The 57,671-nt window shown below is 65.4% G+C and carries 46 protein-coding genes and 1 pseudogene (1 of these 47 only partly in view); 28 read left to right on the top strand and 19 right to left on the bottom strand.

All coding sequences use genetic code 11. The features are described from left to right. The first annotated feature begins 74 nt into the window (after positions 1–74). Positions 75–1,604, top strand: coding sequence for an argininosuccinate lyase (locus tag K2O51_RS21630; protein ID WP_011297938.1), 1,530 nt, complete (start codon positions 75–77; stop codon positions 1,602–1,604). A 55-nt stretch (positions 1,605–1,659) separates the two neighbouring features. On the opposite strand, the gene K2O51_RS21635 is transcribed toward K2O51_RS21630, so the two are convergent. Beyond that, positions 1,660–2,547 (bottom strand): substrate-binding periplasmic protein, encoded by an 888-nt coding sequence (locus K2O51_RS21635; protein WP_140950474.1) that lies wholly within the window; start codon positions 2,545–2,547, stop codon positions 1,660–1,662. A gap of 68 nt (positions 2,548–2,615) precedes the next feature. Continuing rightward, positions 2,616–3,095 carry a cytochrome c-550 PedF gene (gene pedF / locus K2O51_RS21640; protein ID WP_011297940.1) on the bottom strand — a complete coding sequence of 160 codons (480 nt, stop codon included), beginning with the start codon at positions 3,093–3,095 and terminating at the stop codon, positions 2,616–2,618. A gap of 284 nt (positions 3,096–3,379) precedes the next feature. Between pedF and K2O51_RS21645 the strand changes: the two genes are divergently transcribed. The 6 genes from K2O51_RS21645 to pqqE all read left to right on the top strand — a co-directional run bounded on the left by K2O51_RS21645 (position 3,380) and on the right by pqqE (position 8,959). Further along, positions 3,380–5,401 (top strand): sigma-54-dependent Fis family transcriptional regulator, encoded by a 2,022-nt coding sequence (locus K2O51_RS21645; protein WP_220630702.1) that lies wholly within the window; start codon positions 3,380–3,382, stop codon positions 5,399–5,401. A gap of 367 nt (positions 5,402–5,768) precedes the next feature. Next, complete coding sequence (gene pqqA / locus K2O51_RS21650) at positions 5,769–5,843, top strand: pyrroloquinoline quinone precursor peptide PqqA (protein ID WP_009277446.1); 75 nt, start codon at positions 5,769–5,771, stop codon at positions 5,841–5,843. Positions 5,844–5,942: 99 nt separating this feature from the next. Further along, positions 5,943–6,860, top strand: coding sequence for a pyrroloquinoline quinone biosynthesis protein PqqB (gene pqqB / locus K2O51_RS21655; protein WP_011297942.1), 918 nt, complete (start codon positions 5,943–5,945; stop codon positions 6,858–6,860). Then, the gene (gene pqqC / locus K2O51_RS21660; protein WP_011297943.1) at positions 6,857–7,549 is read left to right on the top strand and encodes a pyrroloquinoline-quinone synthase PqqC; all 693 of its coding nucleotides are present in this window, start codon (positions 6,857–6,859) and stop codon (positions 7,547–7,549) included. Before pqqB ends, pqqC begins: the two co-directional genes overlap by 4 nt. After that, a complete protein-coding gene (pqqD, locus tag K2O51_RS21665; RefSeq protein WP_011297944.1) occupies positions 7,546–7,818 on the top strand; it encodes a pyrroloquinoline quinone biosynthesis peptide chaperone PqqD in 273 nt (90 codons plus the stop codon). The genes pqqC and pqqD overlap by 4 nt, the downstream gene beginning before the upstream one ends. Beyond that, positions 7,790–8,959: a pyrroloquinoline quinone biosynthesis protein PqqE gene (gene pqqE, locus K2O51_RS21670; protein ID WP_011297945.1), complete on the top strand. Its 1,170-nt coding sequence runs from the start codon at positions 7,790–7,792 to the stop codon at positions 8,957–8,959. Before pqqD ends, pqqE begins: the two co-directional genes overlap by 29 nt. Positions 8,960–9,032: 73 nt before the next feature. Here pqqE and K2O51_RS21675 read toward each other — a convergent pair whose 3' ends face one another. The 4 genes from K2O51_RS21675 to K2O51_RS21690 form a co-directional block, all read right to left on the bottom strand. Further along, a complete protein-coding gene (locus tag K2O51_RS21675; RefSeq protein WP_011297946.1) occupies positions 9,033–9,353 on the bottom strand; it encodes a c-type cytochrome in 321 nt (106 codons plus the stop codon). Positions 9,354–9,437: 84 nt separating this feature from the next. Beyond that, a complete protein-coding gene (locus K2O51_RS21680) occupies positions 9,438–11,180 on the bottom strand; it encodes a PQQ-dependent methanol/ethanol family dehydrogenase (protein WP_011297947.1) in 1,743 nt (580 codons plus the stop codon). A 198-nt stretch (positions 11,181–11,378) separates the two neighbouring features. Further along, positions 11,379–11,999, bottom strand: coding sequence for a response regulator transcription factor (locus K2O51_RS21685; protein WP_220630703.1), 621 nt, complete (start codon positions 11,997–11,999; stop codon positions 11,379–11,381). Continuing rightward, a complete protein-coding gene (locus K2O51_RS21690; RefSeq protein ID WP_220630704.1) occupies positions 11,996–13,408 on the bottom strand; it encodes a sensor histidine kinase in 1,413 nt (470 codons plus the stop codon). The genes K2O51_RS21685 and K2O51_RS21690 overlap by 4 nt, the downstream gene beginning before the upstream one ends. Positions 13,409–13,571: 163 nt before the next feature. Here K2O51_RS21690 and K2O51_RS21695 point away from each other — a divergent pair, with 163 nt between their 5' ends. Further along, entirely contained in the window at positions 13,572–16,013 is a 2,442-nt protein-coding gene (locus K2O51_RS21695) for a TonB-dependent receptor (protein ID WP_220630705.1), read from the top strand. Positions 16,014–16,140: 127 nt separating this feature from the next. Here K2O51_RS21695 and K2O51_RS21700 read toward each other — a convergent pair whose 3' ends face one another. The 5 genes from K2O51_RS21700 to K2O51_RS21720 form a co-directional block, all read right to left on the bottom strand. After that, positions 16,141–16,368, bottom strand: coding sequence for a hypothetical protein (locus K2O51_RS21700; RefSeq protein ID WP_041679612.1), 228 nt, complete (start codon positions 16,366–16,368; stop codon positions 16,141–16,143). Positions 16,369–16,521: 153 nt separating this feature from the next. Further along, positions 16,522–17,205, bottom strand: coding sequence for an anti-sigma factor family protein (locus K2O51_RS21705; protein ID WP_140949522.1), 684 nt, complete (start codon positions 17,203–17,205; stop codon positions 16,522–16,524). Further along, positions 17,198–17,815 (bottom strand): RNA polymerase sigma factor, encoded by a 618-nt coding sequence (locus tag K2O51_RS21710; protein WP_011297953.1) that lies wholly within the window; start codon positions 17,813–17,815, stop codon positions 17,198–17,200. Before K2O51_RS21710 ends, K2O51_RS21705 begins: the two co-directional genes overlap by 8 nt. Before the next feature lie 176 nt (positions 17,816–17,991). Then, positions 17,992–19,419 carry an aspartate ammonia-lyase gene (aspA, locus tag K2O51_RS21715; RefSeq protein ID WP_011297954.1) on the bottom strand — a complete coding sequence of 476 codons (1,428 nt, stop codon included), beginning with the start codon at positions 19,417–19,419 and terminating at the stop codon, positions 17,992–17,994. A gap of 300 nt (positions 19,420–19,719) precedes the next feature. Further along, on the bottom strand, positions 19,720–20,436 hold the full coding sequence (locus K2O51_RS21720) for a TetR/AcrR family transcriptional regulator (RefSeq protein ID WP_011297955.1): 717 nt from the start codon (positions 20,434–20,436) through the stop codon (positions 19,720–19,722). 188 nt (positions 20,437–20,624) lie between these two features. Here K2O51_RS21720 and K2O51_RS21725 point away from each other — a divergent pair, with 188 nt between their 5' ends. From K2O51_RS21725 to K2O51_RS21750, 6 genes are all read left to right on the top strand, one after another. Then, complete coding sequence (locus tag K2O51_RS21725; RefSeq protein ID WP_011297956.1) at positions 20,625–21,428, top strand: cyclase family protein; 804 nt, start codon at positions 20,625–20,627, stop codon at positions 21,426–21,428. A 7-nt stretch (positions 21,429–21,435) separates the two neighbouring features. Then, positions 21,436–22,746, top strand: coding sequence for a fumarylacetoacetase (gene fahA, locus K2O51_RS21730; protein ID WP_220630706.1), 1,311 nt, complete (start codon positions 21,436–21,438; stop codon positions 22,744–22,746). 34 nt (positions 22,747–22,780) lie between these two features. After that, a complete protein-coding gene (locus K2O51_RS21735; RefSeq protein ID WP_011297958.1) occupies positions 22,781–23,869 on the top strand; it encodes a porin in 1,089 nt (362 codons plus the stop codon). 45 nt (positions 23,870–23,914) lie between these two features. Then, on the top strand, positions 23,915–25,624 hold the full coding sequence (locus tag K2O51_RS21740; RefSeq protein ID WP_220630707.1) for a CocE/NonD family hydrolase: 1,710 nt from the start codon (positions 23,915–23,917) through the stop codon (positions 25,622–25,624). A gap of 319 nt (positions 25,625–25,943) precedes the next feature. Continuing rightward, on the top strand, positions 25,944–27,113 hold the full coding sequence (locus tag K2O51_RS21745; protein WP_011297960.1) for an MFS transporter: 1,170 nt from the start codon (positions 25,944–25,946) through the stop codon (positions 27,111–27,113). A 68-nt stretch (positions 27,114–27,181) separates the two neighbouring features. Next, positions 27,182–28,639, top strand: coding sequence for a PQQ-dependent sugar dehydrogenase (locus tag K2O51_RS21750; RefSeq protein WP_220630708.1), 1,458 nt, complete (start codon positions 27,182–27,184; stop codon positions 28,637–28,639). Between the two features lie 21 nt (positions 28,640–28,660). On the opposite strand, the gene K2O51_RS21755 is transcribed toward K2O51_RS21750, so the two are convergent. Next, the gene (locus K2O51_RS21755; protein ID WP_140949526.1) at positions 28,661–29,848 is read right to left on the bottom strand and encodes a BamA/TamA family outer membrane protein; all 1,188 of its coding nucleotides are present in this window, start codon (positions 29,846–29,848) and stop codon (positions 28,661–28,663) included. Positions 29,849–30,050: 202 nt separating this feature from the next. Between K2O51_RS21755 and purT the strand changes: the two genes are divergently transcribed. Then, entirely contained in the window at positions 30,051–31,256 is a 1,206-nt protein-coding gene (gene purT, locus K2O51_RS21760) for a formate-dependent phosphoribosylglycinamide formyltransferase (RefSeq protein WP_220630709.1), read from the top strand. A 15-nt stretch (positions 31,257–31,271) separates the two neighbouring features. Here purT and K2O51_RS21765 read toward each other — a convergent pair whose 3' ends face one another. After that, positions 31,272–32,585 carry a mechanosensitive ion channel family protein gene (locus tag K2O51_RS21765; RefSeq protein WP_011297964.1) on the bottom strand — a complete coding sequence of 438 codons (1,314 nt, stop codon included), beginning with the start codon at positions 32,583–32,585 and terminating at the stop codon, positions 31,272–31,274. An 89-nt stretch (positions 32,586–32,674) separates the two neighbouring features. Next, positions 32,675–33,916: a cyclic di-GMP phosphodiesterase gene (locus K2O51_RS21770; RefSeq protein ID WP_011297965.1), complete on the bottom strand. Its 1,242-nt coding sequence runs from the start codon at positions 33,914–33,916 to the stop codon at positions 32,675–32,677. Positions 33,917–34,137: 221 nt separating this feature from the next. Between K2O51_RS21770 and K2O51_RS21775 the strand changes: the two genes are divergently transcribed. The 4 genes and pseudogenes from K2O51_RS21775 to K2O51_RS21790 all read left to right on the top strand — a co-directional run bounded on the left by K2O51_RS21775 (position 34,138) and on the right by K2O51_RS21790 (position 37,630). Next, a complete protein-coding gene (locus K2O51_RS21775) occupies positions 34,138–34,431 on the top strand; it encodes a putative quinol monooxygenase (protein ID WP_011297966.1) in 294 nt (97 codons plus the stop codon). A gap of 101 nt (positions 34,432–34,532) precedes the next feature. Further along, positions 34,533–35,537, top strand: a complete 1,005-nt coding sequence (locus K2O51_RS21780) for a cysteine synthase A (protein WP_220630710.1) — start codon at positions 34,533–34,535, stop codon at positions 35,535–35,537. Positions 35,538–35,613: 76 nt separating this feature from the next. Next, a pseudogene (gene pdxR / locus K2O51_RS21785) lies at positions 35,614–37,036 on the top strand (MocR-like pyridoxine biosynthesis transcription factor PdxR). A 156-nt stretch (positions 37,037–37,192) separates the two neighbouring features. Further along, positions 37,193–37,630, top strand: a complete 438-nt coding sequence (locus tag K2O51_RS21790; protein ID WP_011297969.1) for a carboxymuconolactone decarboxylase family protein — start codon at positions 37,193–37,195, stop codon at positions 37,628–37,630. 9 nt (positions 37,631–37,639) lie between these two features. Here the strand turns inward: K2O51_RS21790 and prpR are convergent, their stop codons facing one another. Further along, entirely contained in the window at positions 37,640–39,631 is a 1,992-nt protein-coding gene (prpR, locus tag K2O51_RS21795; protein WP_011297970.1) for a propionate catabolism operon regulatory protein PrpR, read from the bottom strand. 254 nt (positions 39,632–39,885) lie between these two features. On the opposite strand from prpR, the gene prpB reads away from it, so the two are divergent. The 6 genes from prpB to K2O51_RS21825 all read left to right on the top strand — a co-directional run bounded on the left by prpB (position 39,886) and on the right by K2O51_RS21825 (position 47,861). Then, positions 39,886–40,794: a methylisocitrate lyase gene (prpB, locus tag K2O51_RS21800; protein WP_011297971.1), complete on the top strand. Its 909-nt coding sequence runs from the start codon at positions 39,886–39,888 to the stop codon at positions 40,792–40,794. A 41-nt stretch (positions 40,795–40,835) separates the two neighbouring features. Next, positions 40,836–41,990, top strand: coding sequence for a bifunctional 2-methylcitrate synthase/citrate synthase (prpC, locus tag K2O51_RS21805; protein WP_011297972.1), 1,155 nt, complete (start codon positions 40,836–40,838; stop codon positions 41,988–41,990). Between the two features lie 112 nt (positions 41,991–42,102). Next, positions 42,103–44,715 (top strand): Fe/S-dependent 2-methylisocitrate dehydratase AcnD, encoded by a 2,613-nt coding sequence (gene acnD, locus K2O51_RS21810; protein ID WP_011297973.1) that lies wholly within the window; start codon positions 42,103–42,105, stop codon positions 44,713–44,715. Between the two features lie 69 nt (positions 44,716–44,784). Next, positions 44,785–45,978: a 2-methylaconitate cis-trans isomerase PrpF gene (prpF, locus tag K2O51_RS21815; protein ID WP_011297974.1), complete on the top strand. Its 1,194-nt coding sequence runs from the start codon at positions 44,785–44,787 to the stop codon at positions 45,976–45,978. Positions 45,979–46,286: 308 nt separating this feature from the next. Continuing rightward, positions 46,287–47,411, top strand: coding sequence for an asparaginase (locus K2O51_RS21820; protein WP_011297975.1), 1,125 nt, complete (start codon positions 46,287–46,289; stop codon positions 47,409–47,411). 231 nt (positions 47,412–47,642) lie between these two features. Then, on the top strand, positions 47,643–47,861 hold the full coding sequence (locus K2O51_RS21825; RefSeq protein WP_011297976.1) for a hypothetical protein: 219 nt from the start codon (positions 47,643–47,645) through the stop codon (positions 47,859–47,861). Between the two features lie 11 nt (positions 47,862–47,872). Here K2O51_RS21825 and K2O51_RS21830 read toward each other — a convergent pair whose 3' ends face one another. Together K2O51_RS21830 and K2O51_RS21835 are read right to left on the bottom strand one after the other, a co-directional pair. After that, positions 47,873–49,276 carry a heavy metal sensor histidine kinase gene (locus K2O51_RS21830; RefSeq protein WP_140949529.1) on the bottom strand — a complete coding sequence of 468 codons (1,404 nt, stop codon included), beginning with the start codon at positions 49,274–49,276 and terminating at the stop codon, positions 47,873–47,875. Further along, complete coding sequence (locus K2O51_RS21835; RefSeq protein WP_011297978.1) at positions 49,273–49,947, bottom strand: heavy metal response regulator transcription factor; 675 nt, start codon at positions 49,945–49,947, stop codon at positions 49,273–49,275. The genes K2O51_RS21830 and K2O51_RS21835 overlap by 4 nt, the downstream gene beginning before the upstream one ends. 199 nt (positions 49,948–50,146) lie before the next feature. On the opposite strand from K2O51_RS21835, the gene K2O51_RS21840 reads away from it, so the two are divergent. Genes K2O51_RS21840 through K2O51_RS21850 form a run of 3 tightly spaced genes read left to right on the top strand, consistent with a single transcriptional unit; the run spans position 50,147 to position 56,109 of the window. Further along, positions 50,147–53,365 (top strand): efflux RND transporter permease subunit, encoded by a 3,219-nt coding sequence (locus K2O51_RS21840; protein ID WP_011297979.1) that lies wholly within the window; start codon positions 50,147–50,149, stop codon positions 53,363–53,365. Beyond that, complete coding sequence (locus K2O51_RS21845) at positions 53,362–54,579, top strand: efflux RND transporter periplasmic adaptor subunit (protein WP_220630711.1); 1,218 nt, start codon at positions 53,362–53,364, stop codon at positions 54,577–54,579. The genes K2O51_RS21840 and K2O51_RS21845 overlap by 4 nt, the downstream gene beginning before the upstream one ends. An 18-nt stretch (positions 54,580–54,597) precedes the next feature. After that, positions 54,598–56,109 (top strand): efflux transporter outer membrane subunit, encoded by a 1,512-nt coding sequence (locus tag K2O51_RS21850; RefSeq protein WP_220630712.1) that lies wholly within the window; start codon positions 54,598–54,600, stop codon positions 56,107–56,109. On the opposite strand, the gene K2O51_RS21855 is transcribed toward K2O51_RS21850, so the two are convergent. After that, complete coding sequence (locus K2O51_RS21855) at positions 56,039–56,602, bottom strand: lecithin retinol acyltransferase family protein (protein ID WP_140949532.1); 564 nt, start codon at positions 56,600–56,602, stop codon at positions 56,039–56,041. The genes K2O51_RS21850 and K2O51_RS21855 overlap by 71 nt on opposite strands. 187 nt (positions 56,603–56,789) lie before the next feature. Further along, a protein-coding gene (locus K2O51_RS21860) for a CaiB/BaiF CoA transferase family protein (RefSeq protein WP_220630713.1) crosses the window boundary here: on the bottom strand, positions 56,790–57,671 show its 3' portion. It continues 300 nt past the right edge of the window; only the last 882 of its 1,182 coding nucleotides appear in the window; the start codon falls outside the window, past its right edge; it ends in the stop codon at positions 56,790–56,792.

The following is a 57,671-nucleotide window of genomic DNA, read 5'->3' on the forward strand; positions in this document are numbered from 1 at the left end:
ACTGGACCGGTCGACGAACGCGCAATGATGCGCGAACATTGCCGACAATAAACGCCCCAGATACAGGAGATGCCATGCCCCTCACGCGGTGGAAGCGCAATACCTCGCGCATCCTCGGATCGTCAGCCCTCGTCCTGGTTGCCGCCTCGGCAGCACCCTTTCCCGCTTTCGCGGCGGATACCGTCCACCACGACGCCTTCTACTGGCTTGGCGAGATCAACAAGGCATCGGCCGTCATCAACACCGACGAAGGCCTGCTGGACAAGTCACTGGCACCGAAAGTTGCCGGGGGCATTGCCACCGTGCTCGCGAACGGCGACAAGCCCGGCGGCAAACGCCCGTCGACCGTCATTACGTTCGAGCCGCTGATGATCCAGGCCGCAGGCCAGGAAGTCACGCTGCTGCACGCCGGCCGCTCCAGCCAGGACATGCTGGCCACGGTCCGCGCGGCGATGCTGCGCGAGAAGGTCCTGGCACTGGCCGACCAGCTCAACAAGACCTCCGCCACGATCGTCGGACTGGCCAGGCAGCATGCCGGCACCGTCGTGCCCAACTACACCAACGGCGTAGCCGCGCAGCCGAACAGCTACGGGCATTACCTGCTCGGCATTACCGCCGGGCTCGACCGCGATGCCGAGCGGCTGCGCGAAGCCTATCGCCGCATCGACCGCTCGCCGATGGGCACGACTGTGCTCAATGGCACCGGCTGGCCGCTGAACCGTACGCGGATGGCGAGCTACCTTGGTTTCTCCGCGCTCGTCGACAACGCTTATGACGCGTCGCAGATCAGCGCCGTGGACCTGCCGGTCGAGGTGGCGTCGATCGTAACCAGCATCGGCCTGCACGCCGGCAGCTTCATCGAAGATGTGATGACGCAGTATGCCCAGCCGCGTCCGTGGATTCTCCTGCGCGAAGGCGGCGGCAATACCTATGTATCGAGCGCGATGCCGCAGAAGCAAAACCCCGGACTGCTGAATTCCACGCGGGAGCGCGCGTCGACCGCACTGACGCTGGCGATGGGGCCGGTGATGCGGGCCCACAACCTGCCGCCGGGCATGTCGGACGCCAAGGATGCCGTCGTCAACGGCGAGATGGTCGATAGCGCGATCCGCGTACTGCAGGGCTGGGACAAGATCATGCAAGCGCTCGTCATCGATCCGAAGCGGGCATTGGAGGAGCTGGACAGCGACTGGACTGCATCGCAGGAACTGGCCGATGAACTGATGCGCAAGTACAAGCTGCCGTTCCGCGTCGGCCATCATTTCGCGTCGGAGCTGGTCGAGTACGCGAAGGCGCATGACATCCGCCCTAGCGCATTTCCCTACGCCGAGGCGCGGCGCATCTATGCCGAATCGGTACGCAGCTACAGCAGCACCACGGATTTCCCGATGAGCGAGGCCGAATTCCGTGCGGCGCTGGATCCGGTGGCGATCGTCAACCACCGTGTCACGAGCGGCGGCCCTCAGCCCGCAGAGATGGCGCGCATGCTGAAAGAGGAGGACCAGAAAATCGCGCAACAGGAGGCCTGGATCAAGGCAACGCGCGGTTCTATCGATGCGTCATTGGCCAGGCTCGATCGGGACTTCAGCAAACTGTTGAAGTAAGGTGTGGCGGCCTCGGCAGTAAGGCCCTGGGCCGCCCTCTTCCCCGCTCATTTCCTTATGGCTCCTGCATCGTTACCCCATGGTTGGCAAAGATGCGGGCCAGTTCGCCCTTGCGCCGCACCGCGTCGAGCGCGTTTTCCAGCGATTCAGCCAAGGCCTTGTCCCCAGCCTTGATGGCCATGCCGATGGCCCATCCGCGCGGCGGCAACAGCGGTGAACTGATGTCCGCCGTGGCGAAGCGCGTGGCCGACTGACCCGCGGCTTTTAGCGCGCTCTCGTACTGCGCGCGGGTCACCACAACTGCAGCGATCTCACCAGAAAAAAGCGCGCGCAAGGCGTCCTCGCCTTCGGGGTAGATCTTCACCTTGTCGCGCAAGGCGCCGCCGGCGCCCGACAGCAAGGCGCTGGCGCCGCCCGAACCGGCGGCGGCACCGGTAGGCTGGCCGGCCAGGTCTTCGAGGCCACGAACGTCCGGCACGCGCTGGCGGTCGCGCACCAGCACGAAAGTCTCGCGGTAGTACGGCGCAAAGATCAGGGCCTGTTCGTTGGCGCGCATGAAGGTGCGGTCGACCGGCACGTGCAGCATTACGTCCGCCGGCCCGTAGCCGAGGTAATGGCCGCGCCATACCATCGACCGCAGATCGTCGGACATGTCGTCGTCGGCATCGAAGGGCAACAGCGACACCTGCAATCCCAATTCGCTGGCCAGGGCCTTGGCCAGCGCGACATCGATGCCGGTGTACTGGCTGCCTGCCACCGCCGAGAACGGCGGCAAGCCCTTGTAGACCGCTACCTTCAGCGTGCCGTTCTGGCGGATCCGGGCCAGGTCTGCCAGCGCCGGCCGGGTGCCGAGCAGCGCGCCTGCGGCCAGCAAGGCGCCGCACAGCCGGCGCCGGGCACTGCTGGCCGGCGAGGCAGCAGGCGGACAATGCATCGGGGACATGGAGTCTCTCCTGAACGCGGAATACAACAAGGGTGAGAGGAAGATCTGGCGTGCCGAACGGGACCGCTTCACTCGTGCCGCGATTCCAGATAGGTCTTGATGGCCCACACCGCTTCCTGGCTCAGCACGCCATCGAACGGCGGCATGTAGACACGGCCGTCGCGAGTGCGGCCCTTGCGCACGGTGGTGGTGAAGTACTGCGAGATCTCGGTCATGCAGGCCTGTTTCTTCTTGGCATCGGCGAGAGACACGCAATCGCCGTCGAGCTTGCGCAGGTCAGGCGCGATGCCGCCGGACACCGCTTCCAGGCCGTGGCAGCGCGCGCAGTTCTGGTTGTAGGCCGAGCTGCCGATACGCTGGGCTTCCTGCTGTTCGTTGCCGGCGCGATAGGGGTTGTCCGGGCGCCATTCGTCGCCGAGCTGCGGCAAGGATTTGGTGTCGACGGCTTGCGGCGTAACATCGCCATGGGCCCAGACTGTCCCGGCCGGGACAGCGCTCAGCATGGCGCAGAGCGAAAACAAGGCAAGCAGGCGGCGCTGCGTTCTCATGAGTGTCTCCTACAGTTGTGGATGGGATTTTTGTTTGCCATCATTTCCGCAAGAGACATACCAGCGGGCCGGAACGGGCACTGCACGGCGTTGCAGCAGGCTTTCCGGGGCTTCGCGGCGGCGTGTGCGGCGCACCATCGCCCCAGCGGTGTCCCGGAATGCCACACTCTGGCAAGCGTTTTGCTTCATGGCGCCACACTGTCGACGGCCTGCCCGGCGACGGCGATGAAGGCCGGCAGCGACCCGCGCAAAAGATCGCGGGCGAATTCATAGGAGACCCAGACATGACCATCCCAGCGGAGCCCACTCGCCCTGCCATCTCCGGCGAGACGGGCGACGGGGCTGTCCAACCCGAGCGCGCCGAACTGATCGCGCAGGCCCACCAGCGTTCCGCCTCCTATGGCCTGCGCCCGTACGAGTCGCCGGACTTCTGCCCGGTGCTCCAAAGCGAGCTGAAGACGCGCATCGAACGCAGCCAGTCGCTGTTCACCTACGCGCTGCCGGTAATGGAAACGCTCTACGACCAGATCGTGAACACGCAGAGCATGGTGATCCTGACCGACGCCGACGGCCTGATCCTGCACTCGCTGGGCGACGACGATTTCCTCGCGCGGGCCGACAAGGTGGCGTTGCGTGCCGGTGCCGACTGGTCGGAGGAAAGCCGCGGCACCAACGCCATTGGCACCGCGCTGGCCGAGAACCGCGCCACTCTGGTCCACGGCGCGGACCACTTCCTGGAGGCCAACCAGTTTCTGACCTGCTCGTGCATGACCATCCTTGACGCCTATGGCAAGACGGTCGGGGCGCTCGATGTGACGGGCGACCAGCGTGGCTTTCACAAGCACACCATGGCGCTGGTGCGGATGTCGGCACAGATGATCGAAAACCAGCTGTTCGGCAGCGCGTTCCGCGACATGGTCTGCATCCACTTTCATTCGCGCGCGGAGTTCCTGGGCACGCTCGTGGAAGGTATCGTCTCTTTCACGCCCGGCGGGCGTTTCCTGTCGTCGAACCGCAGCGGACATTTCCAGCTGGGCCTGACCAACAAGGCGCTGCAGGCGCATACCTTCTCTTCGCTGTTCGGGATGCCGTTGTCCCTGTTCTTCGATGCCGTGCGCGGCGCGCCGGCTGGTATCGTGCAGTTGCAACTGCCCAGCGGCGTCAAGGTCAGCGCGCGCATGGAATGGAAAGCCAGTCCCGCCTCGATGGCCGGCGCGGATGTGCCCGCGACCACGCCAGATGCCGTCGCGGCACCGCGGCGACTCTGCCCTGCCCCCGCCAAGCCCGAAGGGCTGGCTGACCTGGACACGGGCGACGCACAGGTCCGGACCGTGATCGGCAAGCTGCGCAAGGTCATCGGCAAGGACATCCCGGTGATGGTGCTGGGTGAAACCGGCACGGGCAAGGAACTCATGGCACGCGCCATCCATGCCGACAGCCCGCGCCACGCGGGCCCCTTCATTGCGGTGAACTGCGCGTCGATCCCGGAGAACCTGATCGAATCGGAGCTGTTCGGTTACGAGGAAGGCGCCTTCACCGGCGCACGCAAGAAAGGCGGCATCGGCAAGATGCTGCTGGCCAACGGCGGCACGCTGTTCCTGGACGAGATCGGCGACATGCCGCTGCATCTTCAGGGACGCTTGCTGCGCGCGTTGCAAGAACGCGCTGTCCAGCCGCTGGGCAGCAGCAAGGTGATCCAGGTGGATGTGCTGGTGGTGTGCGCCACCAACCGAAACTTGCGCGAGATGGTCGCCAGCGGCCAGTTCCGCGAAGACCTGTACTACCGCCTGAACGGACTTGTGGTGCGGCTGCCAGCCCTGCGCGAGCGCAGCGATCTCGACGTGGTAGCGGGCAAGCTGCTGCGCCAGGATCAGAGCCAGGGCCATGCCAGCGGCGAGCCACCTCGCATCAGCGATGCCGTGATGGAACTGTTCCGGCGATATCACTGGCCCGGCAATATGCGCCAGCTCGGCAACCTGCTGCGCACGGCGCGGCTGATGGCGGAAGGCGAAGCCGAGATCACGGAAGACCACCTGCCCGACGACTTCCTGGACGACTTGCGCGAACGCCAGCAGCAGGCAGCAACGACGGCGGCCCAGGCGGCGCCGGTATCCGCGGTTTTGCCCGTCGGGCAGGGGGCCGCACAGCCCACGCGGCTCGCCGAGGTCGAAGCGCTTGCCATCGTCGCCGCGGTGAATGCGCACCACGGCAATATCTCGGCGGCGGCCAAGGCGCTGGGGATATCGCGCAACACGGTCTATCGAAAGATGGAAGAGGCGCGCGCGCTGTCGCAACCCCCAGGCTGATCCCGAACGGCACGAAACAGCAGTGTCCCATTTCTGAACAGGTGTCTCACGCTGAAGCAGTCGTGACACAGCAAGCACGCAACTGCGTGCGTGCGGTAAACGCTTACCGTATGGCCTGATGCGTCGCAGCATGTGTTGGCCGCCGCCGCGCGACTGAAAGGCATTGGCCACGTCGCCATCCCTCGCCAGCCATCTCTCCCCCCAGTCCGGCAGCGCACGCATGCCTCCGCGCTTCCCGCAGTCACAGTTCACCGCAGATGGAAGTTGGAAATGCGTCTGGGCATGGATGTTGCCTTTTGGGTAACGCGGCAGCCCCGCTGTCGCGCCAAGACGATATTCACCAACGATGCCAACCAAGGAGAGAGACATGAACTGGACCACGCCTGCCTATACCGAGCTGCGGCTGGGCTTCGAAATCACGATGTACATCGCCAACCGCTGAAGCCTGCTGCACGCGGCGGCGTGCCGGCGTGCGGTTCCGGCATGCCGGAACCGCACGCCCGCCCCGCGCCTGGATGACCCACTTCGACTCGCTCGCGCCATGACAACTATCCGCGTACTCGGATCGGCCGCCGGCGGCGGCTTTCCGCAGTGGAACTGCAACTGCCACAACTGCGATGGCGTGCGCCGCGGCACCGTACACGCCACGCCGCGCACGCAATCATCGATTGCGCTGTCCGGCGACGGACCGGATTCGATACTCGTCAACGCGTCTCCCGACATCCTGCAGCAACTGCGCCAGACGCCCGCGCTGCAGCCGGCCCGCTCGCCACGCGATACGGCAATCGCCGCGGTGCTGTTGATGGATGCGCAGATTGACCACGTCACCGGCCTGCTGATGCTGCGCGAGCATCGCCAGGCCTTGCCGCTGTTTGCCACGGCCGCAGTGCTCGACGACCTGAGCAACGCGTTTCCGCTCACCCGCTTGCTGTCGCACTACTGCGGCTTGCAGACGCATACCTTGCCCTGCGACGGCACGCCGTTCTCCGTGCCGCCGCTGGACGGCGTCATGCTCACCGCGGTGCCATTGCAAAGCAAGGCGCCGCCCTATTCGCCGGGGCGCCACGCGCCGCGCCTCGGCGACAACATCGGCCTGCGCATCGAAGACCGCCACAGCGGGCGCCGCGCCTTCTATGCGCCAGGCCTGGGCAGCGTCGACGACCATGTCTTCGCAGAACTGCGCAGCGCCGACGTCGTGCTGGTCGACGGCACGTTCTGGCGCGAGGACGAGATGCGGTCGCTCGGCTTCTCCACGAAGGCTGCTGCCGATATGGGCCATCTCCCGCTGTCTGGCCCGGGTGGCATGATCGAAATCCTCGACCGGCTGTCCGCGAGCCGCAAGATCCTTATCCACATCAACAATACCAATCCCGTGCTGGTGGAAGACTCGCCGGAGCACGCGGTGCTGGCGCGGCACGGCATCGAGCTGGCATACGACGGCATGGAGATCACGCTATGACATATTCCACCGCATCGGGTCCCGCGGAGTTCGAAGCGCGGCTGCGCGCCAAAGAAACCGGCTACCACATTCATCACCCGTTCAACCAGCGCATGGCGGCCGGATTGTGTTCGCCGGGACAGATCCGCGCCTGGGTCGCCAACCGCTTCTACTACCAGGCCAATATCCCGCTGAAGGACGCCGCCATCCTTGCCAACTGCCCCGAGCGCGACACGCGCCGCGAGTGGGTGGTACGCATCCTGGACCACGACGGGACTGACACCCAGCCCGGTGGCATTGAAGCCTGGCTGCGGCTGGGCCAAGCCATAGGGCTCGAGCGCGCGGCATTGCTTGACCATCGGCACGTGCTCCCAGGGGTGCGCTTTGCCGTCGACGCCTATGTCAACTTTGCGCGGCGAGCGCCGTGGCAGGAAGCCGTGTGCTCCTCGCTCACCGAGATGTTTGCCCCGGAGATCCACAAGGAGCGGCTCGCGGGCTGGCCCACGCATTACCCTTGGATCGAGGCCGCCGGGCTCGATTACTTTCGCTCGCGCATCCCGCTCGCGCAGCGCGACGTCGAGCACGGCCTGCGCGTGACGCTGGGCTACTTCCGTACACCGGAGCAACAGCAACGCGCGCTCGATATCCTGCAATTCAAGCTCGACGTGCTGTGGTCGATGCTCGATGCCATCCAGCTAGCCAACCCATGACGACCGATCCGCCAGACCTCGCCCGTCCGGTCCTGCACCGGACTTTCCGCCTGCAGTGGGAAGAGGCCCAGCAGAGCTGGGTGCTGCTCTACCCCGAAGGCATGGTGACCCTCAACGACAGCGCCGCCGCCATCCTGCAGCGCTGCGACGGTAGTCATACGCTGGACATGATGATTGACGACCTGCAGGCCGCATTCAGCGTGCAGGGCATCGCCCCGGAGGTACACGCCTTTGTCAAACATGCGACCGAACGCGGCTGGCTTGTCTGAGCCCCGTGCCGCCGAACGGCCAGGCCCGCCGCTGTGGCTGCTGGCCGAGCTGACCTACCGCTGCCCGCTGCACTGCGCGTTCTGCTCCAACCCGGTGGACTATGCCCGGCACACGGCCGAACTCGGCACCGGGCAATGGTGCGATGTATTCACGCAAGCCCGAGCGCTGGGCGCGGTGCAACTCGGGCTGTCCGGCGGCGAGCCGCTGCTGCGCAAGGACCTGGAAACGCTGGTGCGGCATGCGCATGGGCTCGGCTTCTATACAAACCTCATTACTTCTGGTGTGGGCCTGACCGACGCGAGGCTCGCTGCGCTACGCGAAGCGGGGCTGGACCATATCCAGCTGTCCTTCCAGGACTCCACTCGCGAGCTCAACGACTTCCTCTCCAGTACGCGCACCTTCGACCTGAAGCAGCGCGTGGCAAGGCTGATCAAGGCGCACGATTACCCGATGGTGATGAACTGCGTGCTGCATCGGCATAACCTGCCCCATGTCGGCACCATCATCGAAATGGCGCTGCAGATGGGCGCCGAATATCTGGAGCTCGCCAACACGCAGTACTACGGATGGGCATGGCACAACCGTCTTGCGCTGATGCCGACGCTCGAGCAGTTGCTTGAAGCCGAGGACATCGTCAGGCAATACCGCTCGCGCATCGGCAAGCAGTGCCAGATACTGTTCGTGGTGCCCGACTACTTCGAAGGCAAGCCCAAGAAGTGCATGAATGGCTGGGGGACAACCTTCCTTGGCGTGGCGCCCGACGGCACTGCGCTGCCGTGCCATGCGGCGCGCATGCTGCCGGGCCTGGCATTGCCGAACGTCACGACGCAAGGACTGCGGGAGATCTGGTGCGACAGCGAGGCCTTCCGCCGTTTTCGTGGCACCGCGTGGATGCAGGAGCCCTGCCGCTCATGCGACCATCGCGAGGAGGACCAAGGCGGCTGCCGCTGCCAGGCGCTACTGCTGACTGGCGACGCCGCCGCGACGGATCCGGTGTGCGAGCGCTCTGGCGAGCATGGCAAAGTCAGGGAGATCGTGCTGCAAGGCAGGCTGGCGGCGTCGCAGAGGCACGCCGATGTGCAGCCGATGGTGTTTCGCAGCGATGGCAATTCCTTGCGGCTGAGCAGCGGGAACGAATGACACAAGCGATGTTTTGATGGGCGGGTCCCGACACGACAAACTGCAACGGTCGTGCCGCGGACCACCATACCGCTTACCCGATACTCAGCACCCATTCCGCCAGTTTCCGGGCATCCGCCTCGCCGAGATTCCCGTGCGCCGGCATTGGAACGGGCCCCCACACGCCCTTGCCCCCTTCGCGGATCTTCTTGCCCAGACGATCGGCCGCCTGGCTGTCACCCTTGTACTTGGCCGCCACCTCGGCAAATCCCGGGCCGATCACCTTCGCTTGCATGCCATGGCAAGCGAAGCACCCATTCTTGTCAGCCACGGCCTGCATATCGGCCGCAGTGCCCGCCAGTGCCGCGCAAGGCAGCAGCGAAGCCACGACCAGCGCCATCCATTCGATCTTCATACCGTATCCCACTGTTTCGCGTTGCGAGAACGCTGGCATCCGCACAGGGATGCCAGCGTCTCCAGCCATCAACCTGCCTGTCGTTCAGCCCTTGTGCAGCTTGAACACCCACACCGAACCGCCCTGCTCCAGGAAATTCACGCGCTTGGCGACTTCCCCGCCCCACAGCGGCACCGCACCGCCCCAGCCCGACACCACGGCGACATACTGCTCGCCGTTCTCTTCCCAGGTGACCGGCGGCGCGACCACGCCACTGCCGGTCTGGAACTTCCACAGCTCCTTGCCGGTCCGGGCGTCGGCGGCCTTGAGGTAGCCTTCCGGCGTGCCCCAGAACACCAGCCCGCCGGCGGTGGTCATCACACCGCCCCACAGCGGCGCGTTGTTCTTGACCTCCCAGACGATCTTGCCGGTCTTGGGGTTGATGGCGCGCAGCGAACCGATGTAGTCCTCGTTCAGTGGATGGATGGTGAATCCGGCACCCAGGAAGGCGGCGCCCTTCTTGTAGCTGACGGGCTCATTCCAGATATCCATGCCCCATTCGTTGGCCGGCACGTAGAACAAGCCCGTCTGCGGGCTGTAGGCCATTGGCTGCTGGTTCTTGCCACCCAGGAAGCCGGGCGCGGCGAACACGGACTTGCCCTTCTTCGGGTCGGCGCCGCTGGCCGGATCGCCCGGGCGACCCTCGTCGTTGAAGGTGGGCCGGCCGGTCTTCAGGTCGATGCCAGTGGCCCACGTGATCTTCTTCACGAACGGGAAGGCATTGACCAGTTTGCCGTTGGTCGCATCGTTGACATAGAAGAAGCCGTTGCGGTCGGCCTTGCCGCCCATGCGCTTGCCGTCCAGGTCGAAGGTCACGAACTCATTGACGCCGTCAAAATCCCAGCCGTCGTTCGGGGTGTTCTGGTAGTGCCAGACGATCTTGCCGGTGGCCGGATCGATGGCCACCGTCGACGCCGAATAGAGGTTGTCCCCCTTGCGGATATGGCTATTCCACGGGCCGGGGTTGCCGGTGCCGAAGTAAGCGAGACCGGTGGCCGGATCATAGGTGCCGCCGAGCCACGTGGCGGCACCGCCGGTCTTCCACGTTTCGCCGGGCCAACTTGCGTTCTCCGTGCCGGTCACGCCGTTCTCGGTCTTGTTGCCGTCCTTGTCGTACTTGTAGCCCATATGGCCTTCCACCACGGGGCGCGACCACACCAGTTGCCCGGTCTTGGCGTCGCGGGCCTCGACGCGGCCGACCACACCGAATTCGCCGCCCGAGATGCCGGTGAGCACCATGCCCTTGACGATCAGCGGCGCCGCCGTATAGGAATAGCCTGCTGCATAGTCCTCCAGCTTCTCCTTCCACACGACCTTGCCGGTCTTCTGGTCCAGTGCCACCAGTTGCGCATCGAGCGTGCCGAAGATCACCAGGTTGTCGTAGAGCGCCGCGCCGCGATTGACCACGTCGCAGCACGGCATGATGCCTTCCGGCAGGCGGTGTTCGTACTTCCACAATTTGCTGCCGGTCTTCAGGTCGAGCGCGTAGATGCGCGAATACGACGCCGTGACGAACATCTTGCCGTCGTGGATCAGCGGCTGCGCTTCCTGCCCGCGCTGCTTCTCGCCGCCGAACGAGAACGACCACGCCGGCACCAGGTTGCCGACGTTTTTGGTATTGATGCGCGTGAGGCCGGAATAGCGCTGCCCTTGCGGTCCCATGCCCCATGACAACACGTCGCCGGGGCTCTTCGCATCGTTCTCGATCATGGCATCGGTCACTGCCGCCTGAGTGGCCAGACTGGCCACGGCGGTCGCGACGGCCATCATTAGTCGTAACGTCCTCATTGTCATCTCCTCATTGTTCTCGGTGTCCGCGGCGCACCACTGCGCCATGCATCCGACACGCAGTCGGCAATTCCCATGCCAATCGAATCGCCGCCAAAACCGGCCGGCTGCGGCCGCAAAGCGCTGTGCGACCGTGTCAGCGCGCAACACTGCGTTGCATCTGCTCCAGAACTGAGCAACCGCCAACAGCCTGGCCGGTCAACCGAAACCATGCTCCACCGCATAGCGATGCATCTCGATGCGGTTGGCCAGTCCCATCTTCTTGCGGATGAGCGTCTGGTAGTTGGCCACGGTCTTGGTACTGAGGCAGAAGCGCGCAGCGACGTCCTCAAGCGCGGTGCCACGCGCGAACTGACGGAACAGGTCGAACTCCCGCGGCGACAACGCAAGGTGCGGCGGCTGCCCACCCGTGTCGAGCAGGCCGGCGATGTCATCGGACAGCACCCGCAGGCCGCCCGCCACCCTGCGTACAGCGTCCACCAGCGCCTCCGGCGCGCTGTTCTTGGTCAGATAGCCAACCGCCCCGGCGCGCATCGCCTGCATCACGATGGCGGCGCTGTCGTGCATGCTGAACACCAGCGTGTGCAGCGCGGGAACGCGTATACGCAGCCGCTGGAGCATCTCCAGGCCGCCGCGGCCGGGCATGGAAAGGTCAAGGATCAGCACGTCAGCCCGATTGCGGACCAGCCAGTCGTAGGCAGTATCGGCATCGCCGAACTCCGCCACCACACGCATCCCCTCGTCCAGTTCCAGCAGGCGACGGTAGCCGGTGCGCACCACTGCGTGATCATCGGTGATCACTATGTCGATCGTTTTCATGCTGGCTGGCTCCCCTGGTGAATTTGCGGGACCGGCGGGATTGGCGGGATTGGCGGGATTGGCGGGATCTGCGGGATCTGCGCCGTGTCGTGCGCTGGTGCAGGCAGCGGAAAGGCCGCGCTCAGCCGGCAGCCGCGCGTGTCCCCGGTGCCCTCCGCAGCCCCGATGCATAGCGTGGCGCAATGCGCCCACGCGCGTTCCTGCATGCCCCGCAAGCCGTGGCTGCGCTGCATCGCTGCGGCGATGTCGCCTATGCCCGAGCCATCGTCTTCCACGCACCAGCGGACTTCATTGCCGCGTCGCACAATGCAGATCGACGCGCGGCTGGCGCCGGCATGGCGCATGACATTGGTCAGCGCCTCCTGCGTCATCCGGTAGAGCGTGAGGGTCAGATCCGGATCCAGCACGGCGCCGCCCAGGTCGACATCGCAATCGAGCCCCACCGCCTGGCCTGGCTGTCCGCGCCAGCCCCGGACCAGGTCCTGCAACAACCGCGGCAGGCAGGCGACGCGTCCGTCGGGTTGCCCGCCATGCGGGCGCAGCCGGTGCAACAGGTGGCGGACTTCGTCCTGGATCCGGGCGCAGTGCCCGGCCAGATCGTTGGCCACGATCTGCAGCATCGGCGCATGCGCGCTCTTGCGTACCAGGTAGGTGGCGTCCGCGCGCATGGCAGTCAGCACCTGGCCGAACTCATCGTGCAGCTCGCGCGCCAGCCTGGCGCGCTCGCACTCCTGCGCATCGAGCAGCTTGCGGCTCAGCGCCCGGCGCTCGAGCTGGTGCTGCGCTAGCGCGCCGGCAAGATGATTCAACGCCCGGCGCACCTGATCCAGTTCGCGGATGTGCATGGCGGGCAGGCGCACGCTGTAGTCCTTGCGTTCGTAGTGGCCTATGGCATCGAGGATCTGCTGCAAGGGCGCAAACGCGCGCCGCGCCGTCCACGACAAGCAGCACAGCAACAGCACGCTGTACGCCCCAAGCATGGCCAGGTTGCCAACGACGTCTCCGCGCGCCTCACGCAGTTCGCTGTCCGGGTTCCAGCGCAGCGCCGCATGATAGACGGTGCCATCGCGCGCGCGGATCTCCCATTGGCTTTCTGCGTGCACCAGGTCGCCTTTGGGTGTCGCATCCACCAGCACGCGGCCAGCGGCATCCTCGACGTGCAGCCGCAGATGGCGCATCCGCGCCGACTGATTGATGGCGCGCAGCGCAGCGAGCTGCGCCGCGCGTTCGGCCGGTCCGGCGGCCTGCAGTGCCGACAGCCGCGCAACCAGTTGCGCTGTCGCGGCTGCGCCGCTGCGCTCTTCGCCGATTGCCTGCCGTGCTAGCCACAGGGCTCCCAGCAGCGCACAGCCCAGGCACGCGCAAGCCAGCCACAACGCTCGGCTGGCCAGAAAGCGGGACATCGTCATGGCGGTGCTCCTCCGCAGGATGGGGCGCAGGCAGGGCTCAGGTCAGGAGGTTTTCCCGACGCGGGCGGTATGGAACCTGCTCGCTCCTGCACTCAGTTTGTTCAGATCAGACCAGGTGTTGCCCGACGCAGGCAGCCCACCCGTGTTCCGGAGGAGATGCAAGATGCCAGCCAACCCGTTCCCTGCCCCGCTATCGCAGGCCAACCGTCACGCCGCGGCGCACCGGGGCAGGCGCTGTAGCCGTGCCACCACGATCATCGCCATGGCCGCTGCGGTGCTGGCGCAGCGGCCGGCTGTTGCACAACAGGACACCGTTGCTCCAAAGCAGGACAGCGCGGTGCTGCCCGAAGTCCTGGTGGTAGCCACCGCGCCGCTTCCGGGCATCGGCGTGGACAGCGACCTGGTGCCCTACACCGTGCAGACCGTGCGCGGCGAACAACTCGATGGCACGCGCGCGAGCAACCTGACCGACTACCTGGCCCGCAACCTGGCCGGCGTCAACGTCAACGATATCCAGGGCAGCCCGTTCCAGAGCGACATCACGTACCGTGGCTACCGCGCTTCGTCTATGCCGGGCATGCCGCAAGGCCTCTCGGTCTACCTGGACGGCGTGCGCGTCAACGAACCGTTCGGCGATGTGATCAGCTGGGACATGATTCCCGAGGCCGCGCTGTCAAGCGTCTCGCTGGTCTCCAGCGCCAACCCGGCCTACGGCCTGAACAGCCTCGGCGGTGCGCTGGCAATGACCACGCGGTCCGGCCTGGACTCGCCGGGCTTCACCGCCGACCTCTCGTATGGCAGCGGCAACCGCAAGCGCGCCGACCTCTCAGGCGGCGTGCGCAGCGACAGCGGTTGGCACGCTTTCGCCGCCGGCACGCTGTTCCAGGAACATGGATGGCGCGACAACTCGTCGGGACGGCTCGGCAACGTCTTTGCCAAGGCTGGCTATGCGGGGGAGACCAACAGCGTGGATGTGTCGCTGCTGCACGGCAGCAGCACGTTGACCGGCAACGGGCTGGTACCGGCCTTCCATGCCAGCGGCAATGGGACGGAGGCCGACCTCTACCAGACGAACCGCCGCGCGGTTTACACCTATCCGGACCAGACCCGCAACCAGGTCACACAGGTCGCGGTCAACAGCCGCCACTGGTTCGACGACAAGACCAGCGCCGCCGCCCTGGCCTATGTGCGCACCAGCCGGCGCGACACCGCCAACGGCGACGTCAACCCTGACTACGAAACCTATATCGAAGCCTGCGAGGATGGCTTCAACGCCGACGGCAGCCCACGCGGTGATGGCTGCGGCGTGACCCGGGCCGAAGGTGCGGCGTTGCGCCCCGCCATCATCAACACCACGCATATGCGGCAGCAGACCGTCGGCGTTGCGTTGAGCCTGGCCAAGGAGACCGAGCACCACGTGCTGAACGCCGGCACGACGCTGGACCGCAGCCGCCTGACCTATTCCCAATACGCCCAGCCTGGCACCTTTACCGACGACCGCGGCGCCGTGGCCGATCCCGATGCGCCCAATGCGCTGGTCTCCGGCGTCAGCGGCAATGCGCGCACATTCGGCGTGTACCTGTCCGACACCTGGTCGGTGACGCCAAGCACCTTCCTGACGGCATCGGCGCGATGGAACCTTGCCACGGTGAGCAATACCCTGCAAAACAGCGACGGCACCGAGCAGCCGCGCGAGAGCTTTACCTACCGCCACCTCAACCCCGCGCTCGGGCTGGTGCAGAAGCTGGGCGCTGGCGTCACGGTGTTCGGCGGCTACGCGCAGAACAACCGCGTGCCTACGGTTCTCGAACTCGGCTGCGCCGACCCCGCGCAGCCGTGCCGTCTGCCGGCCGGGCTGCAGGCCGACCCCTATCTCAAGCAGGTGGTCTCGCACGCCTTCGAAACCGGCGTGCGCTGGCGCCGCGGCAAGGACACCGAAGTCACCGCGACGCTCTATCGCATCGACAACCACGACGACATCCTGTTCCTGCGCGCGCCCAACACCCAGTTCGGCTATTTCGCCAACTTCGACCGTACCCGCAACCAGGGCCTCGACCTCACCGCGCACCATCGGGTCGGCGATGTCACGCTGCGCCTTGGCTACAGCTATCTGCAGGCGACCTACCAGGCGAACGGACAGCTGGCGGCAGGCGAGCGCACCATCGACGTTCACCCCGGCATGCGCATGGCCGGCGTGCCGCGCCATTCGTTCAAGTTCGGCATAGACTGGCAGGCGCTGGCGGGCCTCACGCTGGGTGCCGATGTGGTGGCCGTATCCAGCAGCGTCGCCAGCGGCAATGAAGACGGACTGCGCAGCGATCCGCAGCCGGGTCAACCGCCCAAGACGGCGGACTGGCATGTGCCCGGCTACGCCACCGTCAACCTGCGGGCGGCGTACCAGGTGAGCAAACGGTTCGAGGTCTATGCGCGCGTGGCCAATCTGTTCGACCGGCGCTACGAGACCTACGGCCAACTGGCTAACAACGTGTTTCCTGGCGGTAACCTCGTGCAGCCGCATGTCGCGCCGGGAGATAGCGCGACGTCGTTGTTCGTGGCCCCGGGAGCGCCGCGCAGCGTCTGGCTGGGCGTGGTGTACAAGATGTAGCAGCCCTCTCGGGATAGCGCGATCCGAATTGCGCGCGGATTGGCTGTGCTTCGTGTTCGTCTGGCTTGGGGTCGCCGCACAGGAACCCTCTATTTCGGTTACCGTGCGGCGGCGCCAGAGCCAGATTTCAGATGTGAGCGCCATCAGTGAACGGATCGCGCGGATCCGTGATCTTCGCGCTGTCCGTGAAGACATCGAAATTGTTTGTCTTCGCGCCGTCGGTGAACGGATCGCGTGGCCCCGCGACGTGAGTATTGCAATCGGTGCAGGCACTTTCGGTGCGGCCAGCGAAGGCATTGGATTGGGACGCGAAGGATGCCAGCGCGACAGCGGCCAGTGGAATCAGGAATTTCATGACAGTCTCCAGATGCGGTAAGTGCAGGGACCGAGGCACACGGCGTATCGTTACCTCGACCTTGCCTCGGCTGCACGACGCTCTGTCCTGGTAGAGATCCTGGACCTCGCGGAACAGGCGCCGTGCACCAGTAAAACGCTCGCCACGCGCCTTTTATTCCCGCATTCTTTGCGTAGCTTGCAGTGCTTGTACAAACGCCTGCAGGTGCGCGGGCTCCGCGTCGGTGATGGCCCAGAAGTTCATGCCGTGCTGGTGCCAGCGCGCCACCGCGTATCCGTCAGTGGAATAGCTTGCCGCTACCGTTTCGCCGTTCTTTGCCGGCACGATGTAGAGATCGATCGGATGCTTCTGGTAGCGGTAGATCAGCACGCCGACGGTGCGGCGGTCGACATAGTCGACCCGGCCGCCTGCCAGTGGAAAGCCGTCCGCCTCGAGATCGATGACGGGCGGCGCGTAGTCGAGCCGGCCGTTGAACCACGGCTTGACGGTGTGCTGGTCGGTCGAGACCACATCGATCGGGTGCTGCGACAACAGCGCGCGCACATGGCTCGCAAGGATCTCCTGCCCCACATCGGGCGGAGGCGGCCGCACGAAGATCAACGCACCGACCAACAGCGCCGAGGCCGCCACGCCAGCCAGACCGCCGCCAGCCCACGCCAGCGCGCTGCCCGAAGACAGCGTGGGCCAGGTGAAGCGGGCCAAGCGGGTGGCACGGGGCCGCGGTTCGCGTGGCAGGGCGGCCAGCACGCGCGCGGACAGATGCGCCGGCGCACGGTAATAGAGCGATCCGTCGTGCAGCATGCCGTGCAGCGAGTTTTCCATCGCATCGTCATCCATGATTCGCTCCCATCGAATGGTCCTGCACCGGCACCTGAAGACGCGCGCTGCCGCCGACATGGCTATGCGCCCTGGCCTGCTCGGCGCGCACCGCGGCACAGAGCATGTGACGCGCGCGCGCCAGCCGCGACATCACGGTTCCGATCGGGATATCGGCAACCAGAGCGATATCGCGATAGCTCATGTCTTCGAGTTCCCGCAGGACAAGCACTTCTCGGTACACGACTGGCAAGCGTTCGAGCGCCCGGTGGACCAGCTGCACTTCGTCGTGGCGCACCGCAAGCATTTCCGGATTGGTGCCGATATCGTCGACCCAACCGGGCAATCGCTCATCGCCATGCAACGTATCGTCGTAAGGCGTCCCGTCCGCCGCATCACGCCGCCGGCGCCATTCGCTGAACCACGTGTTCCTGACGATGGCCAGCAGCCATGCGCGCGCGCCATCGCCGTTGAAGCTGTCGAAGAATCGGTATGCGCGCAGATAGGCATCCTGCACGATATCGTCTGCATCGCTTGCGCTGCCGCTTAGCCAGCGCGCCAGGTTGTAGGCGGCATCCAGATGCGGCAGCGCCACTTGCGCGAAGCGGCTGGACTTGTCGGTTGCTATCACGGCGCTCTCCTGTTCCCGGCCTGTGTAGAACCGCCAGAAAACGGGATTTATTCCCGGCGTTGCGGATTTTTATTAATCCGGATCCGGGAATAGAATGCGGCGCGAGGAGGTATACCGGCGGCGGCAAATACCGCTGGTGGCGGAAAATGAGAAGACAGAGTTGCCGCCCCAATCTTTCAGTGCGACTTCCCATGCAGATCGAGCGGCACGGGCTGTGTCAGCGTCTCGGGCCGCAGGATGTGGTCAAGCTCCTCTTTCGACAACAGGCCCTTGCGCAGCACGATCTCATAGACGCTGCCGCCGGTGGCGTGGGCTTCCTGCGCGACGGCTGTTGCGTTCGCATAGCCGATGTAAGGGTTGAGCGCCGTGACGATCCCGATCGAGTTCTCGACGGTAGCCCGCAGCCGATCTGCATTTGCCGTGATGCCCTTGACGCAACGCTCGGCGAGCGTCAGGCAACCGTTGCGCAGATGGCTGACGCTCTTGAACAGGCTGTGGGCAATGATCGGCTCGAACGCATTGAGCTGCAGCTGGCCGGCTTCGGCTGCGAAGCTGACCGTCACGTCGTTGCCAATGACCTCGAAGGCAATCTGGTTCACGACTTCGGGGATCACCGGATTCACCTTGCCGGGCATGATGCTGGAGCCGGCCTGCATCGGCGGCAGGTTGATTTCGCACAGCCCCGCACGCGGGCCGCTCGACAACAGCCGCAGGTCGTTGCAGGTCTTTGAAAGCTTCACCGCAACGCGTTTCAGCACGCCGGACAGTTGCACGAAGGCGCCGCAATCCTGCGTAGCTTCGATCAGGTTTGGCGCTGTCTCAAGCGGAATGCCAGTGATGTCGCGCAGCCGCCGCAGCACCACCGGCGCATAGGATGGGTGCGCGGTAATGCCGGTGCCAATGGCGGTGGCGCCGAGGTTGATCTCGCAGATCAGCATCGCGGCTTCACGCAAGCGCGCCTCGTCTTCGCCGAGCATCACGGCATAGGTGCTGAATTCCTGGCCGAGCGTCATCGGCACCGCATCCTGCAATTGCGTGCGGCCCATCTTGATGATGTGGGCGAACTCCTCGGCCTTCGCCTCGAACGCCTGGCGCAGTACCGCCATGGCCTCCACAAGCCCACGGATGCCGAACCATGTCGCGACCTTCAACGCGGTCGGATAGACATCGTTGGTGCTCTGGCCGATATTGACGTGTTCGTTCGGATGCAGGTGCTGGTACTCGCCCTTCTGATGCCCGAGAAGCTCGAGCGCGCGATTGGCGATGACCTCATTGGCGTTCATGTTTGTCGAGGTGCCAGCGCCGCCCTGGATCACGTCGACCACGAACTGATCGTGCAGCTTTCCGGCCATCAGTTCCTGACAGGCAGCGACGATCGCGTCGCAGCGTGCCTGGTCTAGCAGCTCAAGCTCATGGTTCGCTTGCGCCGCGGCTTGCTTGATCGCGGCCAGCGCCTTGATCAGTTCCGGGTAGATGGAAATTGGCGTGCCCGTGATCGGGAAGTTCTCGACGGCGCGCAGGGTGTGGACACCGTAGTAAGCCTGGGCCGGGACTTCCCGGTCGCCCAGCAGGTCATGTTCGGTTCTGAAGGGTCCGGCAGTCATGGTCGCGCTCCTCGCGTAAAGTGGCTTCAGCTTTCCTTCAGAAGTCTAGGGAATCGGCTGCTCCACCGCTACGTTCAATGCCGAGATTTCATGGCCTGCGGCACGTCGAGGCAGGTTTATGCGCAAATCGCATAAGTGCTGCTATTGGCGCTAATACCCGGGGCCGGATGCGATGAACTTTCGGCTTTCACTCTTTTGCCGTATTACGTCTGTAGCAATGGATTACCAGGCGCCTCCGCAGTGGCTTGGTCACCTGCCCATACGTGGTATCGCGGCTTCCCGTTACCAGCGCGGATCTCTTCAGGAATTCGCACGCGTTGATGGTTTCGGCTCTGCACCGGCGCGAATCCCTGCCGCAATAAAACTCACCAGATACTCGGACTTGCGCCGCGTGTCGCCGGCCTTGACCTTGCCTGCGGAGATGCGCTCGATGCGGCTGTCGAACACACTCATGACCAGCGCGCCGACAGCGAACAGATAGGCCCAGTGCGGATAGCTTGTGCCGTTTCCCGGCAGCGCCTTGCGGATCGCCTTGGCGAATTCAACGGCAAACGGGTCGAAGTAGTCGGCCACGATGCCACGCTCCACCTCCTTCGGATCCGAGGCTTCGCGTGCGACCAGTTTGGCATAGGCGAGGCCGCCTTCTGTCTCCTGAATCCGCATCACAGGCTCGACGAACGCCCGCGCGATGTGCTCGATAGGATCTTCGCCGTCCGCCAGCGGTTCGCGCAGTGCCGCCACGCGCGCCTCGAACACCGATTTGCGCCGCTCGAAGAGCGCGCGGTACAGGTTCCCCTTGGTCTCGAAGTGATAGACGATCAGCGGCAGGCCGACATCCGCGGCGGCCGCGATATCGCGCATCGACACGCCGTCGAAGCCGCCCTCAGCAAAGAGTCGTTCCGCAGCATCGAGCACGCGTTCGCGCTTGCTCGCCTCAGGTACCGGCGACTCCTGCGCTGGTTTGCGCGCCTTGCTCCGCGCCCCGGCCGCTGACTTCCGCGCTTCCCTGCCTTCCATGCTGCCTCCGTCGTTCTGGACGCGCCATTGTAGCGAACCTCACATCACGTCTTCGTGCACCCGCGTTTACCCCAGTGCACCGCTTGACTGTACGAGCGTACAGTTCGCCAAAGCTCGTACTGTACGATCGTACAGTCAGTCAAACTCAAAGGCGCAGCCCACGCCTGGCCAAACACCGGAGACGCACCATGCCCCGCCACTTTGTCGATCTCTCGATCTACCTGGAAAACGACGTCGTTTCCGACCCGCCCGGTTTTGGCCCACGGATAGAGTACCTGTCCCATCGCTCCACCGCCGCGCAGGTGACGGGCTTTTTCCCGGGATTGCAGCCGTCGGACCTCCCCGACGGCGAAGGCTGGGCGATCGAGCACGTCCAGCTCAATACCCATAATGGCACGCACCTGGACGCTCCCTATCACTTCCACAGCACCATGAACGAATCGCTGGGGCAACGAGAACGCGCCATCACCATTGACGAGGTGCCGCTCGAGTGGTGCTTCCAGCCTGCCGTGAAGCTCGATTTCACCGGCATGGACGACGGTTATGTAGTCACCGCCGACGATGTCGAGGCCGAACTCGCCCGCATAGGCCACGTGCTCAAGCCGCGGGAAATCGTGGTGGTCAATACACGTGCTGGCAAGCGCTACGGCCACGCCGACTATGTCTCGTCGGGCTGCGGCATGGGTTTTGAAGCCACCATGTACTTGCTCGAGCGCGGCGTCCGCCTGACCGGCACCGACGCGTGGAGCTGGGACGCGCCGTTCGCACATACCGCGGAAAGGTATGCGCGGACGCACGATGCCTCGCTGATTTGGGAAGGCCATAAGGCGGGCCGCAATATCGGCTATTGCCACCTGGAGAAGCTGCACAACCTCGAGTCGCTGCCGGCGCGCGGCTTCTACATCTCGTGTTTTCCTCACAAGATTCGCGGCGCCTCGGCGGGCTGGACCCGTGCCGTGGCCATCTTCGACGACGCCCTCAACGCTGCGTGAAATCGCCATGGAACTGAACCACACGCATGATGCATCGCGCTGCAGCTGGCTGGATTCGGCCAATCTTGCAGGCACCGATTTCCCCCTGCAAAACCTGCCGCTTGGTGTGTTCCGGCGCAAAGGGAGCGCTGAAACGTGGCGTGGCGGCGTAGCCATCGGTGACCAGATCGTCGACCTGGCCGCGCTCGAGTCGCTTCCCGGACTGCAGGACCGTGTCGCCAACGCCATGCGCGCTGCGGCAGTACCCACGCTCAATGGCCTGCTTGAGCAAGGGCCGGAAGCCTGGCAGGCCCTGCGTCATGGACTTTTTGCGCTGCTACAGGATGGCAGCCTGCTGGAACGGCGGGTCCGTGAAGCGCTCGTGCCGCAGGCGGATGCCGAGCACGCCGTCCCCGTGGGTATTGGCGACTACACGGACTTCTACACCTCGCTGGACCACGCCGTGAATTGCTGCCGCCAGTTCGGCATCGAGGTCAATCCGAACTTCGACTGGCTGCCCGTCGGCTACCACGGCCGCGTGTCTTCGATAGATGTCAGTGGTCAGCAGGTCTATCGGCCGATGGGCCAGTACCGCATGGATCAAGACTCTGCGCCCGTGTATGGACCCTGCCAACGCCTTGACTACGAACTCGAAGTCGGCGCGGTGATCGGCATCGGGAACGCCCGTGGGACGCCAATTCCTTTGGCCACGGCGCAGCAGCACATCTTCGGCCTGTGCCTGCTCAATGACTGGTCCGCGCGCGACATCCAGACCTGGGAGATGCCACCGCTCGGGCCCTTTCTCGCCAAGAACTTCGCCACGACGTTGTCGCCGTGGATCGTGACCCTGGAAGCGTTGCTGCCCTATCGCCGGGGTTGGATGCGTGCGCCCGATCGCCCGCAGCCGCTCGACTACCTCCACGCCCCCGCCAACGCTGCGCATGGCGCGTTTGACATCCGGCTCGAAGCCGCGATCCTCAGCGCGCGCCAACTGGCGCAGGGCCGCAAGCCGCGCACGTTGACGCACACCAGCTTTCGTCACCAGTACTGGACGCTGGGTCAGATGATTGCCCACCACACCGTGGGCGGCTGCAACCTGCAGCCCGGCGATCTCCTTGGCAGCGGCACCGTTTCAGGCCCCACCCCCGGCGAGGCCGGAGCGCTGATCGAACTGACGGTATCCGGGACGCAACCCGTGGATATCGGCGACGGCGAGCAACGCGGATTTCTTGAAGATGGCGATACGGTCGTGTTCCGTGGCGGGTGCGAGCGCGAGGGCTTTGCGCGCATCGGCTTCGGCCTCAACTACGCGACCGTAATGGCGGCCCCTGCCTTTTGACCAGACCGAAGCAACCACGACGGAGGAGATCGACTTGACCAAGGAACGACAGCCGGCTTGTGCCAGGCAAGGCACGGCTTCCAGCCGGCGCAGGAATCCGAAAGGCGCACCGCCCAGGGCGAAGTGGTACACGCTGGTGCTCATCGCCATGCCGTGTGCAGCCCATGCGAACGGCGCGCAGCTCGCACAACTATATGGGCTCGCCGATGCGTATGTCGGCGTGACCCATCTCAGTGGACAGCGCTCCGCGGCGGGTGTGGAAAGCGGCGGCATGCAGACGTCCTTCTGGGGCATGACCGGCAGCGAAGACCTGGGCGGCGGGATCAAGGCAAACTTTCGCCTGGAGGGATTCTTCCTTGCGGACACCGGTGCCAACGGACGCGCGCCTACCGACGGGCTCTTTGCACGCAATGCCTACGTTGGCCTGGAGAATGGCTTTGGCGAAGTGCGTCTCGGCCGGCTCGCCAATCCTACATACCTGGCTACCGCGCTCTTCGATGCGTTTTCCGGATCGACCAAGTTCTCCCCGCTCGAGAACGTGCTGTGGACGCCCCAGCAAGGCCGATACATTGCCGGCGACACCGCATGGAACAACGCGCTGGGCTACTACTCGCCAGAATTCGCGGGGCTTTCATTCCGGGGCTTGTACAGCCTTGGCGAGCAGTCAGGCACGAACTCGCAGAACAATGCGGTCGGCATGCTGCTCTATGAGCGCGGGCCATTCTCGGCGACGTTCGCCATTCAGAGGACCCGGGTCGGTCCCGGACTTCCCGCCGGAAGTTGGGCGCAGACTGCCATGGTCGGAGGATTGTCCTATGACTTCAAAACCATCCGCCTCATGACCGAGTATGCCCACACCAGCACGAGCGGTGCCTCGACGTCGACCGATACGCTGCAAGTCGGCGCACAGATTCCGCTCGGCAGCGGCAGGCTCCTGGCCTCGGCGGTGTCTTCGCGCGTGCGTAGCGACGCCATGCCGGACTACCGCCGCCACGGACTTGCCGGCGGTTATGACTATGCCCTGTCGAAGCGCACGGACTTGTACATTCTGACGATGTTCGACAAGGTCACTGGAAAGGGCAGCGGCACCAGCCTTGCGCTGGGCATGCGCGAGAAGTTCTAACGCTCCAACGCTCTAACGTTTGACACATACAGACAGGAGACAGACATGCAAATCGATTGGGATGTCGAAATCCTCATGGACGATGGCCTGCTAGTCCGGGCCGACGTCTTCCGGCCGGAAGAGGAAGGCCGCTATCCGGTGCTGATGTCGTACGGGCCCTACGCCAAGGGGCTGCCCTTCCAGGCCGGGTTTCCCACGCAATGGCAGTCGCTCACGGAAAAACACCCGGAAGTCCTCAGGGGCAGCAGCGGCAAGTACGCGAACTGGGAAACCGCGGATCCGGAACGATGGGTGCCGCTGGGCTACATCTGCATTCGCGTGGACTCGCGCGGCGCCGGCCGGTCGCCCGGCGTCATTGATTCATTCTCCCCGCGCGAGGCGCAGGATTTTCACGATTGCATCGAATGGGCAGCGCGGCAGCCCTGGAGCAACGGGAAGATCGGGCTGGCCGGTGTGTCCTATTACGCGGCCAGCCAATGGATCGTCGCGGGAACGCGCCCGCCGCATCTGGCGGCCATCTGCCCGTTCGAAGGGTTCAGCGACTTCTACCGGGACGTCGTCAGGCACGGCGGGATCCTGAACACTTTCATGACGGAGTGGTATCCGATGCAGGTGACCAATGTACAGCACGGCCTGGGTAGCCGTGGGCATGTGAATCCCAACAACGGCGTGCCGATTTCCGGACCGGCGGAACTCAGCGACGAACAACTGATCGCCAACCGCGTCGATATCGATGCCATGCAGGTCGGCTCGGAACTTATCTCGGCGGACTACTTCGACGGCAGGCGCGCCGACCTGGCGGCCGTGGAAGTGCCTGTGCTCTCGTGCGGAAACTGGGGCGGCCAGGGCTTGCACATGCGCGGCAACATCGAGGGGTACCTGCACGCCGGATCGAAACAAAAATGGCTGGAGATGCACGGCCTGGAGCATTGGACCGAGTTCTATACCGACTATGGGGTTGCGCTCCAGCGCCGGTTCTTCGACCACTTCCTCAAGGGGGAAGACAACGGCTGGGACCGTGAGCCGCCCATCAAACTGCAGGTGCGCCACACGGACAAATTCGTCGAGCGAGCCGAATTCGAATGGCCCTTGGCCCGCACCGCGTGGACCCGCATGTATCTGAACGCGGACACCCTTGCATTGCAGCCGGAACCGGGCAAAGCCACATCGCTGCAGTCGTTCGATGGACTCACCGGCAACGCAAGTTTCAGCACGGCGCCGTTTGAACACGATACAGAAATGACCGGCCCACTGGCCGCAACGCTCTATATCTCGTCGACCGCCACCGATGCCGACCTGTTCCTGACGGTGCGCGCCTTCGCTCCGGACGGAAAGGAACACCTGGTGCTCGGTTCCGTCGAGCCCCATGCCCCCATCACGCAGGGCTGGCTGAGGGCGTCGCATCGCAAGCTGGATCGGCAGGCATCCACGCCGTACCAGCCCGTGCATGCGCACGACGAACTCCAGCCGCTTGTGCCTGGCGAAGTCTACGAAGTCCACGTCGAAATCTGGCCAACCTGCTTCGTGTTTCCGAGGGGCCACCGGCTCGTGCTGACGGTGGGCAGCTCCGACTTCCAGCATGATCTGCCGGGCCCTCATCCCCGCCTGTACGGCAAGGAACTGCGGGGTTGTTCCGTGATGCTGCACGATCATCCGGCCGACAGGAGCCAGGAGCGATTTGGCGGCGTGACGTCCCTCCATTGCGGCGGTGAATACGCGGCGCACATCTTGCTGCCTGTTATTCCGGCGACCTGACCGGTCGTCCACGAGGAGCGATTCAGGAGGAGATTGTCTGGCCTCCTTTCGGTGAGGCGCATGGGCGGCACCCGCAGCGGCCTGACCGATAGCCGCACAAGACATGCAGCCCCGCCCGCCAGGCGGCTGTGCTTCACATTGACACCCGCCTGGCCACCCCCTACGCTGGCTTCACCCGGTGAATTCAGCGCTTGCTTAATCTTCAGGCCGATCTGCGAGATGCCGCCGGGACAACAATAACGACCCGAGACATCCCGCCGTGCCATCCCGCTTCGACGCGCTCCGCCCTGCGCTCCCCATCCTCCTGGGCGCCTCTGTCATGCTGAGCCTGGCCATGGGCCTGCGGCAGAGCCTGGGCATCTTCATGCCCCCGCTGACGAAGGACATCGGCATCTCGGTGTCTGACTTCACGGTGGCGATTGCCGTGCAGAACCTGGCGTGGGGGCTGTTGCAGCCGTTCGCAGGTGCGTGGGCCGCGCGTGTCGGCTTCCGGCCGCTGATGATGGGCGGCTCGCTGCTCTATGTGGTCGGGCTGGTGCTGCTGGCGACATCGCATGGCCTGGCCGGCGTCACGCTTGGCGCCGGCGTGGCCATTGGCGCGTCCATGGCCTGCACGGGCAGCGCGATCTCCATGGCCGTGGCGGCACGTCCGGTTCCGGCCGCCATGCGCAGCACCGTGCTGGGACTGGTGTCGGGGGCGGGATCGCTGGGCGCGCTGATTGCCGCGCCGATCGGCCAGGTCGTAGCGCAATCGTTCGGCTGGCGCACCGGCATCGCCGCGTTCGTGCTGCTCGCACTGGTCATGCTGCCCGCGGCCTGGTTCGCCGGACGCGTAGACCGCCTGCCGCTGAGCGTGCCGCACGGCACCGGCCAGGACAACGCGCGCCAGGCCCTCGGCTCCGCGCTGCGGCACGTCCCGTTCCTGGTCATGGCAATGGCGTATTTCGTCTGCGGCATGCAGCTGGTTTTTCTGACCACGCACCTGCCCTCCTACCTCGATATCTGCGGCATGGATCCGATGCTGAGCGCGAAGGCGCTCGGGGTCATCGGCGGTTTCAACGTGCTGGGCAGCATCTTCTTCGGCTGGGCCGGCGGGCGCGTCAACAAGCTGCTGCTGCTCGGCTGCATCTACACCATCCGCTCACTGGCGCTGACGTGGTACTTCTCGTCGGCACCCACGCCGACGAGCACGCTGGTCTTCGCCGCCGTGATGGGCTTCCTGTGGCTCGGCGTGGCACCGCTGGTTGCAGGCTGGATTGGCGAGACCTTCGGCCTGCGCTGGCAGGCCATGCTCGGCGGCATGGCGTTCTTCAGCCACCAGATCGGCAGCTTTGTAGGCGCCTTCGGCGGTGGCCTGGTGTATGACGCGCTGGGTTCGTACACGCTGGCCTGGCAGGTTGGCGTCGGGCTTGGGCTAACGGCGGGCCTCGCGCAGATTGCGTTTGCCGTGGCCACGCAGCGGCGGCCGCCGGCGCTGGCGACAACGTAATGTGATCATCTGATTTCCACGTTCTCGTGGACTAGTCTTCCTTAGAGAGACCCTGAGGGAGCTGGCTCATGACACGTGCGCGAATCGCCATCCGGCACGCCGCCCTGCTGCTTATGGCCCTCATCCTGGCAGCCTGCGGCGGCAGCGGACAGGTGTCGATCAACTTCGGCACGCCGCCCGCCAGCGCACTGGCCGTCGTCATCAACGGCCTGCCGTCGGGCGCCACCGGCGACGTAACCGTGAGCGGGCCAGCCGGCTACCGGCAACGGCTGAGCAGCAGCGCCACGTTGTCCGGCCTGGCGTCCGGCACCTACACCGTGGTGGCCGGCAATGTGCTTGCCGACTCGATGAACTTCATTCCCCAGCCCACCACGCAACAGGTCACCGTCGGCAACGGCACGGCAAGTGTCACGGTCACCTACGGCACGTCGCAGCCATTCGCGCTGGCACTGCAGGAAGTCGCAAGCGGGCTCTCCATGCCCGTATTCCTGACGGCGCCCGCCAATGACCCGCGGATGTTCATCGTCGAGCGCGCGGGACGCATCCGCATCCTGCAGGGCGGCGCGATGCTGGCGACGCCGTTCCTCGATATTTCCGCACTGACCACGACCGACGGCGAGCGCGGCCTGCTGTCGATGGCGTTCGATCCCGCCTATGCTGCCAATGGCCGCTTCTACGTCTACTACACCGACACGGCCGGCAACATCACGATCGCGCGCTACCAGGTGTCGGCATCGAACGCCAATGTCGCGGACCCGGCCGCAACGATCGTGCTCACCATCGCGCATCCGAACTTCAGCAATCACAACGGCGGGCTGGTGGCGTTCGGGCCGGACGGCATGCTTTATCTGGGTACAGGCGATGGCGGCGGCAGCACCGGTGACCCGGCCGGCAATGCGCAGAATCTCGGCTCGCTGCTCGGCAAGCTTCTACGTATCGACGTCAGCCAGGGCCAGCCTTACACCATCGCTTCGGGCAATCCGTTTACTGGCCAGCCAGGACGTCGCGGCGAGATCTGGGCCAGCGGCCTGCGCAACCCATGGCGCTTTGCGTTCGACCGCGCGGACGGCACGCTCTACATTGCCGACGTGGGCCAGGATCGACGCGAGGAAATCGATGTCGCCGCAGCGGCATCCGGTGGCCAGAACTATGGCTGGAACCGGCTGGAGGGGTCGGCCTGCTTCGGAGCGCCGACCTGCAGCCCAGATGGGACCACACTGCCGCAACTCGAATACAACCACGATGCGAATGGTGGCTGCGCCGTCGTAGGCGGCTATGTGTACCGTGGCAACGCCATGCCAGCGCTACGCGGCCGTTACCTCTATTCGGACCTGTGCAGTGGCTGGCTGCGCTCGTTCGCATTCCGCGACGCGGCAGCGGAACAGCTCGACTGGGGCATCACCATCCCCGGCAGTGTGCTGTCGTTCGGCATGGATGCGCAGGGCGAGATTTATGTGTTGGCCGACCCGACCACATCGGCTGGCAGCGGCAAGGTGTACCGCATCGTGCAGCGCACAACGCCGTAAGTGGCATTGGCCGGATGCGGCTCAATGCCAGGCGCTGCCGACCTGGATGTAGAAAGCGTTCTGCCCTTGGCTGTGCGCCACGTCAATGCCCATGGAAACGCCGAGCTTGCGGGCGATCATGTAGCGAAAGCCCGCGCCGACGCTGTAAACGTTGCTGGCATCCGAGAAATCATGCCAACGGCCGTAGGCCTTGCCGGTGCCTGTAAAGCCGAGCAGCGACCAGCGCGGGGTGACATCCCAGCGCAATTCCATTTCGGCCATGACAGCGTTGCGGTCCTGGTAGCGGCCTTTCTGGACGCCGCGGAGATCCACGTAGGGCTGCGCGTAGAACGGAACATCTCCGGTGGAAAAACGCGTGTCGGCGCGCAGGCCCAGGATCAGCGTGCGCGCCACCGGTATCCATGTGAAGCCGCGCGCGTTGTACATATTGAAGGTCTGCGTGCTGCCGAAGCCTGTGCGGGCCAGCTGCACTTCGAGTTCCGCATAGCTGCCGCGGCTCGGATAGAAGATGTTGTCGCGCGAGTCATAGTCGACGACGATGCCTCCCTTGCCGATGCGCTGGTCCTTCTCGAAGCTGCCCAGCTCCTGCGCGTTGCCAAACTTGAACGTGGCCGACGAATCGAACAGCACGTAGCGCGGCCCGACATACCACCGCGTGTCGCCAAGACGGACCAGGAACTGCTGTACCAGGAAGGTCCCGCGCAGTTCATAGGCGCGCGCCTGCTTCAGCTGGCCGAAATAGTCGAGCTGGGCATCCACCTGGGCGATGGCACCGAGATAGCGGTAGCGGTCGCCATCCCAGGTGTGGAAATGCGCGAGGCCCGCTGCCCACGTGCCGTTTTCCGTATACGCGCCGCCCACGGCGGTGATGTTCGGCGGCGCCGGTCCTTTGCCTGAGGCCTTCGCGCTGGCCTGTGCTTCCGCCATCGACTGCGAGAAGAACAGCAATCCGAGGCCGAAGCCGTAGCCCACCGCAGGTTCGGTGATGATGGTCGGCACCGGCAGCGCGCCCTTGTGGTTGAGCAGGAAATCGCTGGCGTCGAGCATGCCGTCTTCGGGATCGAAGAATGACAGCTTGCGCTCGGGCGTCGCGCCGGCCGGCATGGCGGGCGGCGCGTCTTGCGCCTGTGCCGTCGTCCATACTGACGGCGCCAACGCTGTCAGCAGCGCAACCAGCAGGTTTCGGGCGGATGTTGGCACAAGTCTCATGCGGGGATTGGTTCGGCGTCATGCGGTGTTGCCGAATGTATCGCGGGATGCCCATCGGAGACACTGTGCCGTCATGAAACTTTTCGAGCTGTGAATTCAGCGGCGTGACACTGGCTCCGCGTTGGCGAGCCCGCGCGCGTGAAAACGGGTCCCGGCCTGCACTACAATGCGGGCTTTCCCCGCCACACGAGCCACGACGCCCATGACCACCATCGGAACTCCCCTCTCCCCTTCGGCCACCAAGGTCATGCTGCTCGGCTCCGGCGAGCTCGGCAAGGAAGTGCTGATTGCGCTGCAACGGCTGGGCGTCGAAACGATTGCCGTGGACCGCTACGACAACGCGCCCGGCCAGCAGGTGGCTCATCATGCGCGCACCATCGCCATGAGCGACCCGGAGCAGCTCAAGGCACTGATCGAAGCGGAAAAGCCGCAACTGGTCGTGCCCGAGATCGAGGCCATTGCCACACCGATGCTCGAGTCGCTGGAAGCCGCCGGCGTCGTGCGCGTGATTCCCACCGCGCGCGCAGCGCGCCTGACCATGGACCGCGAAGGCATCCGCCGGCTCGCGGCCGAAACGCTGGGCCTGCCGACCAGCCCGTACAAGTTCTGCGATTCGCTTGAAGAACTGCAGGCTGCGATCGATGGCGGCATTGGCTATCCGTGCGTGGTCAAGCCGGTCATGAGCAGCTCGGGCAAGGGCCAGAGCAAGATCGACGGGCCCGAAGGCGTCAAGGCGGCCTGGGACTACGCCATGGCGGGCGGGCGCGTGAGCCACGGCCGCGTGATCGTCGAAGGCTTTATCGACTTCGATTACGAAATCACGCTGCTGACGGTGCGCGCACTGGGCGCTGACGGCAAGGTCGAAACGCAGTTCTGCGCCCCGATCGGCCACGTGCAGGTCAGCGGCGACTACGTCGAAAGCTGGCAGCCGCACCCGATGCACCCCGCGGCGCTCCAAACGGCGCAGCACATTGCGCGCGCCGTCACGTCGGACCTCGGCGGCCAGGGCCTGTTCGGCGTGGAGCTGTTCGTCAAGGGCGAACAGGTCTGGTTCAGCGAAGTCAGCCCGCGCCCGCACGATACCGGCATGGTCACCATGGCGACCCAATGGCAGAACGAGTTCGAGCTGCATGCGCGCGCCATCCTGGGACTGCCGGTCAGCACGGCGCTGAAGAGCCCGGGCGCCAGCGCCGTCATCTACGGCGGCGTGGATGCGCAGGGCGTGGTGTTCGACGGCGTGGATGCCGCCCTGCGCGTGCCGCAAACCGAGGTGCGCCTGTTCGGCAAGCCGGAGAGCTTCGCCAAGCGCCGCATGGGTGTGGCGCTGGCCTATGCCGATGACGTGGACACCGCGCGCCAGCGCGCGAAGGAAGCGGCCGCGTGCGTCAAGCCGCGCGTGGCGGGCTGAGGCCGAGGCCGAGGGCTACCGCATCGGCGTGGATAGCTGCACGGGCGGCGCCGCCTGTGCGGCCACGACCTGCGCTGCGGCCAGCACGGGGTTGAGGCGCACGCCGCTCAGGTCGGCGCCTGACGGCGCCTGGTACAGGCGGAGGCTCAGCTCGGGCAGGATCGCCAGCAGGTGGTCGAAGATGTCGCCCTGGATGCGTTCGTAGTCCATCCACGCGGTCAGGCGCGTAAAGCAGTAGACCTCGACCGGAATGCCCTGCGAATCTGCCTCCATCATGCGCACGTTGAGCAGCAGTTCCTGGTGGATTTCCGGGTGCGCCTTCAGGTAGGCAATGCCATAGGCACGGAACGTGCCGATATTGGTCAGGCGGCGGCGGTTCACCGGGTCGCTCCCGGCTTCGATCAGCAGCCGGTTGGCCTCGTCGACCTCGGACTGCTTCTGTTCCAGGTAGTCGTGCAGCAGCCGGAAGCGCATCAGCGCGTGGACTTCATCATCGCTCAGGAAGCGCACACTGCCGGCGTCGATACGCAAGGTTCGCTTGATGCGGCGCGCGCCTGACTCGAACATCTGCCGATAGTTGCGGTAGCTCTCCGAAAACAGCTTGTAGGTCGGCACTGTGGTCACGGTGTTGTCCCAGTTCTGCACCTTGACCGTATGCAGCGCGATGTCCTTGACGTAGCCGTCGGCATTGCATTGCGGCATCTCGATCCAGTCGCCGATGCGCAGCATGTCGTTCGACGTGAGTTGCGTGCTGGCCACCAGCGACAGCAGCGTGTCCTTGAACACCAGCAGCAGGATTGCCGACAGCGCACCCAGGCCCGACAGCATCCACAGCGGCGAACGGTCGATCAGGATCGACAGCACCAGTACGCCGCACACCAGCCACAAGCCCAGGCGGCCCACCTGCACATAGCCCTTGATCGACCGCGTCTGCGCGCGCCTGGTGCCGGCAAAGACGTCCTGCCAGGCACCGAGAGCGCCAGCCAGCATCGTGAAGATGCAGATCCACGTGCCCGCATGCGTCACCCTTTCGACAGCCTGCGCGTAGCGACCGATATTCGGGACCTCGCCCGCGCCCACGGTGATGATGGCAAACCAGACCGCATAGCCAAAGCGCCGGTACACCCGGTGACGCATGAGCGCCCTGCTCCAGTGGCCATTGCGCGCGATCACCAGCAGCCGGTGGGCAACGCGCGACACCACCCTGGCCACCACCCACTGCGCCACGGTCGCGACCAGCACGAGGAGCGCCATGTAGACGAGGTTCTGCGCCCACGGCCGGGTGGGCATGTATCGCTGGAGCAGGTCCGGCAGGGCATCGAAGTCCATGAATGGCGGAATTGGGGGCTGACTCAGTCGTACAGTGTACAAAACGTGCGGGCCAGCCCCCGCCCGGCCATGGCGGCAATCCGTGACGGCTAGGCCGCGGGCATCGCCATGGCTGCTGCCTGTGCCGCGCCAGCCTGCCCCTGCCCGGCGTAGATCGCCAGCAACTGTTCGTCGGTATAGCCCCAGTCGGCCGGGTCTTCGAACGCGACCACGGTGTCGTCGCTTGTAGACAGGTCGATGACTTCCGGTGTCAGCGCGCTCGATGCCGACACCGAGTAGAACGCCATCACGCGCGGCCGCAGCGGCTCGGATTCATGCTGCGCGCACACCACCGCCAGCCGGTTCGAGCGCAGCCTCAGCACGGTACCGAGCGGATAGATGCCCACCGTGCGTGTAAAGGCTTTGAACACACGGCTGTCGAACAGCGTGTCGACGCGCACCGCCATGTATTCCATGGCGCGTGCCGGCGACCATTGCTGGTGCCCCGGACGGCTGGAAGTCAGCGAGTCATAGGTATCGCAGATCGCGGCAATCCTGGCGTGGACGCTCAGCTCCCGCCCGACCAGCCCGAACGGATAGCCGCGGCCGTCCACGCGCTCGTGGTGGTGCACGCAGACATCGAGCACGATGTTGGCGTTCAGGCGCGCCTCGTTCAGGATGCGGTAACCGGCCGACGGATGGCGCTTGATCTCCTCGTCCTCGCCCGGCCTGCGCGAGGTGGGCTTGTGCAGCACGGCCTCGGGAAGTGTCAGCTTGCCGATGTCATGCAGCAGGCCTGCCAGGCCGAGATCGCGTACTTCTTCAGGTGGCAGCTCCATCGTGCGGCCGACGGCCACCATCAGCGCGCACACGGCGAACGCGTGCATGTAGCTGTAGTCGTCGCGCGCCTTGAGCCGCGCCAGGGCGATCAGCGCCTGCGAATGCCGCGACAGCGACTGCGACGCCGAATCCACCAGCAGCAAGGCGCCACTGACCTCAAGCGCGCGTCCCATGCGCACATCGGCAAACATCGAGCCGATCACCGATTTCCCGGACTGCAGCAGCTCGCGCGCCAGGCCGAATTCCGCCGGCAGGCTATTGGCGGTGGCCAGCGCGGGGGCCGGCTCCGGCGTTTCCCACGGACTGGTCGCCGCCTGCGGAGTCGGCGCATTGCGCCCCTTGAGGATGTCGATCCAGACCTCATCGACGCCCGAAGACCGGATCTCGCCGACCTGCTCCTCGCTGGTGACCAGGAACCGCGAGCGCCGGAAAGCGCGCGCGTGCCACGGTCCGCCCAGTCTGGCCACGAACATGCCAACCTGCAGTTGCTCCGCCTTGATTCGTCTCAACATGCAATGCCCCGTAGGAAAAGGTGCTGGTTCTCGCCCCATATCGGCATCGGCTGCCAATACTTTAGGAAAAATGTGACTTCAGGAACCGACCGGGCCGCCGCTGTCAAGCGGCGGGGAAATGCCCGGACACGCTCGTCGGGCATTCCGGGGACCGTGCCGGGCGCGGCTACAATGGCCCGCCAAACGCTTACCAGACGCTCGCAGACGCTCGCCGGTCATCCATGTCCAGAACGTACACGCTAGTCGGCATCGCCCGCGCCAAGGCCAACCGCCGGGAAGCCCTGGTGACCAAGCTCGATTCGCTGCGCACGCGCGGGCTGACCGAGCCCGGCTGCCTGAACTACCACGTCGGACAAGACGCCGAAGACGCCCACGTCTTCGTGGTCTACATGGTCTGGGACTCGCGCGGCGCCCTGGAATCGCACCTGAACCGCGAATATGTGCGTGACTTCCACGCCACGCAACAGGAACTGGTCGAAGGCGATTTCCGCTTCCGCTGGCTGAACGCCGCATAAGGTGCAGGCGCCTGCGCGCCACCTGTCTTGTCAATCTCCGCTGCCCGGTCTATCACTCTGGATGAAGCCCCATGCCACGCGGGGCGCGGCAGGAGTGCGCCATGGATGTCAGGGATGGTTTTGTCGGCACGGTCGGACATACGCCGCTGATCCGGCTCGGCGGGCTGAGCGCCGAGACCGGGTGCGACATTTACGGCAAGGCGGAATTCCTGAACCCTGGCGGTTCGGTCAAGGACCGCGCGGCGCTCTACATCATCCGCGACGCCGAACGACGCGGCACGCTGCGCCCGGGCGGCACGGTCGTGGAAGGCACCGCCGGCAACACCGGCATCGGGCTGGCGCACATCTGCGCGGCGCGCGGCTACCGCTGCATCGTCGTCATTCCTGATACCCAATCGCCCGAAAAAATGGAGCGCCTGCGCATGCTGGGAGCCGAGGTACGGGCCGTCCCCGCAAAGCCGTACGCCGACCCCAACAACTACCAGAAGATCGCCGGCCGGCTCGCCCAGGAAACGGCAAACGCGATCTGGGCCAACCAGTTCGACAACCTCGCCAACCGCCAGGCCCACTACGAAACCACGGGCCCGGAAATCTGGCACGACACCGCCGGCCGCATCGATGCCTTCGTCTGCGCCACCGGCACCGGGGGCTCGCTGGCGGGCATTTCGCGCTTCCTGAAGGAGCATGGCCCGCATGTGCGTATCGTGCTGGCCGACCCGTACGGCAGCAGCCTGTACAACTTCGTCAAGCATCGCGAACTGAAGTCCGAAGGCAACTCGATCACGGAGGGCATTGGTTCGAGCCGCATCACGGCGAATCTGCAGGACACCGTGATCGACGACGCCGTGCGGGTCGACGACCAGGCCTGCGTGAACATGGTCTACCGTCTGCTGCGCGAGGAAGGGCTGTTTCTCGGCGGATCGACCGGCATCAACGTTGCCGCCGCCGTCGCGCTCGCACGGGAGATGGGGCCGGGACACACCATCGTCACGCTGCTGTGCGATCGCGGCGATCTTTACTTCGGCCGGCTCTTCAATCAGGATTGGCTCGCCGGAAAGGGGCTGACGCCAGCGCCATTTGCGCGCATGGCGCCCCGCGCGGGCTAGCATGGCGCCTGGCCGCCCGCTCCGGCGGCCAGATAACCCGCGCCTTGCGCATTCTTCCTGCGAGCCCCTCCGCCTCATGGATGTACACCTGACGATTCACGGCCGCCAGAATCTTGCCGGCCAGCTCTATCGGCAGCTTCGCGCCGGTGTGATGGACGGGCGCCTGGCGCCGGGGCAACGCCTGCCTTCCACGCGCGAACTGGCGCTGCGGCTCGGCGTCTCGCGCAAGACCACGCTCGATGTGTTCGAACGGCTGATTGCCGAGGGCTATCTGCGCTCGCGCGCCGGCGATGGCACCTTCGTCGCGGACGCCATGACGCGGCTCGCCCCGCCGCCCACCAAGCCGGCCACTTCGCCCGCGACAGGGTCGCGACGCGCTGCCAATGACGCGCACAGAGGCCCCGCCCGACTATGACTTCGTCGGCGGCGTCACCGACAAGCGCGTGTTTCCGTTTGACCAGTGGCGCCGCTGCGTGAGCCACGCGCTGCGAGTTCAAGCACGCGGCCGCGGCGCCTACCACGATCCGGCAGGAGAGCAGGAGCTGCGCCTGGCCGTGGCGCGCTATCTCGCCTTCAGCCGCGCCGTGGGCAGCCACTGGCAGGAGGTGATCATCACGCAGGGCGCGCAGCAGGCACTGGACCTGTTGACAAGGGTTGCCATCCGGCCCGGCGAAGTGATTGCCATGGAAGACCCGGGCTATCCGCCTGCACGCATCCTCTTCGCCGCGCTGGGCGCGCACGTGGTGCCGGTAGCGGTGGACGAGGAAGGCTTGATTGTCGACGCGCTGCCACCGAATGCGCGGATGGTCTACGTCACGCCGTCTCACCAGTTTCCGCTAGGCATGCCCATGAGCCTGGAGCGCAGGCTGGCCTTGCTGGCATGGGCTCAGCGCCACGGCGCGCTGGTGGTCGAAGACGACTACGATGGCGAATACCGCTTCGAAGGCCGGCCCATGGAGTCACTCAAGAGCCTGGACACCGCCGGCGTAGTGGCTTACGTGGGCACCTTTTCCAAGACCATCTTTCCCGAACTGCGCGTGGGCTATGTCATTCCGCCCGCGCCGCTCGGCACCGCGCTGCGCCGGGCCAGGGAGGTCAGTGACTGGCACAGCTGCACCATGACGCAAATTGCGCTCGCGAAGTTCATGCTCGATGGCTATTTCGCCAAGCACCTGCGGCGCATGCACAAGGAGTACGCCGCGCGGCGCGCCGCATTGCTGGAGCGCTTACGCGGCGATCTGGCGCAATGGTTCACGCCGCTCCCATCGGCTGCAGGGATCCATCTGGTTGCCGCGATCCGGGGCCCGCACGATGAAGCCGCCATGATCAGGGTGGCTGCCACCAGATCGGTCGGGCTTTATGGCACCGCCGGCATGTTCGCCGGCACGGCACCGCGTCCGGCGCTGTTGTTCGGCTACGGTGGCATCGACGTCGCTGGAATCCAGGGCGGACTTGGCCGACTGGCAGATGCGCTGTCCGGCCACCGCGACGCAGACTGAACGACGGCTGCGACAGGGCGGCCCCGCGGCAACCGGTTACCTAAAAATCCTAAAAATCGGCCATTTTGCATAACCAGTTGGCGTCCTACTCTTGTTCCCATGGCGACGCCGTCCGGCGTCGCGCAACAGACCCCGAGACACGAACTGGAGCAAGCCATGCAACAACGTCTGGATTTCTACAAGCCAAGCCCCGCCGTCATCAAGGCCATCATGGCGCTCGAAGAACAGATCGCCAGGAGCGGATTGGACAAGCCGCTGGTGGAACTGGTGCGCCTGCGCGCATCGCAGATCAACGGCTGCGCCTTCTGCATCGACCTGCACACGACCGACGCGCGCAAGGGCGGCGAAGACGACCGCCGCCTGGCGACCGTGTCGGTGTGGCGCGAAACGCCGTTCTTCACCGATCGCGAGCGCGCCGCGCTGGCATGGACCGAGGCCGTGACGCTGGTGTCCCAAGATCACGTGCCCGACGCAGTCTGGGAAGCGGTGCGCCCGCATTTCGACGATGCGGAACTGGTCAACCTTACGTTGCTGGTGGCCGCCATCAACACCTGGAACCGCTTCGCGATTTCGTTCCGCAAGACGCCGGCCTGATACAGCCGCTCAGGCAGCCCGGAGCCGGCGCCACAGCGTGGTCGGGCTGATCCCGAGGATGTGGCACGCCGCGTTGCGGTCGCCACCGCACTCGGCCAGCACGCGGCGGATATGCTCGGCTTCGCTGGCCTGCGCAACACCGGCTAGCGAACGGCCGACGCGACGCTGGCGGCCACCGCGCATAGGTTCCTGTACGGGCTCATCCACGGAGATCGCGGCATCAGGCATGGCGCCCAGATCATCGCCAAACAATTCCGGGACCGCGGCCTGCAGTTCGCGCAGCAATTCCGCCGGTTCCAGCGGCCGGCCGGCGACCAGCACGGCGATGCGCTCCGTCACGTTTTCCAGTTCGCGGATATTGCCCGGCCAGTGATAGCCCGCCAGGCGGGCGCGGGCCGCTTGCGGCAAGCCTTCGTGATCCTCAAGGCCCAGCCGTTCGAGCGCGCGCCGGTAAAGCAGTTCGGCCAGCTCAGGCAGGTCCTCCGCGCGCGCGCGCAGCGGCGGCACTTCGATGCGCAGGATATTCAGCCGGTAGTAAAGATCCTGCCGGAAGGTCCCCTCGCTGACGCGCTGCACCAGGTCCCTGTGTGTGGCGGCGATCACGCGCACATTGACCGGCACAGCTTCCAGCCCGCCGATCGGCAGCACCTGCTTTTCCTGAAGCACGCGCAGCAAACGCGTCTGCAGAGCGGGCGGCATGTCGCCGACTTCATCGAGGAAGAGCGTGCCGTTGTGGGCAGACTCGAACAGGCCAGCCTTGCCGCCGCGCCGCGCGCCGGTGAAGGCTCCCTCCTCGTAGCCGAACAGTTCGCTTTCCAGCAGCGTTTCGGGAAACGCGGCGCAATTGACCGCCACGAACGGGAACGCGCGGCGCGGGCTCGCGTCGTGCATGCCTTGTGCCAGCACCTCTTTGCCAGTACCGCTCTCGCCGCCAATCAGCACGGTGGAGTCGACCGACGCATAGCGCCGCGCAAGTTCGCGCACGTGCATCATGGCTGCCGACGTGCCGGCCAGGTCCTCCAGGCTGTAGCGCACACCGGGCAGGCGCGTACGGCTGCGCGAACGCAGGTTGCGGTCCACGCGCTGGATGGCCGTCGCGTCCTGCAGCGTCAGCAGCGCGCCCGTAGTGCCGGATTCATTCGCGAGCGGGATGCGGTTGACCACCACCATGCGGTCGCCCACCTTCTGGATCGCTTCGAGTTCCTTGGCGCCAGTCTGGATCACATCGTCCAGCGACAGCCCCGGCGACAGCGACTGCAGCTTGCGCCCGACGGCGCTCGCGGCAGGCGTGCCGAGAAAGCGTTCCATCGCCGGGTTGAACGACTGGATGCGCCCCTCACCGTCGACGGCCGCCACGCCCTCGTTCAGGTGCGCGAGGATGTTGTTGACGTAGTCGCGCCGGCCGGACTCGATGCGCCGCAGCCGGGCCGCTTCGATCGCGTCCTCGAGCGCCATGCGCACGGAGTTGCCGGAATAGAGAAAGACGCCGATCAGGCCGAGGCGGTCCGCCAGGTCCGTCACCAGACCGGGGCCGACCACCACCTTTACGCCCTCCTGCTTTAGCGTCTGCACGCGGGCGGTCGCATCGTCTTCGGTCAGATAGGTGTAGGCCGGAATCGACAGCGAGAACGCGCGCGTGAATTCATCCACTTCGGCATAGGTGGACGCATGCGTCACCAGCGCCACATTTGGCGAGATGCGCCGCGCTGTCGCGAGCGCGCTCATCACATCGAAGCCCGTAACCTTGACCAGCACCACCGGCACATCCACGTGCTGGCGCAGGTAGGCGCCATTCGAGCCGCCGGACACGACGACATCGAGCTTGCCCTCGCGCGCCTCGCGGCGGATCGCGTCGGCCGCGGAGTCATAGGCGCGCCCGACGATGCGGAACTCTGCAAGGTGGGAATAGGCGGGAATCAGTTCGGCGAAAGCGCGCTGCAGACGGCTGATGCCGAGCGCCCAGATGCGTGGCAGGCCGGGGGAAGAAACGGTCGGTGGCATGGTGTTTAAGGCGTAGAGTGCCGCTATTGTGCGCGTCAGCCGCTTGAATTTCAATCATGCAATGCGAATTGCGCCAATGAAATGCAAGGCAGGGATGAAATCCATGAAACGGAGCCGGAGCGCTGACTTAATACATTGAAAATTTCAATTACATCAATAGGTTAGTTGCTCACCATGAGTCCGCCGCGCAGGCTGGCATAGCGCTTGCAGTAAAGGCCCTGTTCATTCCCTGCCTGAAACGAGACACCGCAACCATGACCTATTCCGCATCCGACCTGGCCCGCTCCGCTGGCGCCCGCTTCCGCCAGGCCCTGGCCGAAGAGCACCCGCTGCAGGTGGTGGGCACCATCAACGCCAACCACGCCCTGCTGGCCAAGCGCGCCGGCTACCGTGCGATCTACCTGTCGGGCGGCGGCGTGGCCGCGGGCTCGCTGGGCCTGCCTGACCTGGGCATCTCGGGCCTGGAAGACGTGCTGATCGACGTGCGCCGCATCAGCGATGTATGCGATGTGCCGCTGCTGGTCGACGTCGACACCGGCTTTGGTTCGTCGGCCTTCAACGTGGCACGCACCACCCGCTCGCTGATCAAGGCCGGCGCCGGTGCCATGCACATCGAAGACCAGGTCGGCGCGAAGCGCTGCGGCCACCGCCCGAACAAGGAAATCGTCACGCAGACCGAGATGGTCGACCGCATCAAGGCCGCCGTTGACGCCCGTACCGACGAGAACTTCGTGATTATGGCGCGTACCGACGCGCTGGCCGTGGAAGGCCTGGAAAGCGCCATCGAGCGCGCCGTGGCGTGCGTCGAGGCTGGCGCCGACGCGATCTTCCCGGAAGCCATGACCGACCTGGCCATGTACCGCAAGTTCGTGGATGCCGTGAAGGTGCCCGTGCTGGCCAACATCACCGAATTTGGCGCCACGCCGCTGTTCACCACCGACGAACTGGCCGGCTCCGGCGTGTCGATGGTGCTGTACCCGCTGTCGGCCTTCCGCGCGATGAACAAGGCCGCCGAGAACGTCTACACCGCCATCCGCCGCGACGGCACCCAGAAGAATGTGGTCGAGACCATGCAGACCCGTGCTGAACTGTACGAAAGCATCGGCTACCACGCCTACGAACAGAAACTCGACGCCCTGTTTGCACAGGGCAAGGCCAAGTAAGGCCACCCACCTGTCGACCCGTACCTCACAAGGAGACCCAGATGTCCGAAGCACAAGCGATCGCCACCCCGAAGCCCAAGAAGTCCGTTGCCCTGTCGGGCGTGACCGCCGGTAATACCGCGCTGTGTACCGTCGGCCGTACCGGCAACGACCTGCACTACCGCGGCTATGACATCCTGGACGTGGCAGACGCCTGCGAATTCGAAGAAATCGCCCACCTGCTGGTCCATGGCAAGCTGCCGAACAAGGCCGAACTGGCCGCCTACAAGACCAAGCTGAAGTCGCTGCGCGGCCTGCCCGCCAACGTCAAGGCTGCGCTGGAATGCGTGCCCGCCTCGGCTCACCCGATGGACGTGATGCGCACTGGCGTGTCGGTGCTGGGCACCGTGCTGCCCGAGAAGGACGACCACAACACCCCGGGCGCGCGTGACATCGCCGACCAGCTGATGGCCAGCCTGGGTTCGATGCTGCTGTACTGGTACCACTACAGCCACAATGGCCGCCGCATCGAAGTGGAAACCGACGACGACACCATCGGCGCCCACTTCCTGCACCTGCTGCACGGCAAGAAGCCGTCCGCGCTGTGGGAGCGCGCCATGCACACTTCGCTGATCCTGTACGCGGAGCACGAGTTCAATGCCTCGACCTTCACCGGCCGCGTGATCGCCGGCACGGGCTCTGACATGCACTCGGCCATCTGCGGCGCGATCGGCGCGCTGCGCGGCCCCAAGCACGGCGGCGCCAATGAAGTGGCCTTCGAGATCCAGAAGCGCTACGACACCCCGGACGAAGCGCAGGCCGACATCACCCGCCGCGTGGAAAACAAGGAAGTCGTGATCGGCTTCGGCCACCCGGTGTACACCGTGGCGGACCCGCGCAACCAGGTCATCAAGGAAACCGCGCGCAACCTGTCGAAGGACGCCGGCTCGATGAAGATGTTCGACATCGCCGAGCGCCTGGAAACGGTGATGTGGGACATCAAGAAGATGTTCCCGAACCTGGACTGGTTCAGCGCCGTGAGCTACCACATGATGGGCGTGCCGACCGCAATGTTCACGCCGCTGTTCGTGATCGCTCGCACTTCTGGCTGGGCTGCGCATATCATCGAGCAGCGCATCGACAACAAGATCATCCGCCCGAGCGCCAACTACACTGGTCCGGAGAACCTGACGTTCGTGCCGATCGAAAAGCGCTGATCTGAACAAGCGCCCTGCGGCAAACGTGCTTCGTTCCCGCGAAAGCGGGACGAAGCACGATACCGGACCAGGGTATTCCTTGGCTCCTGCATTACCCAGAATTCCCCACGCCATGAACACTGCACACCGCAAACCACTGCCGGGCACCAAGCTGGATTTCTTTGACGCGCGCGAAGCCGTCGAGGCAATCCAGCCGGGTGCCTATGACAAGCTGCCCTACACGTCGCGCGTGCTGGCCGAGAATCTCGTGCGCCGCTGCGACCCGGCCACGCTGACCGATTCGCTCAAGCAGCTGATCGAGCGCAAGCGCGAACTGGATTTCCCGTGGTTCCCCGCGCGCGTGGTATGCCATGACATCCTTGGCCAGACCGCGCTGGTGGACCTGGCCGGCCTGCGCGACGCCATCGCCGACCAGGGCGGCGACCCCGCCAAGGTCAACCCGGTGGTGCCGGTGCAACTGATCGTCGACCACTCGCTGGCCGTCGAATGTGGCGGTTTCGACCCGGATGCGTTCGCCAAGAACCGCGCCATCGAGGATCGCCGCAATGAGGACCGCTTCGACTTCATCAACTGGACCAAGAAGGCCTTCCAGAACGTCGACGTGATCCCGCCGGGCAACGGCATCATGCACCAGATCAACCTGGAGAAGATGTCGCCCGTGATCCACGCGGACAAGGGCGTGGCCTACCCCGACACCTGCGTGGGCACCGACAGCCACACGCCGCACGTCGACGCGCTGGGCGTGATCGCCATCGGCGTGGGCGGCCTGGAAGCCGAGAACGTCATGCTGGGCCGCGCCTCGTGGATGCGCCTGCCTGACATCGTCGGCGTCGAGCTGACCGGCAAGCGCCAGCCTGGCATCACCGCCACCGACATCGTGCTGGCACTGACCGAATTCCTGCGCAAGGAAAAAGTCGTCGGCGCATACCTGGAATTCCGCGGCGAAGGTGCCTCGAGCCTGACGCTCGGGGACCGCGCCACGATCTCGAACATGGCACCGGAGTACGGCGCTACGGCCGCGATGTTCTTCATCGACAACCAGACGCTGGACTACCTGCGCCTGACCGGCCGCGAAGACGAGCAGGTCAAGCTGGTCGAGACGTATGCGAAGACCGCCGGCCTGTGGGCCGACACGCTGAACAACGCCGAGTACGAGCGCGTGCTGAAGTTCGACCTGTCGAGCGTCGTCCGCAACATGGCCGGCCCGTCGAACCCTCACAAGCGCCTGCCGACTTCGGCACTGGCCGAGCGCGGCATCGCCGTGGACCTCGACAAGGCCAAGGCGCAGGAAGCCGAAGGTCTGATGCCCGATGGCGCCGTGATCATCGCCGCCATCACCAGCTGCACCAACACCAGCAACCCGCGCAACGTGATTGCCGCCGCGCTGCTCGCGCGCAATGCCAATGCGCGTGGCCTGACCCGCAAGCCGTGGGTCAAGTCATCGCTCGCGCCGGGATCGAAGGCGGTCGAGCTGTACCTGGAAGAGTCGAAGCTGCTGCCGGACCTGGAAGCACTGGGCTTTGGCATCGTCGCGTTCGCCTGCACGACCTGCAACGGCATGTCGGGCGCGCTGGATCCGAAGATCCAGCAGGAAATCATCGACCGCGACCTGTACGCGACGGCTGTGCTGTCGGGCAACCGCAATTTCGACGGCCGCATTCACCCGTACGCCAAGCAAGCCTTCCTGGCTTCGCCGCCGCTGGTGGTGGCCTACGCCATCGCCGGCACGATGCGCTTCGACATCGAGCGCGACGTGCTGGGCACCGACAAGGAAGGCAAGCCGGTGTACCTGAAGGACATCTGGCCGACCGACGAAGAGATCGACGCGATCGTCGCCAAGTCGGTGAAGCCCGAGCAGTTCCGCAAGGTCTACGAGCCGATGTTCGCGATCACCGCGCAAAGCGGCGAGCCCATCAGCCCGCTGTACGACTGGCGCGCGCAGAGCACGTACATCCGCCGCCCGCCGTACTGGGAAGGCGCGCTGGCCGGCGAACGCACGCTGAAGGGCCTGCGTCCGCTGGCAGTGCTCGGCGACAACATCACCACCGACCACCTGTCGCCGTCGAACGCGATCCTCGCCAACAGCGCCGCGGGTGAGTACCTGGCTAAGATGGGCCTGCCGGAGGAGGACTTCAACTCTTACGCAACCCACCGCGGCGACCACCTGACCGCGCAACGCGCAACGTTCGCCAACCCGACGCTGATCAACGAAATGGCCGTGGTCGACGGCCAGGTCAAGAAGGGTTCGCTGGCACGCGTCGAGCCCGAAGGCAAGGTCGTGCGCATGTGGGAAGCCATCGAGACCTACATGGACCGCAAGCAGCCGCTGATCATCGTGGCGGGTGCCGACTACGGCCAGGGCTCGTCGCGTGACTGGGCGGCCAAGGGCGTGCGTCTGGCGGGCGTGGAAGTGATCGTGGCCGAAGGCTTCGAGCGCATCCACCGCACCAACCTGATCGGCATGGGCGTACTGCCGCTTGAGTTCAAGCCGGGCGTGAACCGCCTGACGCTGGGCCTCGACGGCACCGAAACCTACGACGTGACGGGCGAGCGCCAGCCGCGTGCGGACCTCACGCTGGTGATCCACCGCCGCAATGGCGAGCGCATCGAAGTGCCTGTGACGTGCCGCCTGGACAGCGACGAGGAAGTGTCGATCTACGAAGCCGGCGGCGTGCTGCAGCGCTTCGCGCAGGACTTCCTTGAATCCGCGAAAGCGGCTGCTTAAGGTAGCGAGATAAGCGGGCGGTGCGGCAACGTACCGCCCGCTGCAGTTTTGACCAGGACAAAGACTTCCATGGCCCACGTACCCCAGATCAAGATTCCCGCCACCTACATTCGCGGTGGCACCAGCAAGGGCGTGTTCTTCCGCCTGCAGGACCTGCCCGAGACGGCGCAGGTTCCCGGCAAGGCACGCGACGCGCTGCTGATGCGCGTGATTGGCAGCCCTGACCCGTACGGCAAGCAGATCGACGGCATGGGGGCTGCGACGTCGAGCACCAGCAAGACGGTGATCGTGTCGAAGAGCAGCCGCCCGGACCACGACGTCGACTACCTGTTCGGCCAGGTCTCGATCGACCAGCCGTTCGTCGACTGGAGCGGCAACTGCGGCAACCTGTCCGCCGCAGTCGGCCCGTTCGCGATCAGCGGCGGCCTCGTCGATGCGTCGCGCGTGCCGCAGAATGGCACGGCCGTCGTGCGCATCTGGCAGGCGAACATCGGCAAGACCATCATCGCCCACGTGCCCATCACCAACGGTGAAGTGCAGGAAACCGGCGATTTCGAACTCGACGGCGTGACCTTCCCCGCCGCTGAAGTCCAGCTCGAATTCATGGACCCGGCTGCCGACGAAGAAGGCGACGGCGGCGGTGCGATGTTCCCGACGGGCAATCTCGTCGATGATCTCGAAGTGCCTGGCGTGGGCACATTCAAGGCGACCATGATCAACGCCGGCATTCCGACGATCTTCGTCAACGCGGAAGCCATCGGCTACACCGGCACCGAACTGCAGGAAGCCATCAACGGCGATCCGAAGGCGCTGGCGATGTTCGAGACGATCCGTGCCTACGGCGCCGTGCGCATGGGCCTGATCAAGAGCGTCGATGAGGCCGCCAAGCGCCAGCACACGCCGAAGGTCGCCTTCGTCGCGAAGCCGAAGGACTATGTCGCTTCCAGCGGCAAGCCGGTCGGCGCCGGCGACGTGGACCTCCTCGTGCGTGCGCTGTCGATGGGCAAGCTGCACCACGCGATGATGGGCACGGCCGCCGTGGCGATTGGCACCGCTGCAGCCATCCCGGGTACGCTGGTCAACCTGGCGGCCGGTGGCGGCGAACGCAATGCGGTGCGCTTTGGCCATCCGTCGGGCACGCTGCGCGTGGGTGCGGAAGCGAGCCAGTCCAACGGCGACTGGACCGTCACCAAGGCCATCATGAGCCGCAGCGCACGCGTGCTGATGGAAGGCTGGGTGCGCGTGCCGGGCGACGCGTTCTGATTGGAAAGCGCCGGGGCCCCTCCCGGCGCGCTCCTGACCTTGCCGCCGGTGGCAATACTTCCGCCGGCCATCCGGACCGCCGCAATGCATATGCGGATTTCTATGTGATTTGAGTTATCAACTCGCCGGGGTCATGCCGAATCGGCATAACCCTCGTATCCCCTCTCGCGCGGCAATTTCTCCTGCCTTATAGTTCGACCCGCTGCCGACCATGGCCCGAAACCCGGGCCTCCTCGCAGCCACCAATCGAACATAAACGGCGGCGTCCGGCCCAAAAGGCACGCAAGCCGTTTGCACCGAGGAGAATCATGAAACGTTTCGCCCGCACCACGACTCTGGCCGCCGCCCTGCTCGCCGCCAGCCTGATCACCGGTACTGCCCACGCTCAGCTTGCCCCGGCCGCTCCGTCATCGGGAACGCCCGCCGGGACCCAGGCGGAAGCCCGCAAGGCCAATATCGTCATCATCGGCACGGGCGGCACCATTGCCGGCGCCGGCGCATCGGCGACCAACACGGCGGCCTACCAGTCCGCGGTGGTGCCGGTCGACAAGATCATTGCCTCGGTGCCAGAGATCTCGAAGGTCGCGAACGTCAAGGGCGAGCAGATTTTCCAGATCGGTTCGGAGAGCTTCAACAACGAGCGCCTGCTGAAACTGGGCAAGCGTGTTTCGGAACTGCTCAAGCAGCCCGACGTTGATGGCATTGTCATCACGCATGGCACCGACACCATCGAGGAAACGGCCTACTTCCTGAACCTGACGCTCAAGAGCGACAAGCCCGTAGTGGTGGTTGGCTCGATGCGTCCCGGTACGGCGCTCGGTGCCGATGGCGCGCTGAACCTGTATGACGCCGTGCTGGTTGCTTCCAATCCCGCGTCCCGCGGCAAGGGCACGCTGGCGGTGCTGAACGACGAAATCCACACCGGCCGCGATGTGACCAAGAGCAATACCTTCAAGACCGAAACCTTCCGCTCGCCGTTCGGCCCGCTCGGCTACGTCGTGGAAGGCCGCACACTGTTCTACCGGCTGCCGGCTCGCCCGCACACCACGCAGACCGAGTTCGACATCGACAAGATCGACAAGCTTCCTGAAGTCGCGGTGGTCTATGCCTATGGCAACGTGAACCCCGGCAGCGTCGACGCTGCTGTGAAGAACGGCGCCAAGGCGATCATCTATGCCGCCACCGGCAACGGCAGCGTCGGCGACTACATGGTCGAGCCGTTGAAGGCGGCGCGCGCTAAGGGCGTGCAGATCGTGCGTGCCTCGCGCACCGGCAGCGGTGTGGTGATCCGCAACGCCGAGCAACCGGACGACAAGTACGACTGGATCGTCACCGACGACCAGCTTCCGCAGAAGGCGCGCATCCTGATGGCGCTGGCGCTGACCAAGACCAACGACAGCAAGCAGCTGCAGCAGGTCATGTGGAAGTACTGAGCCTTCGGGGCTCTCCCTCTTTGTGCTGGTAGTAAGTTGAGCGCGCCGGATTCCGGCGCGCTTTTTTGTTTGAGGCGGAACCTGTCGGTTAATTGCGTTAATCACACGCAAGTCGCCGCGCGTTAATGACAAATTTGTCATCAGCCTGCCGGTCAATGGTTGGTATCCCCCTCCTAGACTCGTTTCCACGGCAAGACAATCGCTTGCCGGGAAACTGTCAGGAGAAACACCATGAAGCCATCCCATCGATTCATCGTTGCCGCCGTGCTTGCCACGGCGCTGGGTTCCGCCGCGCAGTTCGCTTCGGCGGTATCCGATCCTTCCGCCACGGCGTTCGAATCGGGCAACGCCGATCAAGTGCACCGTCAACGCGATCCTTTCACCGATGGCGCCAACAACAATGCGCGCGATCCTTACCTGGATGGCGCGCACCAATCGTCGGAAGGCTAAAAAAAAGCAGCTCAGGGAGATGCCGGGCGTTCAGGAAAGACCAGTCGGAAGATGGTCATTTCGCCCGGCGTCGATTCGGCCTGCACGGAGCCATGGTGAAGTTCCATGATGGTCTTCACGATGGCCAGTCCGATGCCTGAAGACTCAAGCGAATTGGCGCGCGCCGGATCGCCGCGGAAAAAGCGGTCGAATAGCTTAGGCAGATGCTCGGCCGCAATCCCCGGCCCCGGATTGCTGACTTCGATTCTGGCCTCGCCCTCAAGCTGGCGAGCCGACAATCCGATCTGTGCCCCTGGCGGGGAATAACGCACTGCATTCGAGATCAGGTTGCCAATGGCTCGACGCAGCAGGAAAGCATCAGCAAAGACCATCCCGCGTGCGTCGACGGATATGGTTATCTGCCTCGAATCCGCGAGCAACTCAAAGTAGTCGGCCTGCCGGTCCAGTTCCACGGCCAGGTCCAGGTCAGCATAGTTGAGAGCTACCCGTGCGTTGTCCGCTCGCGCCAGGAACAGCATGTTTTCGATCATGCGGGCCAGACGCTCATACTCCTCGATGTTCGACGCCAGCAACGCCTGGTATTCGTCTGCAGAGCGGTCGCTCGCGAGCGCCACCTGTGTTTGCCCGAGCAGGTTGCCAATCGGCGTTCGAAAGTCGTGTGCAAGATCGGCAGAGAACTGTGACAGCCGCTCGTACCGTTCACGTAGCCGTTCGATCATGTGCTGGAGCGCCTGCGCCAGCTCGTTCAGCTCGGCTGGAAGCTCCGACGGATCGACAGGCAAGGCACCGCTTGAGAAAGTGACCGTCTTCGTCCCGGCTGCGATCCGCCTGAGTGGGGCCATACCGGCATGTAGTGCGGCATAGCCAAGCAAGCCGGCACCCAGCGCGCCCAGGCATGCTGCGATCATGACTTTCCATCGATAGGTGCGCAGCAGCGCCAGGCGCGAGGCGGCAACCTGATAAAGCACCACCTGCGGCTGCCCAGATCCTGCCCCGGCCGGAGCCAGCATGAGTACACCGCGCACCGGGTAGCCATGGCTTGTGCTCCATGACTGAATCGCATTGCCGTCAATCGGCACGCCCGCTGCAAGGCTAGCCACCTCGGGAATGGTTCCCGCATCGGCGCCAGCCGCCAAAAGCACGGTCCCGTCAGGCGATCGCACCCGCAGGCCGTATTCGTCATTGCCGGATACCACCCTGCCCAGTTCGCGCAATGGCTCCGCCGCGCTGCCGTCGCGTTCGGCCAGTTCGGCACGCGCGCGAGTCGCCTTGCGCAGCAGCTCCGCGTCATCGCGTTCGATAATCTGCGTGGCGAGCGCCTGGTACAGGTACATGCCGACGCCGGCAAAGGCACAGCCTGCGATCAGCGCAAATGACAGCGCGAGACGCGTGGTCAGTGAGCGTGCCTGTGTCACGATGGCCGTATTTCGAGGACGTAGCCGATGCCGCGTACGCTGTGGATCAGCTTGGGCGCGAAGTGGTCGTCCATCTTTGCGCGCAGGCGGCGGATGGCCACGTCCACCACATTGGTATCGCTGTCGAAGTTCATGTCCCACACCTGGGAGGCAATGTGCGTGCGGCTGAGCACCTCCCCATGCCGCCTGGCCAGGAAATGCAGCAGGGCGAATTCGCGCGGAGTCAGGTCGATGCGCTGGCCAGCCCGGGTGACGCGATGGCGGATCACGTCGATCTCCAGGTCGCCGATTTCGATACGGTCGGCCTCGCGCACCGGTCCGCGCCGCAGCAGCGTGCGTACCCGCGCGAGCAGTTCGACAAAGGCAAACGGTTTGGCAAGATAGTCGTCGCCGCCGAGCTCCAGGCCGCGGACACGGTCTTCCACTTCGTCCCTGGCCGTCAGGAACAGGACCGGCGTGTCCTTGCGCTCGCGCAGCTGCCTGAGCACGTCCCACCCGCTCATGCCCGGCAGCATGACATCCAGGATGATCAGGTCGTATTCGTGTTCCGTGGCCTGGTGCAGGCCATCTCCGCCCGTCACCGCGACATCGACCACAAAGGATGACTCGGTCAGGCCTTTGCGCAGGTATTCGCCCGTCTTGGGCTCGTCTTCCACAACAAGAATCTTCATGGTCTTTCCGTTCCAGGCCCCGTGCGCTTACCGCGCATGCCTGCTTTCTGCAATCCGATGATAGCGGCGCTGCTTGCCGCTCAGGATGACAAGACTGTAATCGTTCTGTTGGCGTCCGGCGCACCCCTGCCTTCCTAGAATCCGGTCGACATGCCAGGCCGTCGCATTCGGCTGGCCAGGCAGCCTTCTGGGGGATGAAATGTGGATTGTCAGGCTCGCCCTGAGCCGGCCTTATACCTTTGTAGTGCTGGCCATTTGCCTGCTGCTGGCCGGCCCGCTGGTGATTCTGCGCACGCCTACCGACATTTTTCCGTCGATCGATATCCCGGTGGTCAGCGTGGTATGGACCTACAACGGCCTCTCCGCCGAAGACATGGCGCAGCGGATGGTGACGGTATATGAGCGCTCGCTGACCAACAGCGTCGACGACATTGAACATATCGAATCGCAGACGCTGCCCGGTGTGGCGGTCATCAAGGTCTTCTTCCATCCCGGCGCCGATATCAATCGCGCGATTGCCCAGGCCTCGTCGGGCGCACAGTCGATGCTCAAGAGCTTGCCGCCGGGCACCACACCGCCGCTGATCCTGAGCTACAGCGCCTCGACGGTGCCCATCCTGCGGCTCGCGCTGGGCAGCGACAGCCTGCCAGAGCAGGACCTTTACGATCTCGGCAACAGCTTTATCCGCACGCAGCTCGCTACCGTGCAGGGCGCATCGATCCCCTTGCCTTACGGCGGCAAGGTCAGGCAGGTGATGGTGGATCTCGACACGCGTGCGCTGCAGGCGCGCGGCCTGTCGCCGCTGGACGTGGTCAACGCTATCAATGCCCAGAACCTGATCTTGCCGGGCGGCACGGCCAAGATCGGCGCGCTCGAGTACCGCGTCGACCTGAACGGCAGCACGCAGACCGTCGCGGCGCTGAACGACCTGCCGGTCCGAAGCGACCGCGATGGCACCATCTACGTGCGGGACGTGGCCCATGTGCGCGATGGCTATGCGCCGCAGACCAATCTGGTGCGCCGCGACGGCAAGCGTGCCGCGCTGCTGGAGATCGAGAAAAGCGGCAACGCCTCGACCTTGTCGATCATTGCCCAGATCAAGGCCTTGCTGCCGAAGGTCACTGCAGGGCTGCCGAAATCACTGCAGGTGCAGCCGATCTCCGACCAGTCCGTGTTCGTGCAATCGGCCATTGACGGAGTCCTGCACGAGGCGCTCATTGCCGCCTGCCTGACAGCCCTGATGATCCTGCTGTTCCTGGGCAGCTGGCGCTCCACGCTGATCATTGCGGTCACGATTCCGCTGTCGGTGCTGGCGGCCCTGATCGCGCTGTCGGCGCTGGGCCAGACGCTGAACATCATGACGCTCGGCGGGCTGGCGCTCGCCGTGGGCGTGCTGGTGGACGACGCCACCGTGGCGATCGAGAACGTGACGCACCATCGCGAAATGGGCAAGCCCCTGGAACAGGCGATCCTGGACGGATCGGCGCAGATCGCGCTGCCTACGCTGGTCTCCACGCTGTGCATCTGCATCGTGTTCCTGCCGATGTTCATGCTGAGCGGCGTGGCGCGCTACCTGTTCGTGCCGATGGCCGAAGCCGTGGTGTTCGCGATGATGGCCTCCTACTTCCTGTCGCGCACGCTGATTCCGACGCTTGCCCACTACCTGTTGCGCAGCGAAGCCACCAAAGGGAACGGCGCCGCCACCGCTGGCCGCGTGCGGCGGTTCTTTGCAGGCCTGCACCACCGCTTCGACCTGGCATTCGAGGCGTTGCGCGCGCGTTACAGCCGTCTGCTCGGCACCGCGCTCGCTCACCCGAGGCGTGCCGTGCTCGTGTTCGCGCTGGGTTGCGCCGGCTCCATGGCCCTGGTGCCTTTTCTTGGCCAGGACTTCTTCCCCAGCGTGGACAGCGGCGAAATCCGCCTGCACATGCGTGCGCGGACCGGCACGCGCATCGAGGAAACCGCACGCATTGCCGATGAGGTGGAGACGGCCATCCGTAACGAGGTCGGCCCGGCACGCGTGTCCGGCATCGTCGACAACATCGGCCTGCCGGTCAGCGGCATCAACCTGACCTACGATTCCGCGCTGCCGATCGGCACCGCCGATGCGGAGATCCTGGTGTCGCTGAAGCCCGGCAGCGGTGGCACGGCGGATGTGGTCGACAGGCTCGGCGCCCTGCTTCCGAAGGCGTTTCCCGGCGTGAGCTTCTCGTTCCTGCCGTCGGACATGGTCAGCCAGATCCTGAACTTCGGACTGCCCGCGCCGATCGACGTGCAGATCGTCGGCAATGACCTGAACGGCAACCGCGTGGTCGCGCAGCGGCTGTTCGGGAAGCTCGCGGCGGTGCCTGGCCTGTCGGACCTGCATATCCAGCAGCCGGCCGACCAGCCGGCACTCACGGTGAATGTAGACCGCACGCGCGCACTGCAAGCGGGGCTGTCGCAACGGGAAGTCGCGCAGAACCTGCTGATCTCGCTTTCCGGCAGCAGCCAGACCTCGCCGAACTTCTGGCTCAATCCGAAGAACGGGGTGAGCTATCCGTTGACGGTGTCGGTGCCCCAATATGCGATGGGGTCGCTGCAGACGCTGTCGAATATCCCGCTCGGGCTCGGCGCCGCCACGGCAAGGCTTGGCGGTGCCGGCGAACTGGGACTCTTCAGCAGCGTGACCCGCACCAGCCAGCAAGGCGTGGTGTCGCACTACAACGTGCAGCCCGTGCTGGATATCTTCGGGGCTGTGCGGGGCCGGGACCTGGGCGCCGTGGCGGCCGACATCGACCGCATTGTCGCCAGCGTGCGCAAGGACCTGCCGCCCGGATCCGACCTGGTGGTGCGCGGGCAGGTCCAGACCATGCGGACCTCGTTTTCCGGACTGGTAGGAGGCCTTGCCGCGGCCATCGTGCTGGTCTACCTGCTGATGGTGGTCAACTTCCAGTCCTGGCTCGACCCGCTGGCGATTCTGGGCGGATTGCCGGCCGCGCTGTCCGGCATCGCATGGATGCTGTTTGTCACGCGCACCACGGTCAGCGTGCCTGCCCTCACCGGCGCCATCATGTGCGTGGGCATCGCCACGGCAAACAGCATCCTGGTGGTCAGCCGGGCGCGCGAACTGCTTGCCCAGGGGAAAACACCATTCCGGGCGGCGTTCGATGCCGGCGCCGGCCGCTTCCGCCCGGTGGTCATGACCGCGCTGGCCATGCTGTTCGGCATGGTGCCGATGGCACTTGGCGCCGGCGGCGCGGGGGCCCAGAACGCGCCGCTCGGGCGCGCCGTGATCGGCGGCCTGGCTTGCGGCACGGTCGCCACGCTGGTGCTGGTCCCGGTCTTCTTCGCGATGCTCCACACCTGGCTCGGCACGCGGTCCGCTGCAACGCCCGCGCATTCGGCACTTGGCTCTGATGAAAAAGGTCTGGTATGACACTGCCCACACTGCGGGAAACCGCTGACAATGCACCGCCTGAAACTGCCTGCCCGCCACCTGCCGAGCGCGGGAGGGGGCGCCTCATTCTGGCTGCCGCGGCCGTCCTCGCCTGTGCGCTGGCCGCCGGGATCGTCCCCAGGCTGCACGCGCACGCTGCACTGGCCCAGCGCACCGCGCAGGCGATGGTGCCGGCCGTCAGGATCGTGCGCCCCGGGCATGCGGCGGCGATGCGCGAAATCGTCCTGCCCGGAGATGTGCGGGCCTATCAGGATGCAGCGGTCTATGCGCGCGTCAACGGCTATTTGCGACGCTGGTATGCGGACCTCGGTACGCCGGTGAAGAAGGGCCAGTTGCTGGCCGAGATCGACGCGCCGGAAGTGGCTGACCAGTTGCGCCAGGCACGCGCCGACGAAGCGACCGCCGCCGCCAACTACGCGCTGGCGCGGAGCACTGCGGACCGCTGGAAGGACCTGCAGGCGTCCAACTCCGTCGCGCAGCAAGAGACCGACCAGAAGATCGCCGACATGCAGGCCAAGGCTGCCGTACTGGCATCGGCGCGCTCGAATACGTCGCGCCTCGCGCAACTTGCGTCCTACACGGAGATTCGCGCGCCATTCGACGGGGTGATTACCGCCAGGAATGTCGATACCGGTGCCTTGGTCGATGCCGGCAGCGCCCCCGGCCAGGGCCGTGAACTGTTCCACATCTCGGCGGGCGGCACGCTGCGGGTCTACATACAGCTTCCCCAGGACGCCAGTGCGATGGTGGGCCCGGACATGCAGGCATGGCTGACGCTGCCGCAATCGCCAGGCGAGCGGTTTGCCGCCACGGTGACGCGCAATGCCGGTGCCTTCGATGCCGCCACGCGCAGCCTGCGGGTCGAACTCGAGGTCGACAGCCACGGCGGCCGCATCCTGCCGGGCGCCTATGCGGAGGTGCACCTGAGCACGAATGCGGACACTGCTGGCTTCGACCTGCCGGCCAGCACGCTGGCGTTCCGCCCCGCAGGTCCGAGCGTCGCCGTGGTCGGCAAGGATGGGCGCGTGGAACTTCGCAACATCACGCTTGGCCGTGACTTCGGTACCCACGTGGAAGTGCTGGGCGGGCTGCAAGGCACGGAGCAGGTCATCGTCAACCCGGGTGACGGCCTGATGGCTGGCACCCCGGTACGTGTCGTTGCCGACCAGGCCGGTGCGGCCCGGTCGTCCTGATCGCTTTGCCATCCCATCATGCTCAACACGTCCGCGACGGAACACCGCAAAAAGCAGCCTGCCAGGCATGGAACACTCAGACACCAGGCCGGGCGGGCACTGGCAACGGGGCTCGTGGTCCTGCTTGCCGGATGCGCAGCCGCCCCGCCCTATCGGCCACCCCCCATAGACCTGCCAGACGCCTACAAGGAGGCCGGCGCCAGCCCGGCCAGGCCCGGTGGCCCCGACGCGATCGCGCCTGACTGGTGGCGCGCCTATGGCGACGCGACCCTGGACCGCCTGGAAGCGCGCGTCGAGGTCTCGAGCGAGACCCTGCGCAAGGCCGTGGCGCAACTGCAGGATGCGCAGGCCCAGGCGCGGGCCGCCAGGTCGGCCTACTTTCCTACCGTGACAGCCGGCGCGGCATTCAGCAGGAGTCGTGTCTCTGACAATGTCGTCGGGCGATCGCTGGCGGGCAAGACCACCAATGACTACCTGCTTGGCGTGGGCGCCTCCTGGGAGCCGGACCTGTTTGGCCGTATCGGCAGCACCGTGGATGCGGCCGAGGCGCGCGCACAGGCCAGCGCGGAAGACGTGGCGGCCGTGCGTCTGGGCCTGCAGGCGGAGCTGGCCGACGACTACTTCGGCGTGCGCTCGCTCGATCGAGAGGCAGCACTGCTGCAGCAGACCATCGAGGCATACACATCCGTGGTTGAGCTGGTAACGAACCGATACCGCGGCGGCATCGCCACGGAGGGCGACGTCGCCCAGGCCCGCGCCCAGCTGGAAAGCACCCGCGCCCAGCTGTCGGACCTGCGCCTGAACCGGACGCAGCTCGAACACGCCCTTGCCACGCTGGTGGGCGAACCGGCAAGCCGGTTTTCGCTTGCGCCGGCTGATGGGACAGCCCATCCGGAACAGCTGCCGCCAGTCCCGGCCGCCTTGCCCTCGCAACTGCTCGAACGCCGGCCGGATGTCGCCGCGGCCGAGCGCAGGGTGGCGGCCGCGAATGCGCAGATCGGGGTCGCGCGGGCCGCCTTCTTCCCCAGCCTGATGCTGACGCTGGGCGGCGGCCTGGAAAGCTCAAGCCTGGCAAGCTGGCTGACCGCACCAAGCCGCTTCTGGGCCATCGGGCCGGCATTGGCCGGCACGCTGCTGGACGGCGGGCGCCGCCGCGCCGGTGAAGACAGCGCCCGCGCGCAGTTTGACGCCAGCGCCGCGGACTACCGGTCCACGGTGCTACGTGCAGTACAGGAAGTCGAAGACGGCTACGCCGCCATCCAGGCCTTGCAGGACGAAGCGCGAAGCCAGCGGATTGCGGCGCAGTCCTCTGGCCGGGCCCTGTCTATCGGGCTGGACCGCTACCGGAAAGGCGCGGTGGCCTACCTCGACGTCAATGTCCTGCAGGCGGCCTCACTTTCCAGCGACCGCGCGCTCGAGAGTGTGCGCCGGCGTCAGTTGACGGCGAGCGTGGGGCTCATCAAGGCGCTCGGAGGTGGCTGGGAAGGCACGGGGCCAGTGGCGCGGTCAGTGCCACTACCGCATGAGTAAGAACCGGCGAAACCTGCGCGGCCGACGCCAGCCAGGCGCCGAACAGGATGGTCACGATGCGTAGCGCGACCCATGGATTGAGCATCAGGGCCCGTACCTGCTCGCTCTCGCTCTTGCCATACAGGCACCACGTACAAAAATGCTCGCAGTTATTACTCAAGACTCGGTAGCAATCCTCGCCGAGCCGCGAGCGCGCACGTTTGGCAGCCTCCTGCTCAACGTACTTCGGAGGCGGACCGGCAGCGATCCAGATTGCGCCACCGGCGGAGAAGTCCGCGAGGCTGACCTCCTCGACCGGGCCGCGCCGCAGCGCCCCCGCCAGGCCCGCGTAGTGCACAACCTTGTCGTGGCCCACGTAGATGCCGTGGTGGTTGTAGCCGTGCCGGGGGGTGACAAGATGGGCACCGATGGGCGGTTCCATGCCGCTCCAGGAGCCCCACACCGCCGCCAGTACATCGGCGCCGCCATTTCGAGAAGCGCTTGTTCGGTCCATATTTCACCGCCTGAACAACTGATCCTTGGTCAAAGCGTAGGGACCGCCATGCATTAACAACAATTAAACATATTTCTAATGTTCATAAGTATTCTTATATATGACGCATTGGAATCAAAGCCCGGCAGTACTATCCATAGGGAATGCGGTTACCTGCTGTCGCTTCGTGCTTGGCCTCTCGGTATTCTCAGATCACGCCCCGCTCGCGCAGTGCCACGATTTCACCGGGCGCATAGCCCGCGTCGCGCAGCACTTCCTCGGTATGCTCGCCCGCCGTCGGCGGACGCCGGGCGATGGCCGGTGCGGTCCGCGACAGCGACACCGGCGTGGCAACGAGCGGTACCTGCGCCGCTGCGCCCGGGTAGTCAACGCCATGGAAGGCGCCGGAGGCACGGACGACTTCGTCCTCCAGCGCCTGTCGCGGCGTGTTGACCGGGCCGCCGGGAATGCGCGCGTCCTCCAGCATCGCCAGGGCTTCGTCGCGCGTCCGGCCAGCGCACCAGTCCGACATGATGTCGCTGAGGACTTCGCCATGCTCGCCGCGCAGCGCATCGTCCGCGAAACGCGGATCATCCAGCAGTTCCGGGCGCTCCACCATGCGCGTCCAGCGTTTGAACATCGCGGGGCCGATCACCTGCGCGATGATCCAGCCATCCTTGACGCGAAAGATGTCCGACGGGCCATAGGTGGGGCTACGGTTGACGGTTGCCTGCCGGTTCAGTCCGCGCAGCGCTTCCTCGATCAGGCTGCCGCTGGACAGCGTGAGCGCCGTGTGCAGCAGCGACGCGCCGACCTCCTGCCCCTGGCCGCTCGTCTTGCGTTCGTAGAGCGCCATCATGGTCCCGAGCGCGCAGCACAGCGCGGTCGAAAAATCGACGACCGGCACCATCGACTTCATGGGATGGTCCGGCAGCCCCGTCAGGTGCACCGCCCCGCTCATCGCCTGCCCGACGCCGTCGAAGCCGACACGGTCGCGCACGGCCGGGTCTGCGCCAAACGCCGACGAAGCGGTCAGGATGATGTCGGGCTTCACCTTGCGCAGGCTCTCATAGTCGAGGCCGAGCGCCGC

Origin of the sequence: Cupriavidus pinatubonensis, from assembly GCF_019602855.1 — a bacterium.
Lineage (GTDB): Bacteria > Pseudomonadota > Gammaproteobacteria > Burkholderiales > Burkholderiaceae > Cupriavidus > Cupriavidus pinatubonensis.

Excerpts from the sequence above, each read along its gene's own strand:
- K2O51_RS21630 (WP_011297938.1), top strand. The coding sequence starts at position 75 with ATGCCCCTCACGCGGTGGAAGCGCAATACCTCGCGCATCCTCGGATCG.
- K2O51_RS21635 (WP_140950474.1), bottom strand. The coding sequence starts at position 2,547 with ATGTCCCCGATGCATTGTCCGCCTGCTGCCTCGCCGGCCAGCAGTGCC.
- pedF (WP_011297940.1), bottom strand. The coding sequence starts at position 3,095 with ATGAGAACGCAGCGCCGCCTGCTTGCCTTGTTTTCGCTCTGCGCCATG.
- K2O51_RS21645 (WP_220630702.1), top strand. The coding sequence starts at position 3,380 with ATGACCATCCCAGCGGAGCCCACTCGCCCTGCCATCTCCGGCGAGACG.
- pqqB (WP_011297942.1), top strand. The coding sequence starts at position 5,943 with ATGACAACTATCCGCGTACTCGGATCGGCCGCCGGCGGCGGCTTTCCG.
- pqqC (WP_011297943.1), top strand. The coding sequence starts at position 6,857 with ATGACATATTCCACCGCATCGGGTCCCGCGGAGTTCGAAGCGCGGCTG.
- pqqD (WP_011297944.1), top strand. The coding sequence starts at position 7,546 with ATGACGACCGATCCGCCAGACCTCGCCCGTCCGGTCCTGCACCGGACT.
- pqqE (WP_011297945.1), top strand. The coding sequence starts at position 7,790 with ATGCGACCGAACGCGGCTGGCTTGTCTGAGCCCCGTGCCGCCGAACGG.
- K2O51_RS21675 (WP_011297946.1), bottom strand. The coding sequence starts at position 9,353 with ATGAAGATCGAATGGATGGCGCTGGTCGTGGCTTCGCTGCTGCCTTGC.
- K2O51_RS21680 (WP_011297947.1), bottom strand. The coding sequence starts at position 11,180 with ATGAGGACGTTACGACTAATGATGGCCGTCGCGACCGCCGTGGCCAGT.
- K2O51_RS21685 (WP_220630703.1), bottom strand. The coding sequence starts at position 11,999 with ATGAAAACGATCGACATAGTGATCACCGATGATCACGCAGTGGTGCGC.
- K2O51_RS21690 (WP_220630704.1), bottom strand. The coding sequence starts at position 13,408 with ATGACGATGTCCCGCTTTCTGGCCAGCCGAGCGTTGTGGCTGGCTTGC.
- K2O51_RS21695 (WP_220630705.1), top strand. The coding sequence starts at position 13,572 with ATGCCAGCCAACCCGTTCCCTGCCCCGCTATCGCAGGCCAACCGTCAC.
- K2O51_RS21700 (WP_041679612.1), bottom strand. The coding sequence starts at position 16,368 with ATGAAATTCCTGATTCCACTGGCCGCTGTCGCGCTGGCATCCTTCGCG.
- K2O51_RS21705 (WP_140949522.1), bottom strand. The coding sequence starts at position 17,205 with ATGGATGACGATGCGATGGAAAACTCGCTGCACGGCATGCTGCACGAC.
- aspA (WP_011297954.1), bottom strand. The coding sequence starts at position 19,419 with ATGACTGCCGGACCCTTCAGAACCGAACATGACCTGCTGGGCGACCGG.
- K2O51_RS21720 (WP_011297955.1), bottom strand. The coding sequence starts at position 20,436 with ATGGAAGGCAGGGAAGCGCGGAAGTCAGCGGCCGGGGCGCGGAGCAAG.
- K2O51_RS21725 (WP_011297956.1), top strand. The coding sequence starts at position 20,625 with ATGCCCCGCCACTTTGTCGATCTCTCGATCTACCTGGAAAACGACGTC.
- fahA (WP_220630706.1), top strand. The coding sequence starts at position 21,436 with ATGGAACTGAACCACACGCATGATGCATCGCGCTGCAGCTGGCTGGAT.
- K2O51_RS21740 (WP_220630707.1), top strand. The coding sequence starts at position 23,915 with ATGCAAATCGATTGGGATGTCGAAATCCTCATGGACGATGGCCTGCTA.
- K2O51_RS21745 (WP_011297960.1), top strand. The coding sequence starts at position 25,944 with ATGCTGAGCCTGGCCATGGGCCTGCGGCAGAGCCTGGGCATCTTCATG.
- K2O51_RS21750 (WP_220630708.1), top strand. The coding sequence starts at position 27,182 with ATGACACGTGCGCGAATCGCCATCCGGCACGCCGCCCTGCTGCTTATG.
- K2O51_RS21755 (WP_140949526.1), bottom strand. The coding sequence starts at position 29,848 with ATGAGACTTGTGCCAACATCCGCCCGAAACCTGCTGGTTGCGCTGCTG.
- purT (WP_220630709.1), top strand. The coding sequence starts at position 30,051 with ATGACCACCATCGGAACTCCCCTCTCCCCTTCGGCCACCAAGGTCATG.
- K2O51_RS21765 (WP_011297964.1), bottom strand. The coding sequence starts at position 32,585 with ATGGACTTCGATGCCCTGCCGGACCTGCTCCAGCGATACATGCCCACC.
- K2O51_RS21770 (WP_011297965.1), bottom strand. The coding sequence starts at position 33,916 with ATGTTGAGACGAATCAAGGCGGAGCAACTGCAGGTTGGCATGTTCGTG.
- K2O51_RS21775 (WP_011297966.1), top strand. The coding sequence starts at position 34,138 with ATGTCCAGAACGTACACGCTAGTCGGCATCGCCCGCGCCAAGGCCAAC.
- K2O51_RS21780 (WP_220630710.1), top strand. The coding sequence starts at position 34,533 with ATGGATGTCAGGGATGGTTTTGTCGGCACGGTCGGACATACGCCGCTG.
- K2O51_RS21790 (WP_011297969.1), top strand. The coding sequence starts at position 37,193 with ATGCAACAACGTCTGGATTTCTACAAGCCAAGCCCCGCCGTCATCAAG.
- prpR (WP_011297970.1), bottom strand. The coding sequence starts at position 39,631 with ATGCCACCGACCGTTTCTTCCCCCGGCCTGCCACGCATCTGGGCGCTC.
- prpB (WP_011297971.1), top strand. The coding sequence starts at position 39,886 with ATGACCTATTCCGCATCCGACCTGGCCCGCTCCGCTGGCGCCCGCTTC.
- prpC (WP_011297972.1), top strand. The coding sequence starts at position 40,836 with ATGTCCGAAGCACAAGCGATCGCCACCCCGAAGCCCAAGAAGTCCGTT.
- acnD (WP_011297973.1), top strand. The coding sequence starts at position 42,103 with ATGAACACTGCACACCGCAAACCACTGCCGGGCACCAAGCTGGATTTC.
- prpF (WP_011297974.1), top strand. The coding sequence starts at position 44,785 with ATGGCCCACGTACCCCAGATCAAGATTCCCGCCACCTACATTCGCGGT.
- K2O51_RS21820 (WP_011297975.1), top strand. The coding sequence starts at position 46,287 with ATGAAACGTTTCGCCCGCACCACGACTCTGGCCGCCGCCCTGCTCGCC.
- K2O51_RS21825 (WP_011297976.1), top strand. The coding sequence starts at position 47,643 with ATGAAGCCATCCCATCGATTCATCGTTGCCGCCGTGCTTGCCACGGCG.
- K2O51_RS21835 (WP_011297978.1), bottom strand. The coding sequence starts at position 49,947 with ATGAAGATTCTTGTTGTGGAAGACGAGCCCAAGACGGGCGAATACCTG.
- K2O51_RS21840 (WP_011297979.1), top strand. The coding sequence starts at position 50,147 with ATGTGGATTGTCAGGCTCGCCCTGAGCCGGCCTTATACCTTTGTAGTG.
- K2O51_RS21845 (WP_220630711.1), top strand. The coding sequence starts at position 53,362 with ATGACACTGCCCACACTGCGGGAAACCGCTGACAATGCACCGCCTGAA.
- K2O51_RS21850 (WP_220630712.1), top strand. The coding sequence starts at position 54,598 with ATGCTCAACACGTCCGCGACGGAACACCGCAAAAAGCAGCCTGCCAGG.
- K2O51_RS21855 (WP_140949532.1), bottom strand. The coding sequence starts at position 56,602 with ATGGACCGAACAAGCGCTTCTCGAAATGGCGGCGCCGATGTACTGGCG.